Genomic DNA, 57,671 nt, shown 5'->3' on the forward strand with positions numbered 1-57,671 from the left:
CAAGCGGCGAGAGCCAGAGCCCGAGGATACCGAAATGTGGAGAACTTCATCACCATGGTCTACCTGATCGCGGCCCCGATTCAGGTCGTGGTGGCTTCATGAATTCCACATCAAACGTCGAAGAACCCTATTTTTCAAGGTGGCTAGCAAAATCATATGCGTCGCGAGTCTTGATTCAAGTTGTACATGGTAATGCTTTGTTGTTGTCCGGCAGGGTGTTGTGGGTGGACCAGTCCCCACGAGTTGTACCACTCATTGTGTTAGTCTGTGCTGCCCACTTGAGTCCAGCGCCCCCCCCAGGGGGAGCACCCTGCCCCACGGGGTAGGGTGGCGACCGGCGCTGGCGGACTTTGCCCCAGCGAGCTATGCGGCCTGAACGTGTTATATCTTGCCGCCACATTTCCAGAACCACCTGTGCCTCCCGGAGCGTATAGAACAGCTCCCCGCTTAGCTTCTCATCCCGGATTTTGCCGTTGAAGCTCTCGCAGTAGCCGTTCTCCCAGGGAGAACCAGGCTCAATGAACAACGTCTTCACGCCGACCTTGCCGAGCCAGTTTCAACGAACAACCGTGCCAAGCAGTGCAACACATCGTCGGAGCGGAGCTGCCTGAAAACCTCAAGCGCCAGGCACTCCCGAGTGAACTCGTCGATGACCACGAGGATGTGAAACGCCCGGCCTTCGTGCGTTCGGTCCATTACGAAGTCATACGACCAGACATGGTTGGGCCAGCAAGGCCGTAGCCGGACGCATGAACCATCGTTGAGCCAGAGCCTACTGCGCTTCGGCTGCTTTTGCGGAACCTTCAGCCCTTCCTGACGCCAGATGCGCTCAATGCGTTTGTGGTTTACCAGCCCCCCCCCGCTCAAGCAAAGCCTGGATGCGGCGATACCCGTACCGGCCATACTCGCTGGCGAAATGGATGATGGCCGCCTTCAGCGGTTCTTCATCACTGGCTATGCTGGGGCGGTATCGCTGGGTCGCCCGAGGTTGCTCCAGCAAGCGGGACACTCGCCGCTCCGGCACATGAAGAACCGCACGCACATGAGCCACACATTTCCGGCGCCGGGAAGGGCTCAGAAGTTTCCCATTGCCGCCTCCTGCAAGATGAGCTTGTCCAAGGTTAACTCTGCCACGGCCTTCTTCAGCCAGGCGTTTTCACCCTCCAGCGCCTTCAGCTTCTTGGCTTGGTCAACCTTCAGCCCGCAGCACTCGTTTCGTCAACGGTAGAACGCCTGCTCACAGCCCCCAAGCGATAGGAGCGTCTCGCCCCCCCCCCCGCCTCGCCCTTGAACAAAGAAGCCCCGGCCTCACGCAGCTTGGCGATTTTCTGCTCAGGCGCTTGTCCCCTTCTGCCCATTGCCTGCCTCCATGGCCCAAAGACAAACAAAATCCCTAGGGCTAGGGGGCAGGTCAGGATCGTAACGTTCTTCGCGCAATGCAACTGATCATGACTGCACACGCTATGTGCGTTCAAAAAAATAGCCCAAAATTCGCATCCAAAGCCCCACCGAATGTGCAGTAAGCAACCTTGATCAATTCCGAAAAAACGTGGTAAAGGGACTCCGGCGAGAGCCCCAAGGCAAGCTTCGTGATGAGTGTCCTTCGACGGCGTGGGGTCACCTGGCGGGGAATAGGGGGGTGACTGAAGACTGGCGCCAACGCTTCAACGCGGCGGCCCTATTCAAGCTCAAGCAATATGCCTCGGAAGCTCTGAGGCAAAAGAACCGCCTCTACATCATCGGGGCGGTCACCTTCAAGAATTGAGCGCCAAAAAAAATCCGATAAGACTGGCATGTACATTTGGCTGATACCAGCGGGCTGACAGTCCAGGGTAGCGGAAGCACACATTTACCTGAGGAGAGAGATATGCACCCATGTATCTTGCTTAAAATTATGATCGGTGCTTTTGCCATGATATTATTGAGTTCTGGGGGGACCCTATCGAATACGTTACAACAAAACATCCCTTCCGACAACAACGTTTCCAATTTAATTCAAGACCGTGCTCATGCCGATACACATGACAACAAACCCATTCTATATGCAGGAGCAACCTCTAACACATCAAAGAGTGCGCAGCCATCTGCAAATCCGCAAGCGCACAAGAAATTCGACATCATGGGGGTTGTAATACCCTCTCAAAGAGATAACGCCAGCTTAACACTAATTAAAAACGCTCAAATCAATACATTTAAAATATCTGGGACAGTACGCGGAGGGGGGTATGAGACTTCTTCGTTAAATTTCGGCATTCGAGGCGACAACGAAACATCTGAATACAAAGAACGCATTTATGGCGTATGCAGTGTTGCCGACACTGATGAGCTTATTGCGATAAGTCGTTTTGTTTCGTTCAACAAAGGACACCGACCAACAAAAGACGTTCTTCTAAATCAATTCATTGAAAAGTATGGCGAACCAATACATGGACCCAAAATAGACTCGGTAAACAGCCACTACTATTGGACTATTAACACCGATGACAAGTATTTGGGGCGATCTGTTAACAACCTCCAAGACGCCATTGAGCGCGTGATGGAGATGGCTGAAGGTCAATATAATGCAAGCATAAGCACTCTGTCAGGCGCAGGCACCGTGCTGCATGTTCGCATCAGCACGGAGCTCATGGGACCCGGCAAGGATACAATCGCTGATCGCTTGTATTATGCTATCGTTGATTTCCCGCGCGCTGTTAAGTCATACAATCACTTACGGTCGACACTTGAGTCTGGGGCAAATCAAACTAGACAACAAGAGAAGGCCAAGGCTGAGGCAGTCAAACCAGCGATATAAGTTGGTACTTCGCGGATAAAGAGCGCAGATGCGGTATTGAGCAGTCGCTGCTGACTTCTGTGAAGAGCTAGCATTCTTCCGACGCAGCCGCCCGATGGGGGCTAATCAGACTGCCCGCAACCCTGCGCCCCCTCTTCCGGCTGCCCCCACAGAAAGTCCATCACGGAATGCCTGCTCGGGGGCAGCCCTTAAACATTTTTGCTTTGGTGCGCCAACTCATGCCTGAAATGCCCGCCGAACAATATCATGGCTGCCGTTCCAGAATCCGCTCCTTGTGAGCGCCTGGCACAGGGAGCCCTGCGCTCGATGCCTTCCAACTGCAGGAACAGTTCATAGGGATCACTATCGGCACGTCCGCAGAATCCCCGGCCATTGTCCGAACGCACCGTGACGCCCGACACTCGTACTCTTTGAGAAAAGTACAGCCCGAACTCGCTAAGCATGTGTATCGCACCGTAACCGGCAATTGCTGGCATATCGCCTACTGAAGGCGTAGCCACGTGGCAACTGATGACCCATTGCTTGTCATCTTCGAGATACAGCGCCTGAATCTCGACATAGGCATGGTCGAGATACGGCTTGAAGCCCAGATCATCAAAAACTGAATACGACGTTTGGGTATCGCTCATGACATCCGCGAGGGTTTGTACTTACAACGGGTGAGAACCAGCCCTTGTGCCCGACCAGCCCCCCCCCCCCCAAGGCAACCTTACCGCCCGTTGTTATGCCAGAGCCACGCCCTATGTAAACACCACAGGCACATGAGAATAATCAGGCAGTTGCTCATACCGATCATCACTTGCCAAGGAGAACGCCGCCGGGCAGAAGGGGCAGGAATTCGCACGCGGCCGTGCAGGCTGGTATGTTTGCGCCGAGAACCCCGCCATATCCCGCCGGAGAGGATCCATGACGACTGACGCCACAGATTACCCCAACACGGCCTACGCGGCAGACCGGCAGGCAGGCTGCCCCTTCTGCGACGAAGGCGTGGCCGCCCGGGCGCAGCACGTGCACGGCACCTGCCTTGCGCTGCCGGACAAGTACGCCGTCACGCCCGGGCACATGCTGATCATCCCCCGGCGGCACGTGACAGACTGGTTCGGCCTGACGGATCAGGAACGGCGCGACGCGGACGAGATGATCCGCCAGTTGCGGGCGCACATCACGGCGACCGACAGCAGCGTGGCCTGGTTCAACATCGGCGCCAACTGCGGCGAGGAAGCCGGACAGACCATTTTCCATGCCCACATCCACCTCATACCGCGCCGCAAGGGCGACTGCCCGGACCCGCGCGGCGGCGTGCGCGGGGTGATACCCGGGCGCATGGGGTATTGAGGGTGGGCGGCCTGCTACGCCCGCGACTTCTCGAGAAGTCAATTAGAAAAAAACAAATAGTTCTCAAGGAGTGGCAGGATATACATAACCCAAAGCTTCCCGATTCCAAAAAACCGCGTTCAAACTCAGCCCCCCCCACGCCGCACATGTCACACTTCCTACACTACCAGCTGACAAGGAGTTGCAGGCCCATGAAACACCGTATCGTCAAACTGGCTTTGGCATTGTCCGCGTCCGCAGCGATTGCGCTGGCCGCTTCCTATTCGCATGCTGCAGATGCGGCCACAGGCACGGCTGCTGATAGGGCTGGCGAGTTGAAGCAATGGAGAGAGAAATGCAATGATCCCGACCCGGACCTTCGCCTTGCACACATAGAACAGGCAATCGCGACAAACGATGCGCCGGTTCAAAGAATCTGCACCAGAAGCGCCCTTGAAAGCGACAATCTGGACATCAAGAACCTCGGCCTCAGGGCTGCTATTGCTTCATCAACCCAAATCACCTTCACCGTCGAACAGTCCCCCGGCCTCATAGAGGCCTTCAAAAAGGCCGGAAACGACGAAAGGGCGCTTAATCAAGTCAACGACTCCTACCTCAACAGACACTGGAATTACCTGAAAAACGGTCTCGTTTTTCTCGTTGACGGCGCCAAGGTCACCGGTTCCAGCTCCGTCTGGTTCTGCATGGTCGACTGCCAGCGCAGGGATGATACGTACAAAGGCAATGCTGTCGTAACCGGCAACAAAATCTCTTGGGTTGGCCGCACCAGCCTTGGCACTTGCACCCTTAACCTCACCCTGGAGAAAGGCGGAGAACTCAAGGGCATGTTCCAGGTCGACAAAGAACCGGCATTCCCTGTATCCGTCAAGCTTTTGTAATCAAGACTCAAGAATCCATAGCAGGGAGAAGTGCGGAATGTCGTCTTGCAGCACAACACATGCAACAACCATACTCTTGTGCGCATACCTCTTGCTACTGCCAACTGGCATCGCCCATAGTGCTGCAGACCCCCTCCCCTTGAGGGCGGACCAGACATCGTTCCGGGAAGCGTACGATCAGGCCGTGCCGGTTTCGAGCAGTGCCATCGTGGGAGTCCGGATCGGCGATCCTAGCGGAAACGTCAACATCGGCGACATTCGCCTCCCTGCTATGACTGACAATGCAATATGCGTCCGAGCCGTAACACAGGATGGACGGTTCTCGGCAAACAACCTCTACAAGGCAGAATCCCCGTCTTCGCCAGGGCCTACCGCACGCCTTTTACCGGTCACCTTGCGCTACGGAAGCATCCTCTCCGGATACCAAATGGATTCTTTCGCTCTCAAGGCCTTCACGTCTCACGCTGGCAGCTGCGATCCTGAAGACGCGATACACTTGCCGCAACTCCTTCCCCCAAATGGGCAGACACGAAAGTTGTCGATCCTTGTCAACTCTAGTGGCCGCTACACTTCAATGCAAATTCACGGCATGAAAAAGATTCCCTGCTCCAACGTTTCCCATGGGGCAAGAATCGCCTATGACAAGCAATGCGTTGCCGATCTATCCGACATCCCCCCCGGTACGACAGACATCCTGATCACCCTGGATGACGACTTCCGCGAGGAAACAACCAGACTCAAGGTCATGATTCCGCCTCCGGGTCTTTGAGGGAGCACGGCATGGCTACTGACACCGTAATGAAACCGGTGCGTTCCCTGCTTACGCGATTGAAACCCAGAAAAAGCGTATCCACGCTGATTGCAAGCACGCTCCTGATCACCCTTGTCATCATTGGCTTCATGCGCTTCCTGCCAGAACGGAAGCCCTACGTGTCAATTTCGGCCAATTCGGAATTCGCCACCTACAGGGTAACAAGGGAAAAAGCAGCCGAGGTTCCACTGAACGAGGCGGCATACCGGGGCGACATCGCCAGTTGCCCGCGACTGGAAGAACTGACTGGCAAAAAAGCCCTTACTGGCCGTCTGGAGCCGTCCACGGGTTCCATCGTCACCTACCGTAACTATGATGGTGAAATTGCAATTGCAGTATCGGCGGGCCCTCATGGCCCCGGGACATTGAACTTCGCTGATGGCCCCCCGTGCTCCTTGGGAACCCGCTCGATCTTTGTTCTGAATGGCAAAACAGGATCCGTCCCTCCACTTCCGATTGCCGGACCGGCGGATATCGGACGTGAATACGGAGAACCACCGATCCCAGACGGCCAGCGGCATCATCCGACAGACCACATGTCGGCAGGTTCCATACAGATTTTCGGACGCTCGCGGCTCGCCCCATATCTGGGTGCATTGTACCCGGTTTCATCAGCTTCTTTCCCTCTACCCGCAGGAGGGCGTCTTTCATCGGGGGACAACCTTTCCCCCTCCGGGCAACATGCACAGGCCGAACCCTGGTACGGCATTGCAGAAGTCCGCAATGACGGTTTCAGAATTTCCGCCACAACTGCAACCGCCAACCTCTATCTATACCGACCCGGCGCAACCGGAGAGACAGAGCGTTTCGCTCTTGATGCCTTCGTCGGCCCGCTCTCCGACCCCAGTGTAATCTTGCTGACCGTGTTTTTTGCCATCGTAACGATGACCTTGAAGTCAGTGAGTGTCGTCATCACCCTTCTGCGTGACGACAAGGGGAAATAAGGAACTGCTGTGCTCATTTCAAAAAATATTATCGCCTGCATCATTGTCCTTATTTCAATAAATGCTGCGTCGGCAGAGCCTGTTTTTGTCCGCTCAAGAAGTGGAGAGTACGGACAGGGGTGGCTATTTGGATCTCCTCAAACAGGTCGCTGCTGGATCGCCGTTCCCGCTCACGTCATACGGTCTCCGGAGACAGGCACACTAGATCCCTTTCACTACACTGACATGCAGGGAATTTCAGGGGAAACAGACAGACCCGTTTCCGCTGAAACAGGCTCTCACGCTTCTGCGGCGGACAATGAATCGCAAGACCTCGCTTTTGCCCAGGTAACAGCCGGCAGGCAGGCCGGAGACTGCCAATCAAGACTTGGCGTTCCAACATATCGATACGAATCCATTGTCCGGAGAGCGCAATCATTCAACGTAATGCACATGCTGGCCACCAGCTATCACACCTTTCCTGCCAATCTTGCTGCCGGAGCAGTCGATCAATACGGTGGTGCCATCATCGAATTCCGCATTACGGGCGAGACTGCTGCAGAAGCCCTGAAGAAAGGAATCAGCGGAGCAACCATAGCAACCAACGACGGAAAAGAGTCTGTCCCCGTCGCCATGACCCTCAGAATAAAAAGCAACACAACGACATTACGGGCGATGCGATACGACTACATAAAGGAAAGATTCGCGTCAGCAGAAGTACAATCCAGTTCCGGCACACTGCCCGTACCATCCAGGCTCAGCATTCCATATACCATACTCGGAATAACAAACACCCCTATGGATGGGGATACAGGCGCTACGGGGCTGCAATCCGCGAGCGGCTGCTGGCGATCGAAAGCTACCCCCGGGGCGCGCACCGTGGACCTGACAATCAATGTCAATGCCACAACGCAGCGCATCAAAGCCGTCCGGGTTGTCACTGCCCCCTGCGGGAGCATCCCTTTGAAATACTGGGTGGACCAGCGCATCAAGGAAGATGCCCCATGGGAATACGTGACGGCCTGCGAACAGCCCGCCGACAGCTCCGTCGATTGCAGAATAGACCTTGCTACTCCCAGGCAGTTACGGTTCAGGTTTGATGCCCGGACACCGGTAGCAATCAACGCACTGCTGCTGCAGTAATCCGCAGCGGCATCAGACCATATTTTTTCAAAGCGCTGCAATTAGTTCCGTTAATAACGGAACGCTGACTGCGAAGCCCTTCCATGGGCACTCGCCAACTCTTTCAGGCTCACCAAAAAGCCGATCAAGACACACACCAGAAAGGGGGCCTGCAGCCCCCTTTTTTCATCGCACGGGCCTTTACCCTGCGCGTCATGCCTTCTTCGGTCTGCCCTTTGCCTTGGGCTTGGCCGGGGCCGCCTTGGCAGCCTTGCCGGTGGCCGGTGCAGCTTCGGCAGCCTTGGGCTTCGCCCCGGCGGTCGCACGGCGGCGCTCCCACAACTGCATTTCCTTCATCTTCTTGCGGCGAGCCCGCACAAGGGCCTTGCAGGCAAGCGGAGCGCCCTTCTTCAGCCCCCACTTCTCGCGGTAGGCGTCGGCATCCAGGCCGTGCAGGGCCAGATGCTTAGCCGTGATGATCTTGCACACCTTGCCGCATTCAAGACAGATGACAGTCGTTTCCCTGATGGACTTCGCAGCGTCCGCCTTCGCAATGGCGGCAGGTGCTGCCCCTAAGGGTTCGGCGCCGAGCTACGACAGGGCCTGCAGGCAACCTGACCAGCACCCGCCGGGCACGGCAGTGTCAGGTGAATACTATCTCTGTACAGAAAGGATTTACGCAATGAAGAGTACTGTCCCACGTCCGACAAGGTTTCTATCACCTGGGTCCTTTCCCAGGACAAAACGAACTTCCAACTGAACCAATACGCCAACGATTCATGGGCGAAGTTCAGGGTACGTTCCGGCGATGTTTTGATGATCATTTATCTCGACTAGACAGGCAGTCGGCATGGTGCCCCGCCATGCCGCAAAGCGCATCATCCATCATCTTTTCAGATATACATTACATTCATGATACTGGGGAGATATTCCCAAAAGCCGCCCTGATACCCTGTGTGCCAGGGCTTTTCATTTTCCAAGGAGACGCCATGGACAGCCTTCAGTACACCTCTCCTGAGGTCACCGACCTCGCCAAGGCCCTCATTGCCGTTCAGCACACCCTGCAACCGGCCATCAAGGACCGTGAGAACCCGTTCGCCAAATCCCGCTATGCAACTCTCAACTCCGTCATGGACTCCTGCCGGGATGCGCTGCTGGCCAACGGCATCTGGGTGGCCCAATACCCGGTTCCGGCCGAAACCGGACACCTCGGCCTCGTCACCAAACTCACGCACGCGGAATCCGGCCAGTGGCAGTCGTCGCTGCTGGTCATGCCCCTGCCCAAAACCGATCCGCAGGGGTACGGCAGCGCCATGACCTACGCCCGCCGGTACTCCCTTTCGGCCATGCTCGGCCTGGTGACGGAAGACGATGACGACGGGGAGGCCGCATCCCGCGACAGGCCCGCACGGCAGAGAACGCCTCGCCAGCCACGGCCTCAGCAGCCTGCTGCCGCACCTGCGCAGCAACCGCCCCAACCTCCGACGACTCAACAGCCCAAGCCCGCAGAAACAGCACATCCAGCCCTGGCGTCACTGCCACGGCTGGATGGAGTCAGCTACACGACGGCCACCGCCCAGGATGGCCGTCTTTGCATTCTGGCGTCGGGCAGCACGTCTGCCCGCAAGCAACTGCTCTCGGCTGCCGGGTTCAAATGGAACGCCGAGCGCAAGGTCTGGTGGCGGTACGCCGAGACCGCCTGATCCACACACCACGCCAAGGGCGGGGATTCCCCCGCCATGGGGGAGCCTCGCCCATTCGATGGAGCCCCCATGACAGACACCTCGCAATCCCCCATGCCTCCGGCACTGGCGGCCCCTCTCTCCCTCCTCGCCGAATCCCTGCTCGCACACGGAGTCCACACCACGCAGTCCCAACTGGGCGACCGCAACACCTACGTCGGCATGTCCGACATCGGCGCCGCAACGGAATGCCTGCGCTCGGCGGTTGCCCGCAAGTTGGCGTCGCCGGGCACGCAGCCCCACATCATCCCGCCTCAGCATGTCGATTCCATCCTGAAGCGGCATCTCCCCTTGCACCGAGGCCACTGGCAGGAGGCTGGGATCACCGACGCCCTCACAAAAAGCGGCCACCGACTCATCCCGCAACTGGAAATCAGCGCTTCCTTCCACGGCGTGCCCATCAAGGCCCACCTCGACATCACCCTCATCCACGAAGCCTCGACACCCGTCATCCGGGTGCTGGAACTCAAGAGCAACGGGCACCTGCCCGAAACCCTCTACACCTCCAACGAGGTGCAACTCTACGGGCAGATTGGCCTGCTGGAGAGGACCTGGCATCGCCCCTGCTGCTCGCTGCGTGACGAAGACGGCCAACCGGTCTTCACCCGCAAGACCTTCCCGGAGGCGGCCCGTCTGCTCTTCGGCATCGACCTGCCAGGCACACCGGAAGGCGTGACCATTGAAGGCTGGGTGCTTTCCGTGTCCATGGCCGACGCCAAGGCCTTCGGGCCGTACACGCCCAACCGGGCCATGCTCGGCATCTGCTGCAACACGGCCGCCGACCTCTGGCAGGCCGTCAGCGCCGTCAAGGCAGGACAGTTGACGCTTGACGACCTCCCGTACTGCCAGGGGTTCCATCCCCTGTGCGACTGGTGCGATGCCAACGCCACCTGTCCCAAGTTCCGACCCATGCGGGTTGACGGCATACCCGTGGACCTCGGACCCGCCCACGCGGCGGACCTCGACCATCTCGCCAGCCTGAAGGAGCGCAAACTCGCCATCGAGGGCGATATCGCAGCGATTGAAGGACGCATCCGCACCGCATTCCAGCGCATCGCGGCGGTAAGCGACAGCATGGCCCGGGACTGGATAACCGCAGGCAGGCACCGCTTTCGGGTGGCATCCATGCCCGGCAGACAGACCATCGACCAGGCGGCCTTGCAGGAAGAACTGCAAGCCCTGACCGGCGATCCCCAAACGGTGACAGACATTCTGGAGCGGGCCCGCAAGACCGGCCAGCCTCATGAACGGCTGTTCATCAGCCCCATCAACGAAAAAGGAGAATGACCATGGGATACTACAGCGAAGTCGCCCTGTGCCTGTCCGACAACGGGCGGGCACGGCTTGATGCGGCGATGCACGAGGCGAGGCAGCATGCCACGAATCCCGGCGACATTGAATTGTTCCTGCAAAACGGACTCAGGCAGGACGCGCCGGACTCCGAGGGCGTGCTGTACTACTGGGAAGGCGTCAAATGGTACGCGGACTTCGAGGAGGTACGGCTCATCACCGACGTCATGGATGAACTTGACGTTGACGACTACCTCTTCCTGCGCATCGGCGAGGACGTTGACGATGCCGAGATTCTCGGCGGCTGGTGGGACAATCCCTTCGACGCACGCCTGTTCCGAACCATCGACTTCGGCTAGGGGGCGTCAGAGTTATCCGGTCCCGGCCAATCCTTGCGCTCATGGAGCACCCTGACCACGACCACTCGCGCCTCTTCGACCAAGTAGACAAGGAGGTAAGGGCTCCGCCTCACCACGAGTTCGCGGGTACCCGCTACTCGCCCCACGCGGCCAGCAAGGGGGTACGGCGAGAGCAATTCAGCGGACGCGAAGATGCGTCGGACCATGCCTTCGGCCAGCCCGGCATCCTCCTGGCGCAACCACATGGCAATCTCCGCAAGATCGTCCAGCGCCGGGAGCGACCATTCGATGACACTGCTCATTCCAGTGTAATGCCCAGGGCGCGCATGCGGTCTTTGGCTTCGTCATGGCTCACCACGCGCCCTTCGCGAACGGCATCCAATCCCTGCCTCACCTTGAGACGAAACCAAGCATCATAGGCAAGGAACTGCTCGACGGCTTCCTTGATGACTGCGGCGCGCGTGCTGTCCGTGGCCGCAGCGATCTCGTCCAGCCGGACGACGGTATCCTGATCGAAACGAATGGTGGTGGGATGCTGCATGGGATGACCCTCCGTAGTCATTTATGACTACATCCGTTAGCAGCAAACGTCAACCGCCACCACCTCTTCTCGCCATTATCAAAGGAGCACCCCATGCCCTATACCGATTCGGGCCTGCACGCGTTGCAGCCCGTCGATCTCGACGCTGGCGCCGTGTTCAGCGGCACCCCGTCGGGTCGCATGATCAAGGGCTACCGCCAGCCCTCGGCGTATACCCCCAAGGCCGACCCCGACTACATCTTCCACGAAACCACACGGGACATCGTGGTCTGGCTGATGACCGCCTCCGATCCGCTCTACGTGTTCGGCCCCACCGGCAGCGGGAAGTCCAGCGCCATCCGGCAACTGGCCGCCCGGCTCAACTACCCGGTCTTCGAGGTCACCGGGCACGCCAGGCTGGAGTTCCCGGACCTGGTGGGACACCTTTCCGTGCATCAGGGTTCCATGGAGTTCCAGTACGGACCGCTGGCGCTGGCCATGAAGCACGGGGGAATCCTGCTCCTCAACGAGTTGGATTTACTGGAACCAGCCACGGCCACGGGCCTCAACGGCATCCTCGATGGCCAGCCCCTGTGCATCCCGGAGAACGGCGGTGAACTGGTCACGCCGCACCCCATGTTCCGGTTCGCGGCCACGGCCAACACCAACGGCGGTTCCGACGAAACGGGCCTCTACCAGGGCACCCTGCGCCAGAACCTTGCCTTCCTAGACCGATTCTGGCTGTGCGAGATGGGCTACCCCGAACCCGCAGCGGAAGAACGGCTGCTGGAGCGTATCGCACCGCAACTCCCTGCACCCCTGCGGCGCACCATGATCGACTACGCCAACGAGATCCGGCGTCTGTTCATGGGCGAATCGGGCACGGCACATGGCGCCTCCATCGAGGTGACCTTCTCCACCCGCACCCTGATCCGCTGGGCCGACCTGACCCAGCGGTTCCAGCCACTGGCCCGACAGGGCATCCAGCCCGTGGCCTACGCCCTCGACCGGACACTCGGCTTCAAGGCTACGCGGGAAACCCGAACGCTACTCCACGAAATCGCCCAGCGCATGTTCCCCACGGGGGAGTGAACGGGGACGCCGCTACCGCGCCGAACTCGTCCGCTGCGGACACCCCCGGCAAGGATGCCGCGTCTCCCCGAATCCCGGGCAATACCGGCCTGGTGCTCCAGTTCATGGATTCCCTGCTCACCCGTCAGTCTCTTGATCCCGCCTTCTTCGCCTCCCTCCCTGCGCCTCCCTGGCTGCGCCTCGAAAAGGACACGCCTTCGGGCGGCAAGTTCTGGTCCTGCACCATCCAGGAGCACGGCATCGACCTCCACTGGGGCAAGCTCAATACGCAAGGGCAACGGCTCGCACTAGCCATCACCCGGTGCAACCGAGGCAACCCCATCCGCGAGGCGCGGTCACGCACCCTTGGCAAACTCAAGGAAGGCTACCGGCTCGCCTCGTCATACGGCCCCCTCCCGTAACCGCGATTTCCCTCCCGACGATTCCGCATTCTGGAACGACCTCGACCTACACAGCACCCACGAGGAGCACACACTCATGAAAGCGACATCCGCCATGCGCATCTTTCCCTTCTCCCGCAGCATCCACCTCGTTCGGGATATCCACACCAACGGCGTCCGCCACCACTGGAAGGCGGAAGCGGAACTCTACCTCCTCAAGGTCAGCACCTGGACCGGGGATGACGAAGAACCCCATCCCTCGCGGGTCACGGTCCATACCATCGGGTGGGGCCGGTGCCTCGACGAGGACCCGGTACAGGAGATGTGGCGACAGGCCGCGGAGAAGATCGAAAAGGACCACTACCACTTCCACAACGGAATATAGGACGCCCCTCCCCCGAGGGGCGTTCCGCTTTTATGGAGCACGCACATGAACGACACCATCCTGAACTGCCTCATGGCCATCAACCTCGACGTGAACATCTGGACCGCCCGCCGCAAGCTGACCCCGGCGGACTTCGGCGGCGCGGACCTGCCGCCGGAGGAGCTTGCCTCGCTCGGCAGCAAGCGCATCTGCGATCCCGAGGAACTGAAGATATTCGGCACGCTGAAGGCGCGCGCGGTGAACCTGCTCGACCGCCACGGCGTCCGCTTTCTGGGCGGTTGGGGCATTCCGGAGGAAAAAGCCCCCGTCCTTGTGGAAGAACTCGACCGCATTCGTGACGAATTCCTGGCCGCCAGGGATACCTTCCTCACCCGGTACGATGACGCCGTTCGGGACTGGATTGCCCGGCACGGCGAGTGGGAACGCATCATCGCCGACTCCACCGTCAGCGCGGACTACGTGCGCAGCCGCATGGGCTTTCGTTGGCAGGTATACCGCATCGTGCCGCCCGCGCCGGGCGATGTGGAGCCGGTGGGCCAGGGGCTTGCGGAAGAGGTGCGCGGGCTTGGCCAGACCCTGTTCGACGAGGTGGCCAAAGCCGCCACCGAGGCCTGGCACAAGTGCTATGCGGGCCGCAGCGAAGTGACCCACAAGGTGCTGTCCCCCTTGCGGACCATCCACCAGAAGCTGGCCGGACTCACCTTCGTGGAACCGAGAGTGGCCCCGGTGGCCGACCTCATCGGCACGGCCTTCGCCAACCTGCCCAAGCGGGGCAGGATACAAGGGGCGCACCTGCTCATGCTGCAAGGGCTGGTGGCCTTGCTGCGCGATCCGTCCGCGCTCATGGAGCACGGTCAGCGGATCATCGAGGGGCACCGCCCGTCCGATCTGCTGGATGCTCTACTGCGGCAGGATGGGAGCATGGAGAATGGACGGATAGCGTCCGCAGACGAACCCGAAGAAGGAGAGGACGACATGCCCGACCTTGGGGACGATCTTGCGCTGGACGCCATTCCCCACGAGGTCATGTCCGATCTGCAACCCGTGCTGCCAAATTGTGGGCTGTGGTAGGGCTTACCTTCCCCCATCCATTGGCGCTACTACCGGGCGGACCGGCCACTACGGGCTGCCCCTGCTGGAGGACAACATGCTGGACACACGCGCCGTGATGCGCTCGCTGCCGCTGGTGGCGAGCGTGCTCGGCAGGAAATACGGCGTCACCGTGACCATCGGGGGCACAGAGGCGTACACGGACGGTAGCGCGATCCATCTCCCCGCCCTGCCAGTGGGCGTGCCCGACACCTTCCTCGCACTGGCCCGAGGCTACATCGACCATGAGGCCGCCCACCTGCGGGATACTGACTTCGCAGCCTTGAAGGCCGCGAAGCTTACCCCGCTTGAGCACCATGTGTGGAACATCATCGAGGACTGGAGGGTTGAAAACCGGCTGGTTGCCTCGTTCCCCGGCTGCCGGGGCAACTTCGACTGGCTCATCGAACACTTCTTCGGCGGCAAGGTTACAGCGACAACGGACGATCCCGCAGTGCTGTTCCTGAACTGGCTGTTGCTCACCGTCAGAGCATGGGACGTCCCGGCCATCGGAAAACGGCGCGACATCATCGCGGCCCGTCTCAACAAAGTATGTCCGGGCCTGCTTACTCGCATGGCCTGTGTTGTCGAAGCAGTACGCACCTCGTGCGCATCCACTACCGAGGCCATTGCCCATGCGCGGGCCATCGTCGCTGAACTGGGCAAGGCCACGGAAACGCCGCAGCCCGCGTCAGGTACGAATCAGGACGCCAGCCAGGCTGGGGGCGACCCGGATGGTACCGGTAACGGCAACCAGCCCACGGCATCACCGTGGGAACGGATACGAAACCTGCTGCATGCCCAGGAGGACGAGCTTCCGCAGGAATTCGGTGCAATCCTTGGTGAGGCCCTGAAGCGTGAGGCACCCGCCAGCGACGGATTGCCCGTGAACGTGGCCACCGTCACCCACAAGGTAAGCTGGGACTTGCACCCCGACGACATCGCCGAGGCCAAACGGGCATCGACGGCCCTGCGGACGCGGCTCCATGGCCTATTACAGGCTGCGACCATCAGCCGGACCCACGGGGCACGAAGCGGGAAGCTCGACCCGCGCAGACTCCACCGCATCGCCACGGATGACGCCCGCGTCTTCATGCGCAAGGGAACGCGCGTCGGCATCAACACAGCCGTACATCTGCTCCTCGACTGCTCCGGGTCCATGACCCCGAACATCCGGCTGGCCAGCACGGCCTGTCACGCCGTGGCTTCGGCCCTTGAGACCGTGGGCATCAACGTGGCCATCACCGCCTTTCCGGCCAGCCATGACCCGGCGTCGACGGAACAGAAAACCGTGGGCCGCCTGGTGCGGCACGGACAGCGGGTACATCCGGGACTGAAGGTGGCAGCCGTGGGGACCACCCCACTGGCCGAGTCCCTGTGGTGGGTGATGCAGGAAATGCTGCCCCTGCGTGAGGCCCGCAAGCTCATCCTGCTGCTGACCGATGGCGATCCTGATACGCCGACATGCGCCCTGGAAGCCATCCGGCACGCCGAACGGCTGGGGTTCGAGGTCTACGCCATCGGCATCGGCGCGGTGAACATCCTGCAGCACCTGCCGGGACGGCACCGGACGATCAACACCATGGCCGAACTTGCCCCGGCGATGTTCGGCCTGCTGCAGGGCGCGCTGGTCGGAAGGCGCGCGACATGATGCAACTACGAAAAACACCGGCAACGAACAACGGGGAGGCACCACGCCTCCCCTTTCTCTTTCAACACCCCGACAAGGAGGTCGTATGCGTTGGATGTACCTGTGCCGGTTCTGGCCGTGGAAGAGGTGCCTTCTGCCGCCTACGGAATGCGTCCTCTTTGCGGACTGTCCGAAGGTCCGCATCCCAAGGAGGATAAAGATATGAACTGGGGATCAATCCTCGCCATCGCCATCGCGGTACTTAACATCGTCAAGGAGAGCATCGATGACTGACCACGAACCCGAGGACGAGGGAATGAACAGGGCCTGGGTGTTTCTTGGCGGCTGCCTAGCCGGTGTCGCTGGCGTGTTCGCTGCTGCCATATTGTCGGAGACAGGCACCACGAAAACGAACGATTGCGAGGAAGAACCGTTGGCGCTGCCTGAGGGCCGTCCCCAAGAGGAGTAGTCCATGAAGGGGGGAGACTATCATCCCCCCCACAACGGAGTAGGGGGAACGCCACAGGCGCACACCCCCACCCGGACGCACTAGCCCACCATGCTGACATTACTATTTTTTTCTTTTTAGCCCTCAATTTTTCACCGATTTGCGGTGTATAACCACCGAATCACCGGTGCATTTCGCGGCACAACCCCGGCACATCACGATAAAAGCACCGCGCATGGCCGGGCATTCCCGAAAAAGGAAGGGTGCCCCGTATGCTGAGGCACCCGTTCAAGACGGAATCGCTTGCAAGCAGCACTACACACAACGGTAGTAGGTGGCCTTGCCTTTGCCTTCCTTTACGATAAGCCCTCGGTCCTTGAGCTTTCGGAGTATGCCACCAAGCTTGTCCTCTTTGAGGCCGGTCCGTGTTTCCAGTTCGACACGGCGACTCTTCTGCTTTTTCAATACATTGAACACCTTGTCCTCGTCTGGCGACAGGGAGTCCATGTCGACATCCCGGGTGGGGATAACGGGAGGCTCCATTGCCCTCGGCTCGCTGCTCAATCCTTCAGACATAGGCGATTGCCCGACGTCTGCGAGAGAGCCCTCGATATGGCGCCACCCACTACCTACCGGAAGGTGGTAGGTACAGGATTTCCTTTCAAGTTGGGGCGCAGCCTTGCACTTGGTAACGGTCATTCGCACGACTGGACCGTCGGCTTGGCAAACCTCCTCCAACTCAGGGCTCCGGTTCTCCTGGCTTGCCAACTGCTCGCGCCCATCCAGGCGGATGACGTTCTGGGACAAACTGGCGAGATCGGCTGATCCTTTGAAGTTTGTTCCATCCTTGCCGGAGTGATGCACGATGATGACCGCGATCCCTGCTTGTTCAACTTGTCGGACGAAGTTGAACAGCCCATCGGCGTTGCTTTTGGCCGCGCTTGGAGCCAACGACAACAGGTTGTCGATGACAAGCACATCAGCCTTTTCGTGGCGGAATTGTTCGATGACTTGTTGCGAGCATGCCGCATCCAGAATGTTCAAGCCGGATTGGGGCAGGATGCTCAAATTTTGATCCACGAGGGCCTGGGCATTCGGGTTTCCGTGAAGGAGTTGCTGACAACGCGCCTTGAAGTCTTCTCCGCCAACCTCACCATCAAGGTAGCAGACGCGGCGAGGGACCATCGCAGCTAGTCCGAATGCTTTGAATCCACCAGCCATAGCCAAGGCCAGTTGGATAGCGACCCAGCTTTTGCCCGCATTGGAGCATCCCCAAATCAGCGTCGTGTATTGGGGCGTGATCAGGATATCCAGAGTCAGAAGAACTCGGGCACCCGGCTCTTTTCCCTGAATGTCGCCAAGACGAAAAAACGGGATGGTTCCCTTGCTTTCCCGAACCTCCTCCGTGGGCACGGACACAAGGCCCACGGACGCCATCCACCGCCTATAGTCCGCAGCCGGAATAGACAGACGGCACACGTCCTGAGCAAGCTTTGAGGGCAATTCAATGCGGTCAAGGTACACCGCCCTCCCCCACAGCTCCTTTTCCCACGATTCAGGGGGACAAGAGGCATCAATGACCGGCACACCGGTGGCAATGATGGGCCACGGGTAGACGCTCACGCTCGCGGCGCCTTCCCTTGCGCAACGTTTCGCCCAGTCTTCAGCCCCCTTCACCCCCTCACGAGTGGAGTCGGGGATAATCACGACAGGATGCCCGGCTAGGTCTTTGAAGTGCAGGGCGTCAAATGCAGTCGCCCCCCCAAAGCAGCCAGAAGCAATGATGCCTGCCCGTTCAAGCAACCGACCCTCCCGTGCCTTCTCCCGAAAGTGCATGGCCACCCGCGTACCGAGGCAGAGCAACACGGGAGCCTTCCGATATCTTGCCATCCTCGTGCGCGAATACAGCCAGGCAGAGGCCGGAGCCACACCGATACGTAGTGCAGGTTCGCCATCTTTCTCGACTCGGCTCGCGAGCACAAAAAAATCGCCATTGCCGTTGGTATAGCGGCAGACCGCCTGCTCCTTGAACCCACTGAAGTCATGCAGATAGTCCACATCTTCAAGTTGGTAGGAGCGCCCTCGAACGATAAGTTGCTTCGGGATATACTCCTCAATGATGCTGGTGCTCGGCGGCAGGGAGGGCGGGGTATTGCTCCCAGCCGGAAACGTATGGAAGCAGTATTCCGGCTTCAAGCCGAGCAGCCCTCCCACGACCTGAGCCGCTTCGAGTGGGCCTCTATTCAGGCTTGAAGACGCCAGGGAAATGATGCTCTCATCCCCCTTGTTACTCTTGGGATTCCCGCCTCGGCGAAGCCACAAATGCCTGTCAACGTCAATGCCAAGCGCCATAAGCAGGCGCTCGCGACGGTCAGCGGCGAGCTTTGCAAATTCCCACTCGACCAGCGCGCTGAATACTTCCGCATTTGAATCCGCCGTGAGGACAGACGGAAGGTTCGAGCCGTCAACCCCGGCCAGCATCCGCTTTACCTTGGGTGATATTGCAGGAAAATATTGAGTCGTATCTGCCGGGTAGCTCGCCTGGTTATACGGCAGATGCGGGGCCAGTGATGTTCGGGGCCGCGCCCATGGGGCCTCCCGTTGCCACCGATGAGGCGAACTGGGCTGCGGTAACGAAGAGGCCTCTGTGGGTGTGACGTCAATGACAGGAGACTCACCATGTAAAGCTGGCTCCCCAAGCATGCAGGAACGGGCTACCGGTTGTCCCGTTATCCATGCAGTTTCTATCATTTGTTCAATGCTCAAATCTTTCATACAAACTCCTTTGCATGGGCTGGGAGGTATCCCCCCCAGCCATGCGATCTATCGCTTTGGGATGATTGTGACGTCCAAACGCGTCAGCGAAACCTGGATCTCTTCGACCTTCGCAAGTGACTCGGGCGATGCCTCCAGGACTTCCTTGACACGCGCGGCAAGGACATTGAGATCGATTTGGGGACTCTTAGGAACTTGTTGTTCTTCTTTCGGATGCATATGAACCTCTCATGAGTTGGAGATTGAGTAGCTCCAGCCACCGCGTTGGATATCAGCGCGGGGCACTGAACTACGAAAAGTCGATTCTGTGCGCCTGCATGAAGCTGGCAATGTCTATTGTCGAGTAGCGAACCGCTCGACCGACCTTCGTGTAGGGGAGTCCCTTTCTTCGCAGGCGATGCCCACGCAGCGTGTGGACGCTCAAGCCTGTCAATTGTGCTGCGGTTTTTTCCGATACCCACTGGGTGTCCGGGGCCTCTGTGCGCTCAACGCCACCAATGCTCATGGCAATCCTCCTGAACCAAAGCTCTTTTTCTTAAATGGGCTGCTTTGCGCACCCAACAGATCAGTAGAAACCAAATTCCTCGAAAAATGTCATGGGTACCAAACGTCGACGTTTGGTACCTGGAGATGTTGCCCATCACGACGCACGGGAGAGAGGATAAAAAGCAGGAGGCCCCCCAGTTCGGGAGGCCTCCTAACAGATGCGTATGGTGACGGGGGGGCCCATGGTTTTGCTACTACGAGATTCCGATTAGCCATCCCAAGGTTGGAAATAGGGTTGGAAAAACAAAAAGGCCCTTACGGAGAGCATCCGTAAGGGCCTTGATTTACTGGTTGCGGGGGCCGGATTTGAACCGACGACCTTCGGGTTATGAGTTTATTAGTCCACGATATTCCTCACCTTTCCCGACCCACCCCAAGAAATCACATTTAAACTATAAAAACAGAATATTGAAGAGAAATATTTAGCTCGAAAGCTCCCTAAACCTTCCCGAGATTTCGCGTTGTCACCCCGCAAGAGGTGGGGCTATAATGGGGCTGGCTCCCTTTTCGTGAAACATGCCCATCCCCGCGAGATACCCATGACCACGACGACCTCCACCAGCTACCGCGGCGTTCGTTACCGCGAAAGTCAGACCCGCAAACACGGCTCGAAGCCCGATCGCTATTTCTTCATCCGGTACAAATCCGATGGTAAACCGAAGGAAGAAGGTGCCGGGTGGGCATCCGAAGGCATGACCAGCCAGAAGGCATCTCAGCTGCGAGCCAGGATCACTGAGAATATCAGGCTGGGGCGACGCCCGCAGTCTCTCGCCGAAATGCGCGAGATGATGCGCGAGGCCCGCGAACAGGCCGCTGTTGAAGAGCGCCGTGCAGCCCATGCGGCCACAACCTTGGACGAATTCTGGGAGAGGCACTACCTGCCCTCCTCTACCCTGCACAAGACGCCACAGACAATGAGGACGGAATCCGGGTACTACGCCAAATGGATCAAGCCGGTACTCGGCAATTCCCCACTCAGCGCCCTTACCCCACCACTCATTGAGCAGGTAGCCAGCAACGCCATGACCGCTGGGCGAAGTGCGGCCACCATCCGCCACCTGCTGGCCATTATCTCCCAAGTCTGGGGCATGGCCCGGAATCATGAAATCGTGAGCGGAGAGTGCCCCTGCACGCGCATCAAGAAACCTCGCAAGGACAACAGACGGATGCGCTTCCTGACGGAATCCGAAGCAAGCATCCTACTCGCGGAGCTCAAGAAAAGATCGCAGGACACCCACGACAGCGCCCTGCTCTCCCTCTTCTGCGGCCTCAGGGCAGGCGAAATCCATGCGCTCACCTGGACGGACCTTAACTTCACGGCAGGGACCATCTACATCCGCGACCCCAAGAACAAGCACAGCAGGCATGCGTACATGACCGGCGAGGTCCGGGCGATGCTCACGGAACGCTCCCAGGGCCCGAACGGCACAGAGTACGTCTTCCCGGCCCAGAACGGCGCCAAGCGCAACTGGGTATCCGACACCTTCGAGCGCGTCGTCGAGCAACTCGGCCTCAACGAAGGGATCAGCGACACCAGACAGCGCGTGGTCTTCCATACCCTGCGCCATACGTTCGCCAGTTGGCTCGTGCAAGGCGGCACACCGCTGTATACCGTCGCCGAGCTCATGGGGCATACCACGCTTGAGATGACCAAGCGCTACTCGCACCTCAGCCCCGACACGGTCAGGGCCGCAGCGATGAGCCTGCAGGGCAGACTCAGCAAATAGCCCCCCTCCTCGACTTGGCCGCACATTTACCCGCCAATTACTAGAGCCTTCCCCTAAAGGGGAAGGCTCTAGCTAGACACACTCAAAAAATCTCAACACTTTGTTTTTATTAAAAAATTTAAGCAACACTCAACCCCATAGCGCCAAGCCCTGCCAAGACGCCTAACACACTAAAATCACTTACATGACTAACAACACCCAAGTTGCGTCAAGCCTGCCTGCCAAGCCTTGGAACCGCCACTCGTTGGCCAAACTTGGCAACACGACACGACTCGCTCCCTGTACTCGCGATGCCCCTTTGCCCACCCAATCGGCTGTCCGGCTCCTTGCCGAGCACGATAGGGGCAAGTGAGTCCCCCGCTCGTAAGCGAGAGCCCCCTTCACAGCTTCAAATATGGAGCACCAGCGGCGTATAACTGGAGAGTACCGAGTCGCCGGTAATCAGCCGCATGGGTTCGGCCATGGCCTGGGAGACCAGCATATGGTCAAAGGGGTCGTTGTGGTGCCTCGGAAGGGTCGCCAACATCTCCGCATGCACACCAAGAAGGGGAAGTTCAAGGAAGCCGCTTTCCTGCGCTGCAACACGAAGCACTGACAACTCGGCATCAAGCTTGCCGATGCGTGTTTTGATGGCGATCTCCCACCAAGATACGGAGCTGACAAAGACCTCGTTTTCATCAGCAAGCAGCAACTCCCGCACAGGCTCAATGCGCGGGGAATCGGTCAGCGCCCAGAGAAGCGCGTTGGTGTCCAGCAGCAGCCTCATTCCTCATTCCCTTCAAAAGCGGCGAGAAACTCCGGCGGCAAAGGAGCGTCGAAATCATCTGGGACTATCAGTTTGCCCTTCAGAAGCCCAAGGCGCTTTTTCGGCTTGGCACTTGCGGCCGACTTAAGGACGGCCTCTGCTCGGCCATAGCTGCCGATAAAAATGGTTTCACCGCCTGCCGCACGTTTTACCAACTGTGACAGAGAGCTCTTGGCCTGATGCATGGGGACGATATTCATTGTCACCTCCATACGATACTCCTTGTTCATTTCAGACTTAGCTAGAGCTTAGCCCGAAGTCAAGGATAGCACGCCAACACCAGCGAGAGAGCAAGCCCCAAATAGTTATCGGCTGACCGGTGGGGGGCTACGCTAAGCACGGCAGTGTCAGGCGAATACTATCTCTGTACACGCAAAGCGTATATCATATTTGCACACCAACAAAATCATGCTTTAGCACTTGGCCACAGAGGGATACCAGCACACTCTGAAACATCTACAGAGGTAGTATACAGACAAAAATTCCTCACAAGAACACTCAATAAGAGCACATCTGCCCCTACATGATGACGAGGCTGCATTGAAGCACTGTAGGCATGCCCATAATTTTGAAAAGAAAATCCAGCCATACACACAGGAGATCCTTTCAACAACAAAGCCAACACCACAGCAAGCACACCAGTAGATGGCTTCGTATTTTCTGTTGAAACATCAACTCCGGTCACATTGAGAACAAGCTGCGCCCTCTGATCGTAACTAAGCACCGTGACATCATCCCAACCATAACCCAATGTGCGCAGACAACGTCGTGCCGCAGCAAATCCACACCCTACATCAACATACACCAAATGCTGTGTGCGAAGCCCACCAAGGACAGCACGAGCCTCGCGGTTTGCGACCGAATCACCAAACATGAAGCCCGACATCACAGTGAGCGTTGGACTTGGAAGATCAAGCGTCCGAGCTATTGCGCCGGAGGCATTAACGCAAACCACTTTCGCACCCTGGGCCCATTCTGGCACAAGTGGCTTCGGCGCCGACCCCAATACTAAGACTGGCGCACGAAAAGGACGCACATCCAATCGAACCATACCTTACACCCCCAGCGAAACCTATAAACAAGCCAAACGAACGCAACATAAATAAAAACAACAAAACATACAAATACGACAGATTATCACCCCCATCTACACCACACGAAAAGCCGAACTAAAAACACGCGCACCTCAAGGCCGACACACACCGCACGGTCTAAAGCCGTTCTTGACCGCATCCTCACGCGTCTCAAAAATAACGACACAATTGGGGCAGTCATAATCCTTGCAGCCTGAACGGTGAAAAACGTGGCTACGTTGATTGCCGTGATATCCTATCCCGGAAAGCTGGCCTTCAACGCCACTCTTATGCTGGACACCCTGCGTGGACGCCCCCCTCCTACTCTTCCGCCATTCCCACGGCGGCATGGGGCGCGGATCGCCCCACAATCCCAGAGACGAACCACGTGCTGCACCCTCTAACCGTCGCCAATCAACACATACCACATCACGACAGTAAGAATCATACACCCACGCCATCCCCCGCCTGACCTGCTCCGCATTGATATCAACCTGGCCGACATGCAACCGAGCGACGACCCTGCCGTATCTATCAACATCGACCTCATCAACCTCTACTGTCTTACCAAACAGCAAACCCGACAGGCTCTGCTTGGATTTCGTGCCAAAAGGCTGCTCGCTCTCAGGAGCATCAATTCCATACAGACGAACACGAATTTGCTCATGGCTGCTGCTGAGCACAGTAACCGTATCGCCATCTGAGACACCAACAACCTTCCCGCCCCACGCGAAAGACAACGTAGTGGGGAATGCCAAGAACAGGAAAAACACTGCCGCCACATACAGGCACTTGAAATTTTTACAAGTCACCACTCGCTCCCTACATAGTATGTAAAAAATAAGTCTGACAAAAAATTAGCACATCAAACTTCACCAGCAATCAATTTCAAACCCATAAATATCCAGCATATCGATTTCATATTCCAAAATTACACATGCTAAAATGGTATTATCTCTCTTATGTATCTATTATATGTTTATTATTCATAAATAAACATTAAACACATAAACATATTGGTATAAACATACATACACGACAAATACCACACCAACACATCACCAGCTAGCCAAAGCTAGCCATAGCAAGAGCCGACATCACGAGTGTCGGCTTCTTTTTGTGTAAACAATAACACTCTCCATTAATTCAATAGCCAAAAAAAGGAGCACACCATGTTCATAACAGAAAAAACCCACAGAGACTATCCAGTTCAAGCGTATGACGACAAGCCCTGTCGTATCGACATACTCGATGCCATCATTGACCGCATTGAATACATGACGAGTAGATTCAGCAGAGTGCTCTTCATCCGCTTTGACTTACGATATCCGAGAGACTTCTATTCATCCCGTGGAAACGACGACATTCAACGCTTTTTCAACAGCTTTACGCGCTATTTATCCCGCAAGGGGATAGCCTTCCAGTACGTCTGGGCACGTGAACAATCCAGAGAAAAACACCAGCATTACCACGTAATGCTGCTGCTAAATGGAAATCTCACATGCCACAGTTGGAACCACATGGAGAAGGCAGACCAACTCTGGCAAAGTGCCCTTGGGATCGACTACCCAGGACTCCTCCATAGGTGTGACCGAAGCAGAGACGGCAACAGGCACCCTGACTTCATCCACTTAGATCGTCATGATGCCTGCTATGAACGAGATATTAATCGATGCGTGGAGTGGGCCAGCTACCTGGCTAAGACGAGGACCAAGGGCTACGCACCCCTGAATGTGAGAGAATGGGGAGCGAGCTTCCTTGGCAACTGATCAGGAGTTATATGCCCTGGTACAGTCGACACTGGAGCAGATACAAGCCATTTCAGCGACTCTCCCTAGTATGCCACAGTCGCAGCACATAGACTGTCGAATCCTGAATCTCGTAACGCATCTCATAATGCCCGACAAGTAATCGCCGAACCTCGCGAGGGGCGAACGCAAAGAGTTGCTCACCGATGCGCGGATTGGTCAGCAGGACGGTCGGGGCCTTGGCCAATGCCTGCACCGCCCGTGAGGCAGCAGATTGGTCAACAGGGGCCAAGAATTCATACAGGCGTGTCAGGTCGGAAAGTGCCTTGCTAGTCCATTTCAAGTTCATTAGCGAGGCACCGGCAGCGGTTCATCGGTACTCAGACTATCCGCCCATGCCTGCACAGCCTGATGATCGATGACGCGACCCGCATCCACGTCGGCGAGTGCCTCATACGTCAACCGGTCGCGCTCTTCCTCTTGGGCGATCCAGGATGAGAGCGCTTGCTTCATGATCCAGCCGCGAGAGCGTTCCAAACGGTTAGCCACCTCATCTACCTTTTCTGCCAGTGGCACAGGCACATGAGCAGTCAACACGCGAGTTTCAGCCTTGGGCATGACGTTCTCCTCAGTCTTGCTTCTAATTTTTCATCAGGATGGCTCTTCCCTCGTTGGCCAAAACATTCGCCCCGAACTAATCTTAATGATTAAAAACGAATCAAACAAGCCAAGATACCATTTACCCTTCGGAAAACATCCTCTCTTCATGATAACTCAACTTACCGGCGTTCGAGGACTACAACGAGAGGCATCATCACAAGGCCTTACGGATGAAACCCCAAGGGAATTCCATCCGCGCATCAGCCACCGCAGGGTGTCCTGCCCAGCGGGGCAACTCCACCAAGTACATCTCCAATTGCCTTGGCTGGAGACGAATGTACGAACGCCTTGGGAATACGCTGGCGTCAGCTAGAATGCGCACAATGGCGCTGGGATTAAATCAACATGGAACGCAAACACAGCCCAGCCTGTTGAACACTCGATATCTTAAAATGGTTTCGCGGCAGCCTCATGAACCTGGGACCGTAAGATTCCTCAATTTGGCGAATATCTCTGTTGGATAGGCCGCACCCTCTACATACGTCTGCATTTCGGCGAGTTGCCTTCCTTGACTTGCAGGATCAACTGTAAAATCGAAGTGGCAGGCTGACCTATAGTTAGGGCTGGAGGTCGCACGCCAATAGGAGACCCCCTGGTCGAACCTGAGGCTTAGGCGTGTCCCGGTATTGAAATCGACGTCCAAAAGTCGACCGTGTTTCGTCGCCGACTTATCGACTATCAGCACGCTTGCCTCAATCCCCTTGCAATGGAACGCGTGCGCTATAGCTTGATCGCGGGTTTCAAGGTCGAGCCAATCGCCCCATACGGTTTGCCGGGCCAAGTTCTCACCGAAGCTCCTCTGGCGGGTCGTGATGATTTCAAATTGGGGATTTGTCCACCTGTTCCGGCCAATCATCAGCCAGAGGCCTTCTATCAGCGCGGCCAGTAAGGCGACTGATAACGGGGTGAAGAGGTAACGGTCTTGGTAACGAACGCGAGCTATAGCTGCCTGAGGATCAGCCAGAAGCCTCCCAGACTCTACGTGCTCGGATGCAAGGAGCGACCAGAACTGGTGGCCAAACTCCTGTAGCTGCCCGTCGATCTCGTGGTGGACGACGAGCTCTCTGTCCCCCGTTTCTAGGCGAGGTGGCCGCATGGAACTTGACTCGAGCGTTCGGCCATTCAAGGCAAGGGAGGAGGAGACCTCCGCCTTGACCAGAGGGAGCGATGCAATGCCCCAGGTCGGCCCGAATACCATCGCCGCATTGTCGCCAAACGCCCAGCGAATACTACGGTGGTTACTGTTAACCTCCGCAATCACGTGACCTCCGTTGGCGACTGGAATCGCAGAGACAACGAACACCTTAACTGCGGGATGATCCGCAAGGCTGGCAAGAGACAGAAGGTCCGCTTCGTCAGCCGATGCGACGGCCGTCTCTGGAAGCACGAGTATGACCTCCCAGTCATTACCGGCAAGGCGATAGACCAGCTGGCGCAGCGGAGAAGTGCCGACGTCCCACTCCGCAGGGGTGCCGTCTGCAAACAGGCGGATGCTCACCCCATCCGCGTGCATTGCCTCACGCATGATCGCCTCAGGCAGAGGACTGTACTCAGCGCGGGAAGTGACTCCGAAATATGCCAGCTCCGCCGGCAGGGACAAGGTGTGTAACCATTTTTCCGAAAGCACCCGCAGAGCTGCATGCCGGTCGAGGTGGTCAGCCATGAACCGCTGATCGAAATCTAAAACACAGTGGGGGCAGGCGCTATCGCAGTTGGCCTTGCACAAGAGGTGCGACTTCGCGATGAAGAAGATGTCATCGATGAAGCGTTCGGCACTGGATGCATACCCCGCCGAGTGATGATCATAGATCAGGATCGACAGGCATCTTGCTTCAGGCTCTGGAGAGGATTCCTTAACGTCACAGCCAAATTCGGAGGCCTGGACCCCGAGCCATTCTGCGACGGCATCGCGAAGCGCCGTAGCGAGAGTCAGCGCCGCAACCCTATCCTGCAACCAGACGCCATCCTCCGTCTTAAGTTGTAGTTCCAAGACATCGGTAATCGCTTCGCAACCGAGGGTCAGACGGGTTTTTATCTTCCATGGATTATCGCTGCCCGGGCAAATCGGGTCTTCGGCTCTTCCGCCGCGAAGCTTGCGGTGGGGCTTTTGGAAGGTCGAGGGAAGGGCTCCATTCGTACCCATGGGCGCCGCGCGCCCACAAGCTAAGCAGAGGGCATACCCTGCCCCATAAATCCCACGGGATTGATGGAAGACATGTCCGCGGGAGGATGCGCGAAAGCGGCCGAGGCTGGGGTTGGGTAGGAGGCGCCAGTCGCCCCAAGCGCTGATCCATGGTGCCTCGACCGGCACAAAATGCTGCCGGGTAACATCGTTATGCGGGCTCTCGTACAAATCCACGGCAAATCCAGCAGGCTCTAAGAACTCCCGAATATTCATGGGTCGAATTGCATTACCACAGGCCTGACAGTGTTGACTGACGTCCAGGCTATGGCTCGAACCGCTGGCCCCACAGCGGTGGCAGCGCCAAGCCAAGCGGATATCCTGAATCTCCCGCACCTCCTGCAGAGACGCAGGCGAATGCCAATTCAGAGTGATGCCGGCAGAGCGGTAGACCAGCCCATCCATCACCACTTCAGAACCGGGTGCATACTCTCGGAGCGCCGTTACTCTATCGCGGCTGGCCAGTTCACGTCGGCGATAGCGATTATCCTCCCGTCTCGCGTCCCACTTAAATTTTTTGAGCTGATCGACTGTAAGGTTGTCGAAGCTGGAGATATGCGACGGGAAACCATAGCCAGGGAGGAACCCCTTCGTGGCCAGTTCTCGAAGCAGGTACTCGCCAGCCAGGCGGGACTTGTGGATGGACACTGCCTTGAAGGCAGGGCCATCATCACCTCCAGTCCTCCCGATTGCGTCCTCCTGGGTTTCGAGGGCCTTCCACTCGGCCACCCAAGCCTGCCCTACCAACTCCATGGCGTCCGCAGACTGTCGCGCAAGGCGTGCCGGATGATACCCCTCGAAAACACTGTGTTTGACCATCCATTCAAGCCCCTTACCTACAGGGGCAGATGTGATCGGATCAAAGGCCCGGCACCAGGCGATGAAATTTGTTGCCGGTTGCGAGGAGTCATTAAAAAACCATCCGCACGCCAGCTTTGTCTTCTCTTGGTGGGCGGCATCGAGGCGTTGTGCCAGAAAATGCGTGAGCAAGAAGGCGTTAACGTGGCGTTGTACGATAAGCTTGCTGTCCAGGGAAACCTGCGGCGCCGGAAGTGGAGTATCAAACGCCCAACGGCTATTGCTGAAAACCGCTTGGTCATGGGGGTTGGCTTTGCACAGGGTCATGGAGACTGAGCGGGTTTCCCGGCGCCGACCAGCCCGACCGGCTCGCTGCAGGTAGTTCGCCGGATGGGGTGGCACGTTATTCATGGTCACCATCGCCATGCCGCCGATGTCTATGCCCATCTCCATTGTCGTGGAACAAGAGAGCAAATTTAGGTCTCCGGCCTTGAAGGCTCGTTCGTACGAGCTCAAAGTGGACGAGTCTTGTTGCGCCGAGTGCTCCGCCGCCGTGAAGAAAGGGGCAAGCTCGATCACCCGATCATTAAGATCCGACCAGACACCTTCTTGCCGAAGCGGGTCGATTGAATCCTGTTTTGCCAGCCATTCTCGTCCTCGACGCATGCGGTCGAGGTCATCATACGCACCACTGAAAGGCTCGTCATAAAGAGGCAGCTCAACCTCGACGCAGATGGTGGGATTGCCAAGGATCTCACGCGGCAAATAGGGCGACAGTCCTTTGAGCGTCGTATCCAAAAAACGCCGCGTGAACGGACAGATCCAGGCTTTAGTCTGGGGGGAGAAGGCCAGCCGATCCAACGGAGTTACCCGTCCATCCGCGGTCATCTCAAACATGCCCGCAACCAGGAGAGCCTCCCATGCATACTGCAGAACTGTATCTACTCGGTCTTCGCCCTCGGCAGTCTGAATATCTGCCCGCAGAGCATGAACGAGAAGCTTGATCAGTGAATTCTGTAAACCGCTCCGCCTGGCCCGCGGCCACCGTCGCTGGGACAATCCAACATGAGGTTCGTCGCGTCCGATAATCCAGCTCTGAGGGAACGGAACCCCCAGCCAGCGCCGCCAAGTTTCCGGGATTCGTAGCGAGCCTCCCGAACGTACGAAAAAATCTATGCACAGCTTGAGAAAGTCGCGCCAATCTCCTGCCGTGAATCCTGAGGCTCGTACGACCTCCGTCGGAACACCTTGGATACTTTCCAGGGCCGGGTAGCACACTGTGACCAGCCCCATCGTTTCAAGGTTGTTCTGACGTTTCGGACGACGCCCGAATTCCCGCACCAAAAACAGTCTCGCCAACTCTGCGGAACCGGATACACTGCCAAAAACATCCGGAGCGAACTTCTTGTAGTGCCTGAGCATACGATCAAAGTCGCTTCCTTGGTCGGCAAGCCGCTGGGCAAGTTCAAAAAAAGGAATCGGTTTGGGCTTGGCAAGGGCGGTGAGTTTGGCCTCCTTGTCTGCGATCATCGTAGCCAAGGCCTCGTTTTGCATCTGGCTCTGAACAACCTTGAGCTGATCAATCTCGCCTCGAAGCTGTACCGCAGCCCTGTTCGCCTGCTGCCGACCCTGCTGAATGGCGATATGGTATATGAGGCTTCGCACCCGCCCGCGTTCCGCGTCTTGCTGCAGCTTGGCAGCCATACGGGCTGCACCCTGGCGACTGTCGTTGAAGGTCAAGAGGCGCCGTCCGCGATACGGGTGGTCGGCGGGTTTATCCCCGTCGGGTGCATACTCCAGCATGGTTGGCAGGATGTTGCCTAGGAGAAATGGAGCTCCGATTCGCCCTGGTTGCAGCAGAGCTTTGCGGTCCGTCTCCCGACCTCCGCAGAAGGGGCACCCGATTCCCGAGGCCTCGGCCTCGCGAGCTATCACGCGCAGAGTCCCATCGGTTGCTTCGGTAATCCGCCTGCTTTTAGGCTCAATGTCGATTTCGCCAACGAGGCTGTTTGGCCGGGAGGAAGACCTGTTGGTGATGAGTACCTTGCGTTGCCTGGCAGAGGAGGCGGCCTCCTCGGAAGGTTCATCTTCTTCCTCTCCTCCAACTGTCGTCTCGACTTCGAGCTCGAACTCATCAACAGCTGACGTGGACTGAAGATGCGTAAGAAATCCTCCGGCCTCGCCTGCAAGCAGGTAGACTTCGCCGCACTCGTCGCAGGCGACGACTTCGTAGGCAGGGCTGCCGCATCGGCAATGCTTGCGCGGGTCAAAATAAACCTGTCCGAAAGGCCAATCTGGATCATCCAAAGTGGTTCCCGCCTTGGCAGGGCAAGCGCCATTGGCACAAGCCCATAGCCCGGCGAGCGTCTGGTGGAAAACATGGGTGCGCAGCGGCAAAAAGCATGCGCCATTGGAGTCGCTGGTCACCGAGAGCAGGTCCAGCCAGCGGAGGGCCTCCATCTGCGCCTCTGGGCTGGGCGGGGTATCACCGTGAACAACCCGACAGACGTCCGACAACCGGGCGACCGGTGGACTGTTCTTGTTACCTACAAAGAGGTCGCGCAGCGTACGGGCGACATGGTGTTCCGCCAGGACCCGGTAGCGCACCTTTGAGCATTCCGCTTTTCTATCGACTCGCAAGAGCGCCTCGAGGGAATCTCGCCGCTTCGGTGTCCCCTCGGGCAAGCTCGGAACATGGCGTTCCCCGGAGATGAGGTGGACCCGGTCCAGGCTCACTCCAGCCGCCTCGGCAAGAAATCGCCTGAGTCGCTCCCCACCTTTGCCCTCGGGGTCACCGATCGTAGCCGACGTGGCTACGAAGCGGACCTTTTCAGGGCTCACCCCAAATGCGAAGAGCACGCGACGGATGAGCAGCGCAAGTTCCGCCGCTTGGGAGCCGATATAGGTGTGCGCCTCGTCGAGCACGACCCACTCGAGCCTGCCCTGCGACTCGTCAAGAATCGGCTTGTCGTTCGTCCGCACCAGCATGTATTCCAACATGGTGGCGTTGGTGACCAGAACGGGTGGTGGCGACGAACGAAGCGTCTCTCGGTCCAGTACCTCGTTCGGGTGGTCCTGACGTTGCCGCTGCGGGACCTGCTCCGGAGTGTTTCCGTTGTATAAGCAGAAGCGGATGTCGCCCCCAAATGCGTGTGTCCAGGCCCGAAGACGGTCCCGCTGACTATTAATCAGCGAGTTCAACGGATAGAGGAATAGAGCCCGCACTCCCGTCAGCCGGCCGTGTTTTTCCTCCCGTAGCCTTGCGAGCCGGTCGAGGATGGGAACCATGAAACACTCAGTCTTGCCAGAGCCGGTACCGCTCGCCACCACCACCGACTGCGGCTGAGGTTGGGACAGGACTTGCCAAGCCTCTAGCTGATGCAGGTATGGGTGCAGTTGCTTAGCGAATCGGTAGTCTTTCACAAGCTCCTTGGGAGGGGCGTCCATAGCTTCGACGAGGCCAGACGTCAGCAGGCCTCCCGCGAGATCCTGCATAGTGGGCTTAGCCTGGCGCCAGCCAAAGACGGCCTCGAACGCGGGATCAGCCAGGAAACTGCCGCTCTCGCCAAAGGGGCTGGAAAAGGCTGTGGAAAGGAACCTCCTGAGAGGGACGTTCGAAAATCCTAGCCTATGGATAGTTGCCAGCGTGGACCTGCGGGCCAGTTGAGGCAACAGCTCGGAGAAATAGTTGTCGGTCATTGGGCAAACTCGTTCTTTAGGAACCCGGCTGAAACGCTACGGGCAGTGCTCCAGTTGTAGGCCTCTTCGAACCAGTCGTGGTCGAAATCGATGTGCTTACGAAGGGCGTGGATCAAGGCGGGATTGTTGAGCCACTCGCGAGTGGCACCAATCGCCGCCTGGGTCGCCAAGAGAAGCGGCAGGTTGGTGATGCCGTCGCGATAGCCTTGACTGTTCGGACTCAAGAAGCAAGCGTAGTTCCCATCCTGCCTCGCCTGAGCAATGTGAACCTTGAAATATTCCGGCCATTGGTCTTCAGCATGGCTTCTCAACAGGCGCTGCCAGGGGCTTGCGTCGCCATTAAACAGGATCCGGCCTATCTCATCGCTGCTGATCTTCTGGAAAAATTGCAGCTCCTGGGGCTGTTCCCCCAGGGCAGCAGCGCGCGCCAAGGCCACAGACCAACGAAGAGCCGGCCTACGCGACGTGATTTCGCCGAGTCTGCTTTTTAAATGGTCCTGAAACACGATTTCTGCCACTGCTTTGAAGTTTGACTCGCATTGGAGTCGAAGATTGCAGATAGCTTCCTTCCAAGCGACAAACGAGATGGTTTCCCACGCGAAAGGTAGCTCTGCGGCGAAACGGTCGATGAGGGAAAAGGGAATGGAGGAGAAGCGCATAGCCAAGGCTGCCATTGCCTTGTCGGACCGGGCAAAATGCCGCCACAGGTCGAGTGTGACCAGCGGCAGATGGCCGATTTGAGCGGCAAGTCGTTCAACGTAGCCCCAGTCTGGATTGAGGAGGTCGCGGCCAAGAATGCCGATCACCTCCTCGAGTGCTTCCTCCCGCTGCCCAGGGTCAGAAATGCCGATCGCCATGGTCAACATGCTCGTATCCGTCTTTTCGTCACCGACCGTCCAAAGGGTTGGTCGGAAGACGAGATGTGAGCCTGCCGCAGGATATACCAGCCAGGACCCTGGCTCGCGATCCTCCGGGCAGAAATCCCAGGCGATTTTGGTGGGGTCCTTATATGGGGAGCAGGGCAGGCTCTGAGGTTCGTCCCCAGGTGAGTCAAGGCGCAAAGCCATAACGGGGAGTCCGCTCAGCGCTTCCGGCATGACGTTACCGTTAGCGTCCGCCCCTATGAGGATATGTCGTTCGGAGCGCTCAAGGCGGCATGCATAGCGAGCTATTCGTAGACAGGCGTAAGGCTCGCCACCGATCTGTGCGAACACTTCGACGTTTGCGTCCGGCCGATCATCGGTCGCCAGAAGATGGGCAATCTCTGTAGCGTAGTCCTGTAGCCGTATTTCGGCATGCATCGAGCCGGTCGGCGGTGTGATCTGGCGGTTGATAATGTCCGGTTTACCTGCCAGTCGCAACTGCAGGCACATGCGGGGCAGGGCACTTGGGTTTCCACCGAGGAAGAGTATGCGAACACCGAGAAGCTGGTTTATCGCCAGAAGTGTGCCAGGTGACAGATTCTGTCCATTGGCAAAAATCCGCGCTCCTTGTACGGGAAAGGGAAGGCGCACTCTGGCGGGCTGCGTCGCATGCGGCCAGTGGATGTCAACTTCGATCCACTCTGGAGCCGGCTCATGGCCGCCCATCTTAAGATCCGCGACCAAGTCGTTCCCATCGCGCCGAAGGACCGTTGTGATGTTCGCATGATCGATCCGAAGGCTGGCGGCTCCCCAGCGCACGAGGCGAATGCTTCCTGATGCCGCATCACCTGACTCCAAGCGTACTTGAGCCGCACAGGGGAGAACGAGCATACGGACTCGTCCCCTAATCTCGCCTTCGATGGAATGCCACATTTCGGTCAGTCCGAGTGGCTCCCTTAGGGATGTCGAACTTGCTCCCAAAGGACGCCAGCTGCCCTGTCCGGAGACAATGTGCCCCCCCCCGCCTTCATCCATACGATACATTCGCGGCTTGCCCAGGAATACCATCGCCGGACGAACAGCCATCTGCCACAGGCGTTGCCCTCGCCACTCGTAACTCTCCTCGCAAGCGTCGGCCCTGCCGGTACGGATGCGGCAAGATTGCTCGCCGTTTGCAAAGCGGACGTCACCGCGCACTCTATATATCTGCCTGCCGAAGTGGGGCATGATCCCTTCTGAGGGCATTCCCTCGACATCGGCTTCCACGACATGCCACCCCTGTGGTAGCGCGACAAGAGCCTCGTTTGTGGCAATAGCGCCACCACCTTGCCGGAGCAATTTTGGGGCGTCATCCCTGGCGTCAAACACCCAGGGTAGCGCATCGTCTAGCGCTTCACCTCGTGGCGCCAAGGTGGCCCACTCTCGACCGTCTGTGGTCGCAAGATGCACGACATGCTCGGTGGCAGCCCGTTCGGCAAAAAAGGTCCATGGGCACCTTTCTACCCGGTATTTATCCTGACCTGCCAGCTTGCGTAGCGAAGCTGCCAGTTCTGCGTCAGCCGCCTGCAACGTCAGGTGGAGAAACCTTGGCAGCTCGTTCGCGTCCGCACAAAAGGCACGCGCCAGTGCTTCGGAGTCGATTCCATCTGCCAGGGGAAGGACTGATCGCAGTTGCCAAGAGCCGGATTCGTCGCGCTCTATGGATCGTTCTACCCAGAACAACCTCGGTGGATGTTGTGTCTTTTCAGAAGCCGCATCCTTTATGATTTGGTCGATAAGGCCCTGAGCTTCTGTATCCTCAACCGATAGGGGAAAGCGATCACGCCATCCTGGAACACGGCGATCGAGTTCCTCGATGACTCCCGCGCTTTGTGTCAGCCCTGCTTGCGTCTTGAGACTTAAGACAGTCGTGATGACGTCGGCGAGCAGCACAAAAATTTCGGACTGTCGGTAGGTGCGGGGAAGGTAATGATCCAGGCTCCGGACCCAGGCTTGGATTTCTATCGGGGTAACCTGCGCTTTCACTGCCTCCTTGAGAACGCATCGTAGGAGCATGCCCAAAGCCCCTTTTGCATCGGATAAAATCCGCATAGGGAGGCCGCCCTGCAGGGCAATATTCCCTATGTAGCGAAGTCCCACCGAGTCCCTCAAGGGCAGTCCCCACTCCTGCAGTCCAAGGGTCACACAGACGCTGCGCTTCGAATGAGTCCATCCGCTGGTATCCGAGCCGAGGTCGTGCAGGATGGGCTCCCATGCAAAGCCGCTCCCGTCATAGCGCCGTCGCCACCACTCAGCGGCATAAAGCACAAAAAGTGCTGGAAAAGATGAGATATGTTGCCCTGCTAATTCTATCGCCGACAGGCTGTATCTCAGCTTCCCCAGCCGTTGGCCAAACTGCTCGAGTGTTCCCTTGAGAAGCGCCTCTAACGAAAGAAACTCTTCGCCCGTGATCCGGTAGGCGTACAGCGGGCGCTCGTCAGGACCGTCAAGGGCCCGATCAGCCAGCATGTGCAACTTCCACTCATGAAATTGATTAGACATATCCTCTCCGTAGAAGGATTTATCAACTTCGTCGTTGGTCATGCTGTTAACGCTCAGTAGTACTGCCGGATATATCCGAACGCCTTGTCGAATAGATTCTGGTCCTTGACTTGGCACTTCACGTAAATCACATTACGTAGAGCCTTCTGGACCTCGCGCCCCCTAGGCGCGCCCACAGGGCACAACACTTCTCACAATGAAGCTAGCCCCCTACCTCCGACGGTCCGTTTTGGGGCGTTTGAGAAAAAGCGGAGCGCCAGCGCACCAACAACGCCACCAAATCACCCTGTAATTGTTCGAGGTTATCAACAATCGCCGAATGAATAGCAGCATTAGTTCTACGCGCCTGCTCTTCATGCGCGAGATGCCCCCAATCGTCTTCAGGGACACCTGCAACTTCAGCATCTTCTGATGTCCAAAAATCAGTGGGCTCCAATACAGGCTCAAGATGCTGACGGTGGAATTCAAAGTATTCCCTCCAACCATTCAGAACAGAGTACAACTGGGCTTCTTCATTATCCAACGCGCCCCACTCAACATCCGATATATCTCGATACGGCTCCGCTTGCGTAAGGAGAATTCCTCCAAACACTATGCGTCGCAAGATATCAAACATTTCGTACAAAAGATCATCGTACATGCCATCGCGCCGACAATAGGCCCAAGGATTGGCACTAGGCATGAGGCGGCTAAGCACCTTGATGGCATCCCGGAAACCACCCAAAGGATCAATAGGCTCCGGCAACGCCCGGCGATGAACCCACAGTTTCAGGATAAGGGTGACCGCACGTTCTTCAGCTACAATTCGCGCCCCGCCGGTGGCTGCGCCTGCCGCAGCGATTGTTTCCGCCAGGTGATGAGCCAGCCACCGCTCCAAAACGAACCCACGTTCATCCATCTTAAGCTGCCGAACTATCTCCTGACCAAGTGCCAACACATCCTTCGACGACTTCAAGGGTGCCTCTTCCTTGGAACCGGTAGAGGCGGTCAAACCGCCCTTCCGCGTCCTGCTGTTCATTTTCCTCGCCAGTGTATTCTCTATATTTACGCCCACTACGCAACACCTCTACCTCTGCAATTATGTCCAGTCCCTCTTGCCTGAGATACTTTTGGACTTGCTGTTTGTGCGCTAACAGTCGCCATCCTGCTGCGGCGAATTCTAGCGAAACACGCTCGTCGTCCTTCTCACGATCTCCCCATACCTGATAAATAAACATAGGAGACTGATCAGAACTCCCCAGCCACTGCGCTTGCCATGTAGGGTCACGACGCAACCCCATAGCCTTGACAACACGTCTGCCTGGAGATGCGTTGATAAGCGACGCATAACCACGGAAGGGATCCTTCTCGTCGCAAGCGGCATCTCGATAAGATTTGAGTAACCAGCCCAAAAGTCGGTACGGAGCCTCATCAATCTCGTGATCCTCGTCCTCGTCCGGGAGCTTATAACTCCATGGATCATCCATCGTCTGAAGCGCACGCAAAAGCGAGCCTCCTCCCTCTGGGGTCACCAGTGCACTCGCAATGCGGATGATCTCTATTCGATCACGAGCCCGGCGCTCGAGCTCTCCACCCACGATCATGTAGTCTGGCATATCCTCAGGCAACAGTTCAGCCCGATGGTCAGCTTCCGTGACCCCTTCGACCCATTCGAACAAGCCATCTGAATTGGCTGCCCAGTTGGCCAAGACCCGCGGCACGGGGCTCAAGATATCTGCAGACCAAAGTGGAGGCTCAGTAACCATCGCCCGCTCTATACGTGCATGAAGACTGTCCCAATCGTCGCGATCACACTCACTGAGAGGCTCCGTCTTCAAAAGTTCACCAGCGGCACACCACATTCCATGCCATTCGAGGTGATTGTTAAAGCGTTCAAGCGTTGGAATGTTTCCGTGCCGATTACTGCTAAGTCCCCAGTCATGCTCTCCGAACCGGCCTCGCCTCCGCTCTTTGCGAATTCCAGAAGCATCTCTGCCGTAGCCCCAGACATCGACAATCCAGCGCTCTGCCTCGTTGAGAAACCGCTCACCAGCCAGATTTGCAAATGCCCTTAGCATCGGTTGATACCAGTATGGAAGAGTATCCATCTCATCGAATCTAAAACGATGTTCTTTGTCTGACCTAGAAAAATAACGATGACCATGCGGATTTTTTACCTGCCGAGGTAGCGAAGACTTGTTAACGCGGGATAAACGCTCTTTGACCTCACCTGTGAGATGAAGTGCACCGGCGGCATGAAGCTTCAGACAAGCGTCTCTAGCAAATGCCCTTACAAGGAGGTGTGGAAAATTTTCATCCAACGCGGTACTGAGAAGCAACGAGCTTGCACAGCCACAAATTTTTGGTGTTTCTAGGGCCAAACGATCCCACGCGATGGCGAACCATAGTCGCGCTGATAACCAGTAAAACGCGACATCCTTCCCACGAAACACGAATTCCTCACGCCTGGTATATTGATGCACCAAGGCGCCGAGTGATGACACATCATCCAAACGTGCCAACCGCCTGATGGCATGTGCAGCACGCCAACGCATCCGCACGTCGAAGTCCCCCAAATAGGCGAAGATAAAACGCGCGAACGCCTCCTCGATGTTCACGGGCAATTGCTCGATCGGCGCTGTTTGGTCTCGGTCATCGCGGGCAACACGGCCTGCTAACCGTGTAGCATACCACGTAGCAAGTTCGGCCGCTTGTTCAGGGACGAGTGCTACACCAGCCATTCCGACTAGGGCGAAGATGGCGTTCGGCGAGAGACTATCCACATGCGCCTCAATTCCCCGAAGGATAATCTGGGAAATCTCCAAACCTTGCAATTGAGTACAGCCGAGGGCCTTTGACAACGCCTCGTCGCGATAATGTATATAGCGTGCAAACTCAGGCAGGCGAGCAACGATTATTTCGGGCAAGCTAACCTTACACCATGCCTTGACAGCAGGGCTATCCCACCACAACTCAATGGCACTGAGGAGAGCGTCGACAGCCTCATTCGTAACCGTAAGCGCATTAAGGGCACCAAGAACAGCGAGGTGGTTCACCCTGTCGCGCGGCAGCACGGCTTCACGCGCAGAGCGGAGTATGTCGCTTAATGGCGTATACGCCTTAGTTTCGCCCGCCACTTCAAGGGCGCAACCGACGGCTTCCCGGAATCTCTCGACGTCAATGAGAAGTTCCGCCGTCCAAGAATGATTAATCTGTGCGGATGGAGCTCGCGCACTCGCCCTAGGGTAATCCTGCGGAAGCTTCTTCGGCAACGCCGACAAGAACCTGTCTTGTTCATCAAGCGCGTTTGTCCAGCGTCCACGGATACCCCGCTCTCGAACAAGACGAATCAACGTACCGTCCGTAATCTGCCGATGGCGTACAAGGGCGTCGTATGCGGCCTCTTCAGCCAACGATCCAAGCAACGGGGCTTGGCTGGATACGGCGGTAGCGAGGGCCTCCTGCATCACGCTGTCATCATGCAGGAACAGGTTAAGCGCAGCCGCCTGCGCTGGAGAAATCAAGCTCGTACGCAGCCCCGTCTTCAGGAGCGATGGTAGCGTCTCGGACAAAGCCACCAAGGCCTCATCGTCCCATCGGGCGATATTACCAAGCGCCAGCGCGACATCTAGGCGAGTCAGTGCTGAAATTGCTTCTTGCCACGGAAAGTCCTCGTGTCCGTCCAACCTGATGGCTGCATCTGTAATCACCTCTGAAACTTGGCGGGCTGTTCCGCGTGCATCATCGAAATAGCCATTACCCCGAGTTACCAACATATCGAGCAGGCGGAGTTGAGCCATCGCCTCATAATCCAGTTCGCTAGCTGCTCTCACAGCGCTCGTGAAAACTGCCTCCGCATCATCAGGGCTAATCGGAAGGAGGAGACGAGCGTACCCGATCAGGGCTTTGGACTTTTCATCCGCACCTATGCGCATCCCGCAGGTCTGCTCTGCCCCTTTACCAAGCTCTGACACCAAATCAGAATGAAGTGCTTTCTGGAGGCTGAGTCGTGTAACGAGCTGCGCATCGGGCACTTCATTCCCGCGGCACCATCTGCCATAGACCTCGGTTGCAACCTCTTTTAACAGCTGCGCATTGTATCCCACTCCGAAAAGCACAAGCAACGCTCTTGCCGCACATGCACGTCCTCCCCATGAGCCATATCGTTGTGAAATTCTCCACTCGTTACGCGCTACCAGGTCAGCCGCTTGGCGAATCTGTGTTTCGAGTTCACTCGGTGATGTGTGGTCAACTAATGCGCAGGCAACAGTCCGGTACACATCGAAATTAGTTCGTACAAGTTCCATCAAATTTTGATCGCGGTGCTCTTCATAAGATTTTAAGCGACGCTGCGGTTCTTCACCGTCAGAAGATGGACGCGGTGCAAATAGTTTTGCAGAATCAGGATTCCGTCCACTACGGGCCTCCCGAAGGGTATACGCCCTAAGCAACAAATCCAGCCTGTCAGACTCATGCTCATGGCGACGATCAATTCGGCGTAATTCGGGAGCTAAAAAATCGTCCAATATTGTATCTACAAGCTCATCCGCCGCACCTTGGCTTGTTAAAAGCTCACATGTCATCAGAGCGGCATCTAGGACTTGCCCGTGAGGTGAAGGCTGTCCTCCGTACCCTTTAAAGAAATGGGCGACCCTTAGCTTGCGTCGGCTAAGCGCACGGAGGCCCGTTTCAAGTACGGCGATGTCGATCGGCTGACCAGCCAGAATCAAAGGCAGTGTTATTAACAACTTACCAATGGGGCCCAACTTCTCTTCATCCAACAGCGCTCGGAGAAACTTGGCGTTTCCTTGGATGGCCAAGCGTATGGGCAGCGACAAGGCGACATCAAACATGATTTTTCTTGGTCGCCATGATGACAGATCCTCCATGGCCGAGGCGGCCCCGCTCAACCGAAGAGTCGATTCGACCTGGCTAGCAATATCAGAGGTGCTGATCTCCCACGCGTGACGAAGAACATTGCCCGCGTCACTACGGTAGTGGTCACTCCGCGCCTGCATCCAGGCGCGGAGGAGCCGCCTCCCTTCACGTACGGAAATGGCGTCATCGCGTTCCGCATCCACTGAGAGTCGTTGGAAGAGTAGGGAGCCGTGCGCCTCAATACGCTCAGGGTTCGAAAGAATTAGCCGCCTAGTTGTCTCGTAGGCAAAACGGACCGTCAGATCTGGATTGCCTGCCAGTATGTCCTTCAAGGCTGTCTCTGTCCTGAGCCCCTCTGCCCCGATCAAAATGAAACGGATCGCTCGCACAACGTCACCGGCTTCACGGCAGACTTTGATTGCCAGTCGCAAACGTTGAAGCTCTGCTTCGCGGCGCAGCACAGGCTCCTTGATAGCTGCCGGGGAGGGGTCACGTTCCACTAGATCAAGAAGATCAGCACCCCGCCCTGCCAAAAATAAGGCCATGGCGACATTATGAGCCGCGTAGTTGTCTTCGGAGCTGTAAGAAAGAAACCAATCGGCCGCCGTTGCACGCACCTCATGAAGATACTCACCCCCTTTGTTCCGAACAAAATGTTCGAAATCTTCATCCGCAAAGCTCACCGTGCCAGTATGTAGTTGGATACCCGGAGCGAGATCCACACACACGTCAGCCAACCGTTCTTCCGGAATTTGCAGCACGGCGGCAAGGGCCGATAGGGGGACAGGACGCGGCAGAGCGACAAGCCCGGCGCATAGCCTTTCCACTTCGGCCTGACTCCCGCTTTTCGCCAAGGCTTCGCGGAACTGTTCGTGGAAGACATCGTCCAGAGATTTTCCCGTTGGTCGAAGTCGGTCGAGAGCGCCCGAAGGCTGAGCATCGCCAACCTGAAACGCATACTTCTGCACGCGCGGCACTCCTCTCGAAAGATGGTGAAAATCTTCCACCCAGTCTTCGGGGGCGTCCCACACGCAAGCCACGCTCTCTCCCGTTTCGGACCGCGTGAACGGTTCAATCTGAACAGTTTGGTACCAAGGGGGGATAGCCAACTGACGAAGCTTACCGGTTCGAGCAGTAATAACGAGACGGACGTTTTGCGGTGCCCTCTCCAGCAAGCGTACAAAGTCGTGAACAAACGAAGCCTCGACAGGGACACGGGCTTCCGCTGCGGCCACCGAATTGTCCGCAGCATCAACTGCAATTACGATTAGCGCCCCCGGATCCTGGACGCTCATCGCTGCAGCGGCATGACATAGTCGTGTTGCGAACTGTCTGGAATAATCCAAGCCTGAGCGGCGACTGAGGAGGAGCGGCAACCGTAATTGAGTAGCAAGTTCGTTTGTCAACTGAAGAAATGCGTCGACTGATCGATGACGGAGAGCGCTAGGATCCATGTAGCGCCCACCACCATAGCAGTCGTATGTGATCATAACGGAGCCGGGGGGAAGTAGCGATCTGATCTCCTGTAGAGCGGTTGTTTTGCCTACGCCTCCTTGGCCGTGAAGACAGACATGCTGTGCTCCTTGTAAAAGACGATCTGCGGCATCACACACAGAAGCTCTGCTGACAGGGTTATCGACCAGCACAATCTCAGATGGGCATGGGTAGATTGCCGTCATTTCCGATGCCCCAAGATGAAGCATCACGGACTCTCGCGTTATGCGCTCTCCTGCGAACTCTGGCCGCATGCGATCACGGACGAATTGCCGTAGCCCAACAACGGAATGTTGAATGTCGTGGGCGGTCCATTCTCCGATTGCGCGAAGAATTTGTTCCTCTATGGCAAAACGAGACCCCGCCTTCCCTTCGAACCGAAGAGACGCAGCAAAATCCTGAAACTCCGCTGTTGTCAGTCCTGAGGCATAGGCAAGGCGCAGTTCCGGTGCGCTAGTAGTTCCAGGCTTTTCCTTGGGTACGTCAATTCCCTCCGCAACCCGGATTAAAGCTGTAAAGAGATCGTCGTTTATTGGTTGATTGGTGACAAGAGCAACTTCTGGTATAGGAAGAGATTGCCGCAAAGCTGCCATGCTTTTCCAAGCAAGCGCAAGCCTAAAAAGAACAGATTTATTACGATGTTGGCCAGACACGAGGCGCGCGATAGTCCAAGGAGCACTTGGAGACGCTGCTGAATATTTTAGCTGGGCAATTACGACACGTTCAGCTGTCGCTGCGCATATTCCACCGTAGTACAGCGCACAATCTACGCCTGCCCATACATTGCCAGCAGCAGTTATCTCATCTTCCCAAGGCAAACCTTCAACGGTTACCGCCTCCAACTTCTCTTCATTGCCAAGGAGGCGAATGGCCTGTCGCGTTGCCCATAGCTCGTGGAAGTCGTCCCCTGTATTAGAACCACGCGCACCTTGAAATTCACTCAACACACTCCCCCTACGTTCAGAAACCTACCCGATCCAGCCACTCACACTCAATGACATATGTTCGAAAAACGAATCGCAACACCTTACAACATATTTTCAAGTAGACGTTAATATTTTCCCGAGCCGAGAACAACAGCCCCTTCGCCAGTGCAAGGCTGATTCCTAAGGAAACGGGAGCGTCATGACCTATACCCGCCGGTATATGCTTTAGGTCATGCTCGGCGTGGTGACTGACGGCCATGAGACGAAGAGAGACCCACGAGGCAACGCGCGTCTCGCCAACCAATCCCCCGTATCACTGACATCTTCCGTACAACCGGCAATGCCAACACCGCCTCGGCTCGAGTGCACAAAAACACCCCACCCAGCCTTGGAAGCGCCACGGCCAAGGCTGGGTGGGGTACCGACAAGACGGCCACCCGCAGGATGGCCGTCTCGCGTTTTGTGGTGAGAAGCAGAATTCGCTAGCCAACGCGTTACGAGTACCCTCCACAAACGCAATCCTCACCCTGCATCATAAACGCTCTGTAGGCGTTTTTATTTGACGCGAAAAGCGTATTCCGACAATATCCCCCCAGCCGTTGGCGTGAGAGACCTTTTCCCTCGGATAGGCATCGTATGAGTGTCCCACATTCGTCGGTGTCGCCCCTAACCGCACGCCCGGCACCCAGGCCATCTGTGGCAGCCATGCAGGCAGCGCCAGCATGCTTTGGCAGGGCCGCCTACTCGCAGCGGCCTGTAACCAGCCACAGCCGCCATCTTCCGGCTTGATGCCGGGAAAGGCGCAGTGGCACCGCCCAGTTTCCGGCAAGTGCGCGAGTCCCATATCCACAAGCCACCATCCGTGCGGATGCGGAATGATGCAGCCATTACGTACGATGCGTAAACTCAGTTCGCTCAGCCTCGTCATCCCCGTGTACAACGAACGGGAAACCCTCGCATATCTGCGCGCGGAACTGGAACGCTGGCTTCCCTCGCTGGAGGACATGACGACGGAAATCCTCCTTGTCGATGACGGCTCGACCGATGGTTCGCTGCCGATCCTGTCTCGGTGGGCCGCCGAGGACAGCCGCATCAAGGTGATTTCCTTCAGCCGCAATTTCGGCCACCAGGCCGCCGTAAGCGCGGGCCTGCAACATGCCGTCGGCGATGCGGTGGTGATCATTGACGCCGACCTGCAGGACCCGCTCGATGTCATCCCCGACATGATCGCGCTCTATGAGGACGGATACGATGTCGCCTACGGACAGCGCATGGCGCGCCACGGCGAAACCCGGTTCAAGCTGGTCACCGCTTGGCTGTTCTACCGGATCATGCGGCTGTGGGTGCACAAGGGCCTGCCGGTGGATACCGGCGACTTCCGCCTGATTTCACGGCAGTGTGTCGATTGCATCAACTCCATGCCCGAAGCGCACAGATTCCTGCGCGGCATGGTGGCCTGGGCTGGCTTTCCACAGGTCGCCGTCCCCTATGCACGCGCGGAACGCAGGTTCGGGGAGACAAAATACCCCCTGTACAAGATGCTGCGCTTCGCATGGGTCGCCATCACCTCGTTTTCGACCGTCCCTCTCAAGATCGTGACCGCCGCCGGAGGGATTTTCTCCCTCCTGGGTCTCGGCGCAGGCATCTATGCGCTTGCAAGCCACGTCACCGGTCACACCGTACCCGGGTGGACATCGTTGATGGGGTTCAACGCGCTGATGGGGGGGCTGGTGCTCATGGGGCTTGGCCTCATCGGGGAATATGTCGGCAAGATATATGAAGAAGTGAAGGGACGCCCGCTTTACGTCGTCCAGCGCACCATAAACATCTCCCGCGAATGAGCATCGGAGCGGTGACCCACCACCGGACCATGGCTGACCGTTTCCGGGAAGTCGTGCGGTTTCTTGGTGTCGGGCTGGGCGCGACGGCCTTGGACATGCTGCTGTTCTGGGGGCTGGTGGGCATTCTGGAATGCAATGAGACAGCAGGCTATCTCATCGGCTTCTATACCTCGGTCATCTGCCGATTCTTCTTCGACCAACGCTACACGTTCCGCAACGACAGGGCGAACACGGCGATCCAACTTCGTGCATACGCCGCAGCCTGCACGTTGACGGCACTCATCGGAATCGCCGCATTCCATGCTGCACTATGGGCGGGATTTCCCCCGTTGGCGGCAAAGATAGCCAGTATCCCCTTGGTGACGGCTTCGGGCTACATGCTGTTCCGCCGCGTCGTGTTCACCCGACCCCGATAGCTCCCCACTTCAGTTCCAGACACACAGGACGCCGCCACATGCGCTTCATTCCCGCACCCGCTCCCTGCCTTGTGGCCGGGGTGCTTCTCCTCGTTCTCACGAATGTTTTCGCCTTGTTGTCCGCCCCACGTATCTACGACTGGGATGAAGCCCGTCACGGAGTCACCGCCTACGAAATGATCGAACGCGGGGACTTCCTGACCAACACCTACATGGGGGAGCCGGACTACTGGAATGCGAAGCCGCCGCTGAGCTTCTACCCGATCATCGCCGGGTACAAGTTGTTCGGCTTCAACAGCCTGGGGCTCCGCTTCTTCTCCGGGGTGTTCGCGACAGCACTGCTCTGCCTGGTGCTCGTCCACACGGCCCGCGTACAAGGGACCGCCAGCGGGATGCTTGCGGTCCTCATGCTTGCCACGGGAAAAAACTTCATCTTCCGGCACAACGCGCGTACCGGCGATCCTGATGCGCTCTTTCTCCTGCTGTACGTGGTGAGCGTACTCCTGGTCCTCCAGAAAACGCGCAGCCCTTACCGGTTCTATATCGCAAGCGTACTCGCCTCGTTCGCGTTCCTGACGAAGAGTTTCCATGCTGCTCCTCTCGTCGTGACCCTCGCCATTTTCTTCTTTCTTGACGTAGGCGTTTCGGCCCGATCCCTGAAGCACGCCATCGGGTGCCTGCTTGCCGGGCTGTTGCCTACGTCCCTCTGGGGCTGGTTGCGCTATCGAGTTGACGGGACGGCTTTTTTCAAAAAGATGGTCGGCTATGACCTGCTCAAGCGTTCTTCCCAAGCCATCGAAGGCCACCAGGCCGACCTGTTCTTCTACTTCCAGAACGTGCTCATCGAGTTTCGGTTCTGGATGATACTTGCGGGCGTTCTGCTGGCGGCCTCCGCGTATTTCGCGAGAAGGGCAGGAGCACGTAATGGCTCTTACCTCCCGGAGGGGATTGCCCGGCCCTTTTTCCTCAGGCTCGCCATCGCCGCGGCAGTCCCCATGTTCCTGTTTACCGCTGCGGCATCAAAACTGACCTGGTACACGTACCCCTCGTACCCGTTCCTGTGCATGATGCTTGGAACCCTGACGGCACAGTGCATCGTGGCGCTTTGGCATACAGGCGGTGTTCATGCGGCGCGCATCGCGGCGTTCGGCATCGTGGCCGTTCTCGCCGTGGCGGAAGCAAACATGCTGCGTCAGACCGCAAAGGCGGCTCGGGATCAGGACGAGGTACAGCAACAGATCATCCGTCTCGGAGAGGTCCCCGACAACAGGGGAGCCTGCCTCTCGCTCCGTGGCACGGGATGGACCCAGGGACGCGTTCTGGCCGCGAAACTATACGGGGACTTCACTCCACTCACCGGCAAAGCGGCAACGACCTGTGAAAGAACCCTGTACCTGGACATGTCGGAGTAGGCGGGGGGTGGACAAAGGAAAGGGGGGCTGCCCTTTCTGTCGGCAAGATCGCCAAAGCCTCCCCCCAGAGAGTGGACGGCGTCATGAAGGAACAGGCAAGAGCCTGCGGGAACGCTGATCGTGCGGCATGGATGAAAGTGAGCCTACGAGTCCGGGGTTAACCGTTCGTCCCGTTTCAGGCTTTCTTCCTTGAGTAGACCGGCCAAGCCCGCGGCATGGCGGAACACCAGTTCCCGCCGTCTCGCGTCCAGCCCGTGGAGCATGTCGATGATGCGCTCCACGAGAGCCGACGTATCAGGATCGTTCTCCCGAAAAAGGTCCGCCACCGGGCACCCCAAGGTGTCGGCGATGATCTGAAGCCGCTCGAACTTCGGCGCGATGCGGCCCTTCTCCATGCGGGAGAGGGATTGCTGGCCGATACCTATTCGTTCCGCCAGTTCTTCCTGGGTCAGGCCCAATCTCTTCCGCTTGCTGTAAATATTCCTGCCCACCAGTCGGGTGAGCGAGTTGGCATCGTCTGTCACTCGGAGGCCTCCTGTTACGCGTTTCGCGCATATTTTCAGGAGACACCGCAGAGCAAACAGGTGCTAGAAGACGTTTTTTATTGACTTAAAAAGCGTTAAAAATTATCGCTGATTCAACGGTCGAGGCTTCACTCGAACTCTGCCCAGAACACCTCACATGGACTCGGAGAGAGTATGCTTATTGGACTGCTCTTGGTTGCTGTTCTCATCTTGTTTGTCCTTAACCCGGTCCAAGCACTCAAGTACAGTATGCGCCGGAATTGCTGGCGTCGTACTTGTTCCGTTCTTTAAGATGATTGGAGTTGTCTTGTGCGGCATAATCTTCTTGGGTGCATACATCAAACTATAAGATTCATGTTCATTTTGGGCATTGCTGTTGCCGGGAATGGTCGCGTCGGCACATCTGCCTGATGGTTAATGCAAAAGTGTCCATCCTCTTCCCCCGCGTCTCTTCAACTTTTCGTGCTCCGCCGTCTTCCCGCGCACCATGTGCCCAGGCCCCAACCCGATGCGCCCGACGCAGGGCAACGTCACCTTTGCCCTACCGACACGGCCCGAACCAAACGGAGGCTCAGGCCTTTGGCTCCCATCCCTGACCAACGGAAGCGCACCCCGCTCCGCAAGGCACGCAGGCCATGACCTCTCAGATCGTCTCCGTGTGCATGGTGTTCGAAAACGACGCGGCCATCGCCGCCGACGTCGTACATGAACTGCATGCCACGCTTTCCGCACGGTTCGAGAATTTCGAGATACTGGCGGTGGACAACGGCTCCACCGACGATACCGTCAGCCGATTGATGACCGCAACTGCCCCCCTCGACAACATCCGCATTCTCATCCTCGCCAAGCAGTATGACATCGAGATCGCCAGTTTCGCGGCGCTGGAAAACGCCATCGGCGACTATGTCGTGCTGTTCGAACCGCGCACCGACCCCTGCCATGTGGCACCGCTACTCGTGGCCAAGTGCATGGAGGGCCACGACCTGGTTTCCGGCAAGGCCGAGGACCGGTGCGACGACACCGGCTGGCGGCCCCTGTTTTCAGCCCTGTTCCGCAACCTCGGGCGGCTTTCGGGCGTGCACAACCTGCAAGACGTCTGGTCGTCCTGCTTCTGCTTCAACCGCACCACGCTGAACGCCATCATCCAGATAAAGGACAAGGTGCGTTCGCTACGCTTCATCAGCGCGGAGATCGGACACACCCGCGCCATGGTTCCGTACCGCCGGGCACCGCGTTCCGACGCGCGCAGCCGCTTCTGGACCAAGCTGTCCTCTGGGGTGGGAGTCATCTTTGCCAGTTCCGACAGGCCGCTGCGGATCATGAACATCGCAACGCTGCTGCTCTCGCTGGGCAACTTCCTGTACATCTTCTATGTGGGCATCTTCTATCTCTTCAAAACTGATACCCCACAGGGGTGGACATCCACGTCCATGGTGCTCGCCAGCACCTTCGCCATTCTTTCCCTCGCCCTCTGTGTGCTCGGGGAATACCAGTTGCTGATATACAAGGAAGCCCGCAAGGGGCCCCTGTATCACATCGCGCGCGAGGTCGATCGGTCCCACATGTTCGAGAAGATCAGCGCGCGCAACGTGGTCTAGCAGACATTCCACAGGAAGAGGAGACGACGTGCGCCGCGCACTTATTGGATACACAGGGCTCGTGGGTTCGAACCTGGCCGCGCAAGGGCGGTTCGACGCCCTGTACAATTCCCGCAACATCGAGACAATCCGGGGAGAGGCGTTCGACGAGATCGTCTGCGCGGGCATCAGCGCCGTCAAATGGTGGGCCAACACCCACCCGGAAGAAGACATGCAGGGCGTACAGCGCCTGCTGGACAGCCTTGGCCACTGCACGGCGGAAAGATTCACGCTGATTTCCACCGTGGACGTCTACGCCCGCCCCGACGGCGTGGACGAAAACACCCCCGTGGGAATGGACGGGCTGCACGCCTACGGGCGGCACCGCCGACTGGCCGAACTGTTCTGCCGGAAACGGTTCGCGCGGTGCATGATCCTGCGGCTGCCCGGGCTATTCGGCGCGGGGCTGAAGAAGAACGCCATCTACGACCTGCTCCACGACAACCAGGTGGACAATATCCACCCCGACGCCGTGTACCAGTTCTACGACCTTGGCCGCATCCACGCCGACATGGAAACCGCCCGCGTCGCCGGGCTCGACCTCGTGAACCTTGCCACCGAGCCCGTTTCCATGCGGCAGGTGGCGCGCCACGCCTTCGGCCGGGAATTCGGAGCCTCGCCCGGCATACCTGTTCCGCGGTACGACATGCGTACCATCCACGCTGCGGTGTTCGGCAGTTCTCCGCCCTACCTGCAAACGGCCAGGCAGGTGCTGGACGGCATCGCCGCCTTCGTGGCCGTCGAAACAGGTACCCGGACAGCGGAACGGACGGCGGAAGACGCATGAAGCTGGCTGTTTCCAACATCGCGTGGAAGCCGGGCGACGACGATGCCGCCCTCGACGTGCTGGCGCGGCGCGGCGTGCATGCGCTGGAGGCCGCGCCCGGCCCCCTGCTGCGACTGGAACGCCTCGACCACATCCCGACTGATGCTGTGGCCGCGGCCCGCGCCCGGTGCGCGGCCAGGGGACTGACCGTCATCGCCATGCAGGCCCTGCTGTTCGGCCGTCCCGACCTTGCCCTCTTTGGCGCCCCCGAAACGCGCGAGGCCATGGCCCGCCACCTCGAACGCCTCATCGACGTGGCGGGCGCGGTGGGCGAGGGCGTCCGACTGGTGTTCGGTTCGCCCCGGAACCGGCTGCGCGGCGCGCTTTCCGAACGGCAGGCGCTGGACATCGCCGTGCCCTTCTTCCATCGCCTCGGTCAGCGGGCGGAGGACGCAGGGGCGGTGTTCTGCATCGAACCCAACGCCACCGGCTACGGGGCCGATTTCGTCACCACCACGGCGGAGGCGCTGCACCTCGTGCGGCTGGTGGACCATCCCGGTTTCGGGCTGCACGTGGACGCGGGCGTGATGACCATGAACGGCGAGAACTACGCCGCCGAACTGGAAGCCGCCCGGCCGTGGATACGCCATGTACACGTGTCGGAACCCCATCTCGGCAGGCTGACCGACGCCGTCACCGACCACCCGGCCATGGCCGTGGCGCTGCGGCGCATCGGCTGGGACGGCCACGTGTCCATCGAGATGAAGAGTGGCCTTGGCGACGACAACCTCACGGTGCTCGACGCATGCATCGTCTACGCGCAGGAGACATACCTCGCATGAGCCTGACGCCCATGGAGCCCCCCCGTTGGCCCGCCGACTGGGAAGTGCCGCGCGGCGAGTACGCGCAGGGCTTCTCCCGACGGACCGGATATGGCCTCGTCATCCCGGTCATCAACGAGGGGGCGCGGTTCATGGACCAACTGCGGGGCATGCACGCGGCGGGCATCATGAACCTGACGGACGTGATCATCGCCGACGGCGGCTCCACTGACGGCACCACAGATCACGATGCGCTGGCCACGCTGGGCGTGCGTGCGCTCATCGTCAAGCGCGATTCGGGCAGGCTTTCCGCCCAGTTGCGCATGGGCTACGCCTACGCCATGCAGGAGGGGTACGAAGGCGTCCTCACCATCGACGGCAACGGCAAGGATTCCGTGGAGTCCGTCGCGGACTTCGTCGCCGCGCTGGATCAGGGGTACGACTACGTGCAGGCCTCGCGCTTCATCGCCGGGGGCCGGGCCGAAAACACCCCGCCAGTGCGCCTGCTGGCCATCCGGCTGGTGCACGCGCCGCTGATCAGCCTGGCCGCGCGCCACTGGTTCACCGACACCACCCAGGGCTACCGGGCCTACAGCCGCCGCTACCTGCTCGACCCGCGCGTGCGGCCCTTCCGCCGCATCTTCGACAGCTACGAACTGCTGGCCTATCTTTCCGCCCGGTGCACGCGCATCGGCCTGCGGGCCACGGAGATACCCACCACCCGCGCCTACCCCGCCAAGGGGCCGGTACCCACCAAGATCAGCCACGTGCGGGGCAACGCCACGCTCATCCGCATCCTGCTGCAGACCCTGCGCGGCGCGTACAACCCGCCCGCCACTCCCCGGTCATGAGCACCCGGCTGACGGCCGACGCCGTGGTCATCGGGGGCGGATTCTACGGCGCGTGCCTCGCGCTGCTGCTGCGGCGGCTGTATCCGCGCGTGCTGCTGGCGGAAAAGGAAGACGACCTGCTGCAACGGGCCTCGTACATCAACCAGGCCCGCGTGCACGCAGGCTTCCACTATCCGCGCAACCTGGTCACCGCGTATCGCTCGCTGGTCAACTTCCCCCGCTTCGTCGCCGACTTCCGGCATGCCATCATGCGCGACTTCACCAAGGTCTACGCCGTGGCCCGGCTGAATTCCAAGGTCAACGCGCACAGGTTCCACGAAATGTTCCGGCGCATGAAGGCTCCCATAAAGCCCGCGCCCGCGCACCTTGCCTCGCTGTTCAACCCCGAGTTGGTCGAGCGGGCCTTTCTGGTCAGGGAGTACGCCTTCGACGCTTCGGTGCTGAAGGGCATCCTGCGCAGGCGGCTGGAAGCGGAGGGGGTGGAACTCCTCATGCGAACGCGCATCCACGCGGTGCGGTCCGGCGCGGGTGACGGGCTGGTGCTGGATGGCGCCAGAGGGAACGAGCGGTACGAGATACACGCCAAACATGTTTTCAACTGTACGTATTCCCTCATAAATGTCCTGCTGCACGCCTCGGGCCTGCCCCTGCTGCCCCTGAAGCACGAGATCACCGAAATGGCGCTGGTGCGACCGCCGGAGCCGTTGCGCAACCTCGGCGTGACCGTGATGGACGGCCCGTTCTTCTCCACCATGCCCTTTCCGGCGCTGGGACTGCATTCGCTGAGCCACGTGCGCTACACCCCGCACAAGGGCTGGATCGACGAGGTTCCCCCCGTGGACGGGCACGAACTGCTGCGCGCGGCCCCGCCCGCCAGCAAGGCGCTGCACATGATCAACGACGCGGCCCGGTATCTGCCCGTCCTCGGCGGAGTGCGTCAGGAAGGTTCGCTGTTCGAGGTCAAGACCGTGCTGCTGGCCAGCGAGGACAGCGATTCGCGCCCCATCCTGTTCCGCAGGGATTACGGAGGGCTGAAGGGCTTCCACGTGGCCATGGGCGGGAAGATCGACAACATCTACGACCTGCTGGAAACCATCGCCGACCTCAACGACGATTTCGGCGACAGGAAGCGGCTGCATGACATCGTCGCGGGGCTGCTCGGCGGGGGGAGCGGGGCATGATGCGGCCGGGCGACGGGTTCTCCGGGACGGCCGCCCGGTTCTTCCTGGTCAGCCTGCTCGGGGTGGGGCTGGACCTCGGGCTTGCCGCAGCCCTGATGGCCGGCATGGCGCTGTCACCACGAACGGCGGCCACGGCGGGCTTCTGCGCCGCAGTGCTCCTGAACTACGTACTGCACGAAAAGGTCACCTTCGTTCGGCACGACAACGCCCTGTCGGCCCGGCGGCTGGGGGGCTTCGCGCTCGGTTCGCTCGCCGTGCTCGGCGTGCGCCTTGGCGCCCTGGAACTGTTGCTGCGGGTTCCCCTGTTGAAGGCCATGGCGGGCGGCTTCACGGCGGTGCTGCTTGCCGCGGGGGTGTCGTTCGCGTTCGGCTTCACGGTTTCCCGTCTGCTCATCTTCCGGCGGCGCTGACGGGAATATGTTGCGGGAATGAGCGCGCGAAAACATGCCATCGCGCATTCCACCACCGCCATCCGGGGCCTGTCGCGGCTCCCGTGCGCGGTGCATCATGACTTGGAGGAAATCATGGGATTGTTCGCATCGTGTGTGGGGGATGCCGGGGACACGGCGGCCTGCGTGAAAGGACGCGGGGTGCGTTTCTTCCGTGCCGCGCTGGTGTCGCTGGCCGCAATCCTGCTGAGCGTCCCCCTGTTGGGACGGTCGGTCAGGTCCGACGAAGCCATGCTGCTGGCAAACTTCCCCTTGGGAGGCATGGCCGACACGCTGCACCCCCTGCCGTACTACGACCAGGCATCGCCCGCACTGTACAGTCTGTTCCTGAACCTGCTTTCGAGTCTGGACTTTGCCGCGATGCGGGGACTGGAGCAGTTCCTGCTGGTGCTCGGCATGATCCTGCTGCTGGCGGGCAGGGACGGGCGGTGGCGCGCGTTCGCCCTGGCGGCACTGTGCCTGTTCATGTCGCCCCGTCCTGTCCTCATGCTCTCGGAATTCAAGCATTACGCCTTCGAGGCGCTGGGGGCCGTGGCTGCGGTGACGTGGTTCGCCCGCAAGGGCCGGGACGAGACGTTCACCTTCCGCGACGTGCTGTACCACGTGGGGGTGACGTCGCTGGGCGTGTCCACCCTGGTCATTTCCTGTGTCTCGATCGGAGTGTTCATGGCCGGGCGGCGTCTCCGCGCGGCACGGATCGGAAGGCGGGAGATGGTCGCGGCCGCCTCGTTCGCGCTGTTCGCCGCGCTGTACTACCTGCACGTGAAACACATAACGACCATCCAGATCGGTAACAACGCCCTCGTCTATGCTGATGGCGGTGCTTTCAAGAACGCAGTGTCCCTGCTCCGGGCGTGGAGAAGCGCCATCGGCGCACCGGGGCTGGTCCTGACCGGAATCTCCGTGGCCGTGCTGTGGATGGCCCGACGCATCGTCCCGGCGGGGAGGGTTGCCGCCCTTTGCGGGGCTACGGCCGTGGCGTTTTTTGGCGCATCCATGGCGGGGATGTATCCGGCGGATGCGTCCCGGCACGTGACGTGGGTCGCCGGGTTGGCCTGGAGCCTCGTCTTTTTCGCCATCTGCATTGCGGAACGGGAGGATGCGCGCATGCGGACCGTGGCGCGGCTGACCATGGCGGGGCTGGTGTGCGTATCACTCGCGAACGTGGTGACATTCCACCTGGGCAGCAAGCAACTCGAGATCACGGAAAACAACCGGGCCATCGCCTGGCTGGAAAACCTGCCGCCGTCGGACGTGGGACTGTGGAGCGGTGGGCAGCCGGTGCTGGAATGCTATTTGCGCAAGCGCCCCGGTCTTGCCCGGCATACCTATTTCGGACGGATCAACAGCCGGTCGGCCGATGTCCGCGCTGCCATAGAGACAGCGGGCAACTCCGCGAGCCCGGTGGACTTCGCGGCACTGAAGGACCACTCCGGCGCGTGGGGAATGATGACCGCGTTCAAGAACGCGGAGGACTACCAGCAACCTGCGGAAGTCCTCGTGGCGGAGGCTCCCCGGAACAGGCCGTTCCACATCTTCGCCAGCCATTACGACCTCGGGGCCACGCGCGGATTCACGCGGGCGCGGGTGAACGGTCTGCACGACGCGCTGGCCGCGCACGGGTGCGATTATGAGGCGGTGGCGCAATTCGACAGCGTGGTGCTGTACACGGCCCAATGCCCGCAATGACCGGGCGGAGGGTGGTGGTGGAGCGGCGGGTCATCCCGCCGCTGTCGTCTCTTCCGTCGGGAGGGACGCGGGAAAGAGCAGCACGGAAATGAGAATGTTCGTATCTGCCCTCACCCTCATGATTGCCGTTCCGCCCCGTAGCGCACCTCATCGACCAAGCCCTGCACATCTTCATCATTTGCGACGCCGAAATCCCTGTCCGCTCCCGCAAAGGCGTCCTGTGCCCGAACTATGGCCGTGGCCGAGGCGTTGTTGATGATGATTTCCCCGTCACGCTCGATGAACAGCAGTTTGTCACCCTCCTTGAGTCGCAATTTCCTCCGAATATCGACCGGAACCGTCACCTGCCCATTGGCTGATACTTTTGCCAAGTTCATATGGCCTCCTCAAAAATTCTTGAGATTCTTTATTTCCTTGATAAGCAGGCGATGCCTGTTCGTCAACAGCGGCAGGTTTTTGAAACCAGCCCAAGGACAAATGTAATTCATCATTTCCTCAAATATATATTACATCCTTGAATAGGCAGACATTTTGCCCCAACTGCCCTGATACCCCCGTGTGTCAGGGTTTTTTCTCATTCAAGGAGCCCCTATGCACCCCACCGAGTACACCTCCCCCGAGGTCACCGACCTCGCCAAGGCCCTCATTGCCGTTCAACACACCCTGCAACCGGCCATCAAGGACCGTGAGAACCCGTTCGCCAAGTCCCGTTACGCCACCCTCAACTCCGTCATGGATTCCTGCCGGGATGCGCTGCTGGCCAGCGGCATCTGGGTGACCCAGTACCCGGTCCCGGCAGAGGTCGGGCACCTCGGCCTTGTCACCAAACTCACGCACGCGGAGTCCGGCCAGTGGCAGTCATCGCTGTTGGTGATGCCCCTACCCAAGGCCGACCCGCAGGGATACGGCAGCGCCATGACCTATGCCCGCCGGTACGCGCTTTCGGCCATGCTCGGCATGGTGACGGAAGACGATGACGACGGCGAGGCAGCATCCCGCGACAGGCCCGCACGGCAGAAAACGCCTCGCCAGCCTCGGCCCCAACAGCCGTCAGCCGCATCAGCCCAACAAGCACCCGCAGCCCATCCGCCTCAGCCCAAGCCCGCAGAAACAGCACATCCAGCCCTGGCGTCACTGCCACGGCTGGATGGAGTCAGCTACACGACGGCCACCGCCCAGGATGGCCGTCTTTGCATTCTGGCGTCGGGCAACACGTCTGCCCGCAAACAACTGCTCTCGGCTGCCGGGTTCAAGTGGAACGCCGAGCGCAAAGTCTGGTGGCGGTACGCCGAGACCGCCTGATCCACACACCACGCCGAGGGCGGGGATTCCCCCGCCATGGGGGAGCCTCGTCCACTTGATGGAGCCTCCCATGACAAAGCCCCCGCAATCCCCCATGTCTCCGGCACTGCCGCCCCCTCTCTCCCTCCTCGCCGAATCCATGCTCGCGCAAGAAATTCACACCACGCAGACGCAACTGGGCGACCGCAGCACCTACGTCGGCATGTCCGATATCGGCGCCGCAACGGAATGCCTGCGCTCGGCGGCTGCCCGCAAACTGGCGTCGCCGAACACGCAGCCCCACATCATCCCGCCTCAGCATGTCGGTTCCATCCTGAAGCGCCACCTCCCCCTGCATCGAGGCCACTGGCAGGAGGCCGGGATCACCGACGCCCTCACCAGAAGCGGCCACCGGCTCATTCCGCAGTTGGAAATCAGCGCCACCTTTCACGGTGTGCCTATCAAGGCGCACCTCGACATCACTCTCATCCACGAAGCCCCGACACCCGTCATCCGGGTGCTGGAGCTGAAAAGCAACGGGCACCTGCCCGAAACCCTCTACACCTCCAACGAGGTGCAACTCTACGGGCAGATCGGCCTGCTTGAGAGCACTTGGCATCGCCCGCGCTGCTCGCTGCGTGACGAAGACGGCCAACCGGTCTTCACCCGCAAGACCTTCCCTGAAGCGGCCCGGCTGCTCTTCGGCATCGACCTGCCAAGCACACCGGAAGGTGTGGCCATCGAAGGCTGGGTGCTCTCCATCTCCATGGCCGACGCCAAGGCCTTCGGGCCGTACACGCCCAACCGGGCCATGCTCGGCATCTGCTGCAACACGGCCGCCGACCTGTGGCAAGCCGGCAACGCCATCAAGGCCGGGCTGTTGACGCTTGACGACCTCCCGTACTGCCAGGGGTTCCATCCCCTGTGCGACTGGTGCGACGCCAACGCCACCTGTCCCAAGTTCCGTCCCATGCGGGTTGACGGAATGCCCGTGGACCTCGGCCCCGCCCATGCGGCGGACCTCGACCAACTCGCGGGCCTGAAGGAACGCAAACTCGCCATTGAGGGCGATATCGCAGCGATTGAAGGGCGCATCCGCACCGCATTCCAGCGCATCGCGGCGGTAAGCGACAGCATGGCCCGGGATTGGATAACCGCGGGCAGGCACCGCTTCCGGGTGGCATCCATACCCGGCAGACAGACCATCGACCAGGCGTCCCTGCAGGAGGAACTGCAGGCCCTGACCGGCGATCCCCAAACGGCGACAGACATCCTGGAGCGGGCCCGCAAGACCGGTCAGCCCCATGAACG

General features: G+C 58.7%; 48 protein-coding genes and 2 pseudogenes (1 of these 50 running past the window's edge). 31 read left to right on the forward strand and 19 right to left on the reverse strand.

All coding sequences use genetic code 11. The annotated features are described in order from the left end of the window. Nucleotides 1-260: 260 nt before the first annotated feature. Nucleotides 261-1,358, reverse strand: a pseudogene (locus tag FVW20_RS19635) (integrase core domain-containing protein). 281 nt (nt 1,359-1,639) lie between these two features. Here FVW20_RS19635 and FVW20_RS19975 point away from each other — a divergent pair. Together FVW20_RS19975 and FVW20_RS05000 are read left to right on the forward strand one after the other, a co-directional pair. Then, complete coding sequence (locus FVW20_RS19975) at nt 1,640-1,765, forward strand: hypothetical protein (RefSeq protein WP_269145810.1); 126 nt, start codon at nt 1,640-1,642, stop codon at nt 1,763-1,765. Between the two features lie 36 nt (nt 1,766-1,801). Continuing rightward, on the forward strand, nt 1,802-2,794 hold the full coding sequence (locus tag FVW20_RS05000) for a hypothetical protein (protein ID WP_196608554.1): 993 nt from the start codon (nt 1,802-1,804) through the stop codon (nt 2,792-2,794). Nucleotides 2,795-2,982: 188 nt separating this feature from the next. Here FVW20_RS05000 and FVW20_RS05005 read toward each other — a convergent pair whose 3' ends face one another. Continuing rightward, nucleotides 2,983-3,423 (reverse strand): hypothetical protein, encoded by a 441-nt coding sequence (locus tag FVW20_RS05005; protein ID WP_196608610.1) that lies wholly within the window; start codon nt 3,421-3,423, stop codon nt 2,983-2,985. A 277-nt stretch (nt 3,424-3,700) separates the two neighbouring features. Between FVW20_RS05005 and FVW20_RS05010 the strand changes: the two genes are divergently transcribed. The 5 genes from FVW20_RS05010 to FVW20_RS05030 all read left to right on the forward strand — a co-directional run bounded on the left by FVW20_RS05010 (nt 3,701) and on the right by FVW20_RS05030 (nt 7,884). After that, on the forward strand, nt 3,701-4,129 hold the full coding sequence (locus FVW20_RS05010) for an HIT family protein (RefSeq protein ID WP_231038880.1): 429 nt from the start codon (nt 3,701-3,703) through the stop codon (nt 4,127-4,129). 191 nt (nt 4,130-4,320) lie between these two features. Further along, nucleotides 4,321-5,007 (forward strand): hypothetical protein, encoded by a 687-nt coding sequence (locus FVW20_RS05015; protein ID WP_196608555.1) that lies wholly within the window; start codon nt 4,321-4,323, stop codon nt 5,005-5,007. A 427-nt stretch (nt 5,008-5,434) separates the two neighbouring features. Next, nucleotides 5,435-5,776, forward strand: coding sequence for a hypothetical protein (locus FVW20_RS05020; RefSeq protein WP_196608556.1), 342 nt, complete (start codon nt 5,435-5,437; stop codon nt 5,774-5,776). Between the two features lie 11 nt (nt 5,777-5,787). Further along, a complete protein-coding gene (locus FVW20_RS05025; protein WP_196608557.1) occupies nt 5,788-6,762 on the forward strand; it encodes a hypothetical protein in 975 nt (324 codons plus the stop codon). Between the two features lie 432 nt (nt 6,763-7,194). Continuing rightward, on the forward strand, nt 7,195-7,884 hold the full coding sequence (locus FVW20_RS05030; protein ID WP_196608558.1) for a hypothetical protein: 690 nt from the start codon (nt 7,195-7,197) through the stop codon (nt 7,882-7,884). 192 nt (nt 7,885-8,076) lie between these two features. Here the strand turns inward: FVW20_RS05030 and FVW20_RS19640 are convergent. Continuing rightward, nucleotides 8,077-8,406, reverse strand: a pseudogene (locus FVW20_RS19640) (MucR family transcriptional regulator); the annotation flags it as partial. 446 nt (nt 8,407-8,852) lie between these two features. Between FVW20_RS19640 and FVW20_RS05040 the strand changes: the two are divergent. The 3 genes from FVW20_RS05040 (at nt 8,853) to FVW20_RS05050 (ending at nt 11,254) form a co-directional block, all read left to right on the forward strand. After that, entirely contained in the window at nt 8,853-9,566 is a 714-nt protein-coding gene (locus FVW20_RS05040) for an ERF family protein (RefSeq protein WP_196608559.1), read from the forward strand. A 69-nt stretch (nt 9,567-9,635) separates the two neighbouring features. Then, nucleotides 9,636-10,892 (forward strand): hypothetical protein, encoded by a 1,257-nt coding sequence (locus FVW20_RS05045; protein WP_196608560.1) that lies wholly within the window; start codon nt 9,636-9,638, stop codon nt 10,890-10,892. Nucleotides 10,893-10,894: 2 nt separating this feature from the next. Continuing rightward, the gene (locus FVW20_RS05050) at nt 10,895-11,254 is read left to right on the forward strand and encodes a hypothetical protein (protein WP_196608561.1); all 360 of its coding nucleotides are present in this window, start codon (nt 10,895-10,897) and stop codon (nt 11,252-11,254) included. Here FVW20_RS05050 and FVW20_RS05055 read toward each other — a convergent pair. Beyond that, nucleotides 11,251-11,556 (reverse strand): type II toxin-antitoxin system RelE/ParE family toxin, encoded by a 306-nt coding sequence (locus FVW20_RS05055; RefSeq protein ID WP_196608562.1) that lies wholly within the window; start codon nt 11,554-11,556, stop codon nt 11,251-11,253. The genes FVW20_RS05050 and FVW20_RS05055 overlap by 4 nt on opposite strands. Next, nucleotides 11,553-11,795: a CopG family ribbon-helix-helix protein gene (locus tag FVW20_RS05060; protein ID WP_181409363.1), complete on the reverse strand. Its 243-nt coding sequence runs from the start codon at nt 11,793-11,795 to the stop codon at nt 11,553-11,555. The genes FVW20_RS05055 and FVW20_RS05060 overlap by 4 nt, the downstream gene beginning before the upstream one ends. Before the next feature lie 93 nt (nt 11,796-11,888). Between FVW20_RS05060 and FVW20_RS05065 the strand changes: the two genes are divergently transcribed. The 7 genes from FVW20_RS05065 to FVW20_RS05095 all read left to right on the forward strand — a co-directional run bounded on the left by FVW20_RS05065 (nt 11,889) and on the right by FVW20_RS05095 (nt 16,819). Next, a complete protein-coding gene (locus FVW20_RS05065; RefSeq protein ID WP_196608563.1) occupies nt 11,889-12,866 on the forward strand; it encodes an AAA family ATPase in 978 nt (325 codons plus the stop codon). A gap of 104 nt (nt 12,867-12,970) precedes the next feature. Next, nucleotides 12,971-13,267, forward strand: coding sequence for a hypothetical protein (locus FVW20_RS05070; RefSeq protein ID WP_196608564.1), 297 nt, complete (start codon nt 12,971-12,973; stop codon nt 13,265-13,267). Nucleotides 13,268-13,343: 76 nt separating this feature from the next. Further along, nucleotides 13,344-13,631 carry a hypothetical protein gene (locus FVW20_RS05075; RefSeq protein ID WP_051384305.1) on the forward strand — a complete coding sequence of 96 codons (288 nt, stop codon included), beginning with the start codon at nt 13,344-13,346 and terminating at the stop codon, nt 13,629-13,631. 45 nt (nt 13,632-13,676) lie between these two features. Then, on the forward strand, nt 13,677-14,702 hold the full coding sequence (locus FVW20_RS05080; RefSeq protein WP_196608565.1) for a DUF3150 domain-containing protein: 1,026 nt from the start codon (nt 13,677-13,679) through the stop codon (nt 14,700-14,702). Nucleotides 14,703-14,778: 76 nt separating this feature from the next. Next, a complete protein-coding gene (locus FVW20_RS05085) occupies nt 14,779-16,371 on the forward strand; it encodes a cobaltochelatase CobT-related protein (RefSeq protein WP_196608566.1) in 1,593 nt (530 codons plus the stop codon). A gap of 102 nt (nt 16,372-16,473) precedes the next feature. Next, nucleotides 16,474-16,644 (forward strand): hypothetical protein, encoded by a 171-nt coding sequence (locus FVW20_RS05090; protein ID WP_196608567.1) that lies wholly within the window; start codon nt 16,474-16,476, stop codon nt 16,642-16,644. Continuing rightward, nucleotides 16,637-16,819, forward strand: a complete 183-nt coding sequence (locus FVW20_RS05095) for a hypothetical protein (protein ID WP_196608568.1) — start codon at nt 16,637-16,639, stop codon at nt 16,817-16,819. Before FVW20_RS05090 ends, FVW20_RS05095 begins: the two co-directional genes overlap by 8 nt. Before the next feature lie 294 nt (nt 16,820-17,113). Here FVW20_RS05095 and FVW20_RS05100 read toward each other — a convergent pair whose 3' ends face one another. Both FVW20_RS05100 and FVW20_RS05105 read right to left on the reverse strand, forming a co-directional pair. Continuing rightward, the gene (locus FVW20_RS05100; RefSeq protein WP_196608569.1) at nt 17,114-19,573 is read right to left on the reverse strand and encodes an AAA family ATPase; all 2,460 of its coding nucleotides are present in this window, start codon (nt 19,571-19,573) and stop codon (nt 17,114-17,116) included. A gap of 289 nt (nt 19,574-19,862) precedes the next feature. Then, entirely contained in the window at nt 19,863-20,078 is a 216-nt protein-coding gene (locus FVW20_RS05105; RefSeq protein ID WP_196608570.1) for a helix-turn-helix domain-containing protein, read from the reverse strand. 580 nt (nt 20,079-20,658) lie between these two features. Between FVW20_RS05105 and FVW20_RS05110 the strand changes: the two genes are divergently transcribed. Next, complete coding sequence (locus tag FVW20_RS05110; RefSeq protein ID WP_196608571.1) at nt 20,659-21,846, forward strand: tyrosine-type recombinase/integrase; 1,188 nt, start codon at nt 20,659-20,661, stop codon at nt 21,844-21,846. A 388-nt stretch (nt 21,847-22,234) separates the two neighbouring features. Here FVW20_RS05110 and FVW20_RS05115 read toward each other — a convergent pair whose 3' ends face one another. The 4 genes from FVW20_RS05115 to FVW20_RS05130 all read right to left on the reverse strand — a co-directional run bounded on the left by FVW20_RS05115 (nt 22,235) and on the right by FVW20_RS05130 (nt 24,536). After that, complete coding sequence (locus FVW20_RS05115; RefSeq protein ID WP_190243939.1) at nt 22,235-22,612, reverse strand: type II toxin-antitoxin system VapC family toxin; 378 nt, start codon at nt 22,610-22,612, stop codon at nt 22,235-22,237. After that, complete coding sequence (locus FVW20_RS05120; protein ID WP_231038881.1) at nt 22,609-22,851, reverse strand: type II toxin-antitoxin system Phd/YefM family antitoxin; 243 nt, start codon at nt 22,849-22,851, stop codon at nt 22,609-22,611. Before FVW20_RS05120 ends, FVW20_RS05115 begins: the two co-directional genes overlap by 4 nt. 206 nt (nt 22,852-23,057) lie before the next feature. Beyond that, nucleotides 23,058-23,525 carry a hypothetical protein gene (locus tag FVW20_RS05125; protein ID WP_196608572.1) on the reverse strand — a complete coding sequence of 156 codons (468 nt, stop codon included), beginning with the start codon at nt 23,523-23,525 and terminating at the stop codon, nt 23,058-23,060. 312 nt (nt 23,526-23,837) lie between these two features. Continuing rightward, nucleotides 23,838-24,536, reverse strand: coding sequence for a thermonuclease family protein (locus FVW20_RS05130; RefSeq protein WP_307831361.1), 699 nt, complete (start codon nt 24,534-24,536; stop codon nt 23,838-23,840). A 360-nt stretch (nt 24,537-24,896) separates the two neighbouring features. Between FVW20_RS05130 and FVW20_RS05135 the strand changes: the two genes are divergently transcribed. After that, nucleotides 24,897-25,493, forward strand: coding sequence for a YagK/YfjJ domain-containing protein (locus FVW20_RS05135; RefSeq protein ID WP_196608573.1), 597 nt, complete (start codon nt 24,897-24,899; stop codon nt 25,491-25,493). Nucleotides 25,494-25,545: 52 nt separating this feature from the next. Here FVW20_RS05135 and FVW20_RS20120 read toward each other — a convergent pair whose 3' ends face one another. The 6 genes from FVW20_RS20120 to FVW20_RS05165 form a co-directional block, all read right to left on the reverse strand. Continuing rightward, nucleotides 25,546-25,821, reverse strand: a complete 276-nt coding sequence (locus tag FVW20_RS20120; RefSeq protein ID WP_196608574.1) for a type II toxin-antitoxin system RelE/ParE family toxin — start codon at nt 25,819-25,821, stop codon at nt 25,546-25,548. Continuing rightward, entirely contained in the window at nt 25,821-26,090 is a 270-nt protein-coding gene (locus FVW20_RS05145) for a CopG family ribbon-helix-helix protein (protein WP_196608575.1), read from the reverse strand. Before FVW20_RS05145 ends, FVW20_RS20120 begins: the two co-directional genes overlap by 1 nt. 451 nt (nt 26,091-26,541) lie before the next feature. Further along, on the reverse strand, nt 26,542-32,811 hold the full coding sequence (locus tag FVW20_RS05150; protein ID WP_196608576.1) for a DEAD/DEAH box helicase family protein: 6,270 nt from the start codon (nt 32,809-32,811) through the stop codon (nt 26,542-26,544). Next, nucleotides 32,808-36,257 carry an STY4851/ECs_5259 family protein gene (locus tag FVW20_RS05155; protein WP_196608577.1) on the reverse strand — a complete coding sequence of 1,150 codons (3,450 nt, stop codon included), beginning with the start codon at nt 36,255-36,257 and terminating at the stop codon, nt 32,808-32,810. The genes FVW20_RS05150 and FVW20_RS05155 overlap by 4 nt, the downstream gene beginning before the upstream one ends. Nucleotides 36,258-36,417: 160 nt before the next feature. After that, nucleotides 36,418-37,170, reverse strand: a complete 753-nt coding sequence (locus FVW20_RS05160) for a hypothetical protein (protein ID WP_196608578.1) — start codon at nt 37,168-37,170, stop codon at nt 36,418-36,420. Continuing rightward, complete coding sequence (locus FVW20_RS05165) at nt 37,115-43,510, reverse strand: hypothetical protein (protein WP_196608579.1); 6,396 nt, start codon at nt 43,508-43,510, stop codon at nt 37,115-37,117. Before FVW20_RS05165 ends, FVW20_RS05160 begins: the two co-directional genes overlap by 56 nt. A gap of 857 nt (nt 43,511-44,367) precedes the next feature. Between FVW20_RS05165 and FVW20_RS05170 the strand changes: the two genes are divergently transcribed. Genes FVW20_RS05170 through FVW20_RS05180 form a run of 3 tightly spaced genes read left to right on the forward strand, consistent with a single transcriptional unit; the run spans nt 44,368 to nt 47,161 of the window. Next, nucleotides 44,368-45,333: a glycosyltransferase family 2 protein gene (locus FVW20_RS05170; RefSeq protein ID WP_231038882.1), complete on the forward strand. Its 966-nt coding sequence runs from the start codon at nt 44,368-44,370 to the stop codon at nt 45,331-45,333. A 29-nt stretch (nt 45,334-45,362) separates the two neighbouring features. Further along, nucleotides 45,363-45,749 carry a GtrA family protein gene (locus tag FVW20_RS05175; RefSeq protein ID WP_196608580.1) on the forward strand — a complete coding sequence of 129 codons (387 nt, stop codon included), beginning with the start codon at nt 45,363-45,365 and terminating at the stop codon, nt 45,747-45,749. A 38-nt stretch (nt 45,750-45,787) separates the two neighbouring features. Next, nucleotides 45,788-47,161, forward strand: a complete 1,374-nt coding sequence (locus FVW20_RS05180) for an ArnT family glycosyltransferase (protein ID WP_196608581.1) — start codon at nt 45,788-45,790, stop codon at nt 47,159-47,161. A gap of 143 nt (nt 47,162-47,304) precedes the next feature. Here the strand turns inward: FVW20_RS05180 and FVW20_RS05185 are convergent, their stop codons facing one another. After that, the gene (locus FVW20_RS05185; protein WP_196608582.1) at nt 47,305-47,685 is read right to left on the reverse strand and encodes a helix-turn-helix domain-containing protein; all 381 of its coding nucleotides are present in this window, start codon (nt 47,683-47,685) and stop codon (nt 47,305-47,307) included. 635 nt (nt 47,686-48,320) lie between these two features. Here FVW20_RS05185 and FVW20_RS05190 point away from each other — a divergent pair. The 7 genes from FVW20_RS05190 to FVW20_RS05220 all read left to right on the forward strand — a co-directional run bounded on the left by FVW20_RS05190 (nt 48,321) and on the right by FVW20_RS05220 (nt 55,079). After that, nucleotides 48,321-49,283, forward strand: a complete 963-nt coding sequence (locus FVW20_RS05190) for a glycosyltransferase (protein WP_196608583.1) — start codon at nt 48,321-48,323, stop codon at nt 49,281-49,283. 28 nt (nt 49,284-49,311) lie between these two features. Then, on the forward strand, nt 49,312-50,109 hold the full coding sequence (locus FVW20_RS05195; protein ID WP_196608584.1) for an NAD-dependent epimerase/dehydratase family protein: 798 nt from the start codon (nt 49,312-49,314) through the stop codon (nt 50,107-50,109). Continuing rightward, nucleotides 50,106-50,930, forward strand: coding sequence for a sugar phosphate isomerase/epimerase family protein (locus FVW20_RS05200; RefSeq protein ID WP_196608585.1), 825 nt, complete (start codon nt 50,106-50,108; stop codon nt 50,928-50,930). Before FVW20_RS05195 ends, FVW20_RS05200 begins: the two co-directional genes overlap by 4 nt. Then, nucleotides 50,927-51,760 (forward strand): glycosyltransferase family 2 protein, encoded by an 834-nt coding sequence (locus FVW20_RS05205; protein WP_196608586.1) that lies wholly within the window; start codon nt 50,927-50,929, stop codon nt 51,758-51,760. The genes FVW20_RS05200 and FVW20_RS05205 overlap by 4 nt, the downstream gene beginning before the upstream one ends. After that, complete coding sequence (locus FVW20_RS05210; protein ID WP_196608587.1) at nt 51,757-52,941, forward strand: FAD-dependent oxidoreductase; 1,185 nt, start codon at nt 51,757-51,759, stop codon at nt 52,939-52,941. Before FVW20_RS05205 ends, FVW20_RS05210 begins: the two co-directional genes overlap by 4 nt. Beyond that, nucleotides 52,938-53,351 carry a GtrA family protein gene (locus FVW20_RS05215; protein ID WP_196608588.1) on the forward strand — a complete coding sequence of 138 codons (414 nt, stop codon included), beginning with the start codon at nt 52,938-52,940 and terminating at the stop codon, nt 53,349-53,351. The genes FVW20_RS05210 and FVW20_RS05215 overlap by 4 nt, the downstream gene beginning before the upstream one ends. Nucleotides 53,352-53,465: 114 nt before the next feature. Beyond that, nucleotides 53,466-55,079, forward strand: coding sequence for a hypothetical protein (locus tag FVW20_RS05220; protein WP_196608589.1), 1,614 nt, complete (start codon nt 53,466-53,468; stop codon nt 55,077-55,079). A gap of 116 nt (nt 55,080-55,195) precedes the next feature. Here the strand turns inward: FVW20_RS05220 and FVW20_RS05225 are convergent, their stop codons facing one another. Continuing rightward, on the reverse strand, nt 55,196-55,456 hold the full coding sequence (locus tag FVW20_RS05225) for an AbrB/MazE/SpoVT family DNA-binding domain-containing protein (protein ID WP_196608590.1): 261 nt from the start codon (nt 55,454-55,456) through the stop codon (nt 55,196-55,198). 214 nt (nt 55,457-55,670) lie between these two features. On the opposite strand from FVW20_RS05225, the gene FVW20_RS05230 reads away from it, so the two are divergent. Together FVW20_RS05230 and FVW20_RS05235 are read left to right on the forward strand one after the other, a co-directional pair. Continuing rightward, nucleotides 55,671-56,381 (forward strand): ERF family protein, encoded by a 711-nt coding sequence (locus FVW20_RS05230; protein ID WP_196608591.1) that lies wholly within the window; start codon nt 55,671-55,673, stop codon nt 56,379-56,381. A 70-nt stretch (nt 56,382-56,451) separates the two neighbouring features. Next, nucleotides 56,452-57,671, forward strand: partial view of a hypothetical protein gene (locus FVW20_RS05235; protein WP_231038883.1) — the 5' portion only. 37 nt of this gene lie beyond the right edge of the window; the window shows 1,220 of its 1,257 coding nt (coding positions 1-1,220); the start codon lies at nt 56,452-56,454; the stop codon falls past the right edge of the window.

This window comes from Nitratidesulfovibrio oxamicus, assembly GCF_015731765.1.
GTDB classification, from domain to species: Bacteria; Desulfobacterota; Desulfovibrionia; order Desulfovibrionales; family Desulfovibrionaceae; genus Cupidesulfovibrio; species Cupidesulfovibrio oxamicus.

What these genes read in the sequence shown, in the direction of transcription:
- FVW20_RS05100 (WP_196608569.1), bottom strand. Translation starts at nt 19,573, where the DNA reads ATGAAAGATTTGAGCATTGAACAAATGATAGAAACTGCATGGATAACG.
- FVW20_RS05150 (WP_196608576.1), bottom strand. Translation starts at nt 32,811, where the DNA reads ATGACCGACAACTATTTCTCCGAGCTGTTGCCTCAACTGGCCCGCAGG.
- FVW20_RS05060 (WP_181409363.1), bottom strand. Translation starts at nt 11,795, where the DNA reads ATGCAGCATCCCACCACCATTCGTTTCGATCAGGATACCGTCGTCCGG.
- FVW20_RS05225 (WP_196608590.1), bottom strand. Translation starts at nt 55,456, where the DNA reads ATGAACTTGGCAAAAGTATCAGCCAATGGGCAGGTGACGGTTCCGGTC.
- FVW20_RS05055 (WP_196608562.1), bottom strand. Translation starts at nt 11,556, where the DNA reads ATGAGCAGTGTCATCGAATGGTCGCTCCCGGCGCTGGACGATCTTGCG.
- FVW20_RS05075 (WP_051384305.1), top strand. Translation starts at nt 13,344, where the DNA reads ATGAAAGCGACATCCGCCATGCGCATCTTTCCCTTCTCCCGCAGCATC.
- FVW20_RS05115 (WP_190243939.1), bottom strand. Translation starts at nt 22,612, where the DNA reads ATGAGGCTGCTGCTGGACACCAACGCGCTTCTCTGGGCGCTGACCGAT.
- FVW20_RS05045 (WP_196608560.1), top strand. Translation starts at nt 9,636, where the DNA reads ATGACAGACACCTCGCAATCCCCCATGCCTCCGGCACTGGCGGCCCCT.
- FVW20_RS05135 (WP_196608573.1), top strand. Translation starts at nt 24,897, where the DNA reads ATGTTCATAACAGAAAAAACCCACAGAGACTATCCAGTTCAAGCGTAT.
- FVW20_RS05230 (WP_196608591.1), top strand. Translation starts at nt 55,671, where the DNA reads ATGCACCCCACCGAGTACACCTCCCCCGAGGTCACCGACCTCGCCAAG.
- FVW20_RS05190 (WP_196608583.1), top strand. Translation starts at nt 48,321, where the DNA reads ATGACCTCTCAGATCGTCTCCGTGTGCATGGTGTTCGAAAACGACGCG.
- FVW20_RS05085 (WP_196608566.1), top strand. Translation starts at nt 14,779, where the DNA reads ATGCTGGACACACGCGCCGTGATGCGCTCGCTGCCGCTGGTGGCGAGC.
- FVW20_RS05095 (WP_196608568.1), top strand. Translation starts at nt 16,637, where the DNA reads ATGACTGACCACGAACCCGAGGACGAGGGAATGAACAGGGCCTGGGTG.
- FVW20_RS05080 (WP_196608565.1), top strand. Translation starts at nt 13,677, where the DNA reads ATGAACGACACCATCCTGAACTGCCTCATGGCCATCAACCTCGACGTG.
- FVW20_RS05005 (WP_196608610.1), bottom strand. Translation starts at nt 3,423, where the DNA reads ATGAGCGATACCCAAACGTCGTATTCAGTTTTTGATGATCTGGGCTTC.
- FVW20_RS05145 (WP_196608575.1), bottom strand. Translation starts at nt 26,090, where the DNA reads ATGCCCAAGGCTGAAACTCGCGTGTTGACTGCTCATGTGCCTGTGCCA.
- FVW20_RS05210 (WP_196608587.1), top strand. Translation starts at nt 51,757, where the DNA reads ATGAGCACCCGGCTGACGGCCGACGCCGTGGTCATCGGGGGCGGATTC.
- FVW20_RS05200 (WP_196608585.1), top strand. Translation starts at nt 50,106, where the DNA reads ATGAAGCTGGCTGTTTCCAACATCGCGTGGAAGCCGGGCGACGACGAT.
- FVW20_RS05170 (WP_231038882.1), top strand. Translation starts at nt 44,368, where the DNA reads ATGATGCAGCCATTACGTACGATGCGTAAACTCAGTTCGCTCAGCCTC.
- FVW20_RS05215 (WP_196608588.1), top strand. Translation starts at nt 52,938, where the DNA reads ATGATGCGGCCGGGCGACGGGTTCTCCGGGACGGCCGCCCGGTTCTTC.
- FVW20_RS05030 (WP_196608558.1), top strand. Translation starts at nt 7,195, where the DNA reads ATGCTGGCCACCAGCTATCACACCTTTCCTGCCAATCTTGCTGCCGGA.
- FVW20_RS05025 (WP_196608557.1), top strand. Translation starts at nt 5,788, where the DNA reads ATGGCTACTGACACCGTAATGAAACCGGTGCGTTCCCTGCTTACGCGA.
- FVW20_RS05205 (WP_196608586.1), top strand. Translation starts at nt 50,927, where the DNA reads ATGAGCCTGACGCCCATGGAGCCCCCCCGTTGGCCCGCCGACTGGGAA.
- FVW20_RS05020 (WP_196608556.1), top strand. Translation starts at nt 5,435, where the DNA reads ATGGATTCTTTCGCTCTCAAGGCCTTCACGTCTCACGCTGGCAGCTGC.
- FVW20_RS05010 (WP_231038880.1), top strand. Translation starts at nt 3,701, where the DNA reads ATGACGACTGACGCCACAGATTACCCCAACACGGCCTACGCGGCAGAC.
- FVW20_RS05220 (WP_196608589.1), top strand. Translation starts at nt 53,466, where the DNA reads ATGGGATTGTTCGCATCGTGTGTGGGGGATGCCGGGGACACGGCGGCC.
- FVW20_RS05015 (WP_196608555.1), top strand. Translation starts at nt 4,321, where the DNA reads ATGAAACACCGTATCGTCAAACTGGCTTTGGCATTGTCCGCGTCCGCA.
- FVW20_RS05065 (WP_196608563.1), top strand. Translation starts at nt 11,889, where the DNA reads ATGCCCTATACCGATTCGGGCCTGCACGCGTTGCAGCCCGTCGATCTC.
- FVW20_RS05180 (WP_196608581.1), top strand. Translation starts at nt 45,788, where the DNA reads ATGCGCTTCATTCCCGCACCCGCTCCCTGCCTTGTGGCCGGGGTGCTT.
- FVW20_RS05050 (WP_196608561.1), top strand. Translation starts at nt 10,895, where the DNA reads ATGGGATACTACAGCGAAGTCGCCCTGTGCCTGTCCGACAACGGGCGG.
- FVW20_RS05125 (WP_196608572.1), bottom strand. Translation starts at nt 23,525, where the DNA reads ATGTTTGGTGATTCGGTCGCAAACCGCGAGGCTCGTGCTGTCCTTGGT.
- FVW20_RS05105 (WP_196608570.1), bottom strand. Translation starts at nt 20,078, where the DNA reads ATGAGCATTGGTGGCGTTGAGCGCACAGAGGCCCCGGACACCCAGTGG.
- FVW20_RS05070 (WP_196608564.1), top strand. Translation starts at nt 12,971, where the DNA reads ATGGATTCCCTGCTCACCCGTCAGTCTCTTGATCCCGCCTTCTTCGCC.
- FVW20_RS05175 (WP_196608580.1), top strand. Translation starts at nt 45,363, where the DNA reads ATGGCTGACCGTTTCCGGGAAGTCGTGCGGTTTCTTGGTGTCGGGCTG.
- FVW20_RS20120 (WP_196608574.1), bottom strand. Translation starts at nt 25,821, where the DNA reads ATGAACTTGAAATGGACTAGCAAGGCACTTTCCGACCTGACACGCCTG.
- FVW20_RS05040 (WP_196608559.1), top strand. Translation starts at nt 8,853, where the DNA reads ATGGACAGCCTTCAGTACACCTCTCCTGAGGTCACCGACCTCGCCAAG.
- FVW20_RS05110 (WP_196608571.1), top strand. Translation starts at nt 20,659, where the DNA reads ATGACCACGACGACCTCCACCAGCTACCGCGGCGTTCGTTACCGCGAA.
- FVW20_RS05155 (WP_196608577.1), bottom strand. Translation starts at nt 36,257, where the DNA reads ATGACCAACGACGAAGTTGATAAATCCTTCTACGGAGAGGATATGTCT.
- FVW20_RS05120 (WP_231038881.1), bottom strand. Translation starts at nt 22,851, where the DNA reads ATGAATATCGTCCCCATGCATCAGGCCAAGAGCTCTCTGTCACAGTTG.